Genomic DNA, 57,671 nt, shown 5'->3' with positions numbered 1-57,671 from the left:
GACCGTTTCTTGGCACGAGTATTGCTGCTTGTCTCTCGTGACGATACGCAGGGATGGAGCCTGACATGCGAACCGACAAAAAAACGACGCCAAAACCTCTCAGGGAAGAGCTTTTGTCAATTTTCCGACTCCTCGCCGTGGCAATTTTGACGAGCGGTTTGGGGGCTGGCCAGGCCTGGGCAAAACAACATCACTCGCTGTCCGCGATTGCTCAGCAAGCCAAAATCTATCTGGAGCGCGAAGGCGGGCGCCAATTTGGTGACAACCTAAGCGTCGAAATTCAGGCGCCCGATCCGCGCCTTCGGCTGGCCGCCTGCAGCGAGTCGCTGGAGGTATTCACGGCTCCCGGTGCTCGCAGCTTCGGCAATACGAGCGTTGGCGTACGGTGCGCCGGCCTGGTGCCGTGGACCATTTACCTCCGGGCCCGGGTTAGGGTCTGGATGGAGGTGCTCGTCAGTCGTGGACCGCTCTCTCGGGGAGATCGGGTGAGCGAAAATGACCTGATGGTGCAGAAGATGGACATCAGTCAGGTGAATGGCCGATTTCTCCAGCACCCCTCTCAGGCTGTCGATCTGGAGCTGCGCCGAACCTTGGCGCCGGGCGTGGTGCTGACGCAAAACATGCTTCGTGCACCGGAGCTCATCAAGCGTGGGGATCGGGTGACGCTGCTGGCACGTGCGGGCAACCTGAGCGTGAGAGTCGCTGGTAAAGCGCTGACTTCCGGCGCTCTGGGTGATCAAATCAGCGTGGAGAACCTCAGCAGCCGTCGCCGGGTGCAGGGTGTAGTCTCCGCTGACGGTGTGGTCAGGACTGACCACGGCGCTTTGAGCGAAGCGGGAGCGCGCTTGGGCGCGGACTCCGCTAATTCGTACACTAACCCTAAAGATTTTATTGCAGCTGCCGATCCTGAGAGGGTCTTTTAAGGAAAATGACGATGATTACTAACCCTGTTGGTACCAATATCAGTGTTTCCGAGGTCTCCGACCGATCGGATCGGGCATCAGCGGAAAAAAGTCCCGCTGGCGGTGCTGAGTCCTCACAAACGGTGAGCGACAAGGTGTCTTTGACGCTCGAAGCCCGGGCGATCGGCCAAATAACGGAATCTGCGCGGTCCGAATCCGATGTGGACGTCGAAAAGGTAGCGGCGCTTCGCGAGGCCATTGCCAACGGCACGTTCGAGGTGGATTCCCGCAGCATCGCCGAAGGGCTGATCCGTTCTGAGTCCAGCGTGAAGGGCCAGCCGTGATGGCTCGGCCGGTGCCCCGTCTGGAAGATCTGCAGCGAAGCGTAGACAACCTGCTGGGCATCTTGAAACAGGAGTCCGACGCGCTGGCCGGCGATGACCTTCGCCAGCTTGCTTCGGTTTCCGATCAGAAGCGGGTGATGCTGGAATCGCTCATCGAGTTTGCCGAGGGTGAGCTCAAAAACGCGCACGAGGGGTCCCCGGACTGGGAAGAGTTTGTCGAGTCACTCTCCGAGTGTAAGCGTCGCAATATGATCAACGGTGCATCGATGACGGCCATGGCGCAGAGTCGCCAGGAAGCGCTTCGCGTGCTCTATGGTCAGGAAGGTGGTACCGAGGATTACGGCAGCGACGGCCAGCTCAATCAAGCGCCTCCGTCGCGGAACCTCGGAAAAGTCTGAATTTTCTTTGCTTTAGCGGGCTTCTCACGCGCGCGAAGATCGTCCGGGGCTATCGCCCACGTCTCCTCAATATCGAATTGATACAACCCGTTCGGGTTTGGTTTCGGGTGGGAAAGACCGCCATCGGACGGACGTGATCAGGCCGTCAGCACGTAGCCTTCGCCGCGGAACGTCTTGATCAGCGAGGGTTGTTTGCCCGAGTCGCCCAGCTTTTTCCGCAGCCGTCCGATCTGAACGTCGATACTGCGATCAAAGGGCATGGCGTCGTGACCACGCGTCATGTTCATGAGCTGATCACGCGACAGGACGCGGTTGGGTTTGCTGGTCAGCGCATCGAGCAACCGAAACTCGGCGCCCGTTAGCGGAACCGGATTGTCGTCTTTGTCGTAGAGCTCGCGGCGAGAGAGATTGAGCGACCAATGGCCAAACTGACGCACCTCGTCGTTGGCCGGCTCGGGCAGCGTCGAGGTGGCGGTGGAGGACTGGCCGCAGCGTCGCATGACCGACTTGATGCGGGCCTCGAGTTCCCGGACGCTGAAGGGCTTGCACATGTAGTCGTCCGCCCCGAGCTCGAGACCGACAATCCGGTCGGTCTCCTCGCCGTTGGCGGTCAGCAGTATCACCGGCATGTCGGCTTTTTCCCGGATGTGCCGGCACAGCGACAGTCCATCCAGGCCCGGCATGTTGATATCGAGGACCGCCAGGTCAAACTCTTCATGCTTGAGCGCGTTGAGGGCTACCAGACCGTCTTCGGCGGTGGTGACCTGAAAGCCACGCGCAGTGAAATGTCGTTCGATCACCGAGCGGATCGCCAGGTCATCGTCGGCGGTTAAGACTCGAAGTTTTTGCTGGGTCTGAAGTTGGGCCGCGCTCATTGTTCTCCACCGATCAGTGGCAGGGTGAACCAAAATCGGCTGCCTTCGCCGAGTTCGCTTTCAACGCCGATTGACCCGCCCTGCGCCTCGACAGCCAGTCGGCAAAACGCCAGGCCGATGCCGAAACCATCGTCGCGATGGCGCCGGCGCTGGTCGGCCTGGGCAAATTTCTCAAACAACCCCGAGATGCGATCCGCGGGTATACCTCGCCCCGTGTCGATCACCTGGAGCCGGGCGAATTCACCGTCCTGGCTGATATCCAGATCAATTCGGTCGTCCTCTCCGGTCGCTTTGATCGCATTATGGAGCAGGTTGACCAGCACCCGGTGCACCAGGCCGGCGTCGGCATTGACCATCACCGGACGATCACCCTGATGCAGTTTCAGGGTGCGTTTTCCCTTGATGCTGTGCTGGCTGTTGAGCGACGCGTCGGCGCTTCGTCCGAGATCTAGCGGCGCGATGTCCATGGGCATCGCAGCCGATTCGAGGCGCGCGATATCCAGCAGGCATGACACGAGGTCATTGGCGCTGTTGCAGGCCTCAACGGCCCGCCCTACATCCGCCAGGATCTCTTCGGACAGGCTGTCCGCACCGCCGATCTGCAGGAGCTCGAGATACCCCAGCACACCGGCCAGCGGTGATCTGAGGTCGTGGACGATCATATGAACAAGGTTGGCCTGAGTCTTGCGGATTTGCTCGAGTTCGCGATTTCGCGCGTGAAGCTCTCGATTCTGATCCTCGAGGCAGGCCTTGAGCGACTCCAGGTGCAGGTGGGTCGCTACCCGCTGAACCACCTCTTCGATCTGGAACGGCTTGGTAACGTAATCGACCCCGCCGGCGCTGAACGCTGCGACCTTGTCGCTGGGTCTGGCGAATGCACTCAGGAAAATCACCGGCACATGCTGAGTCTCAGCGGCCGCTTTCAGGGCTTTGCAGACCTCAAAACCATCCATCTCGGGCATGTCGATGTCCAGGAGAACCATATCCGGCGGCTGGGCCGCGGCGGCTCGCAAGGCCTCTCGGCCGCTGGCAACCGGACGAACCCGGTAGCCTTCCTCTTTAAGGATGTCTACCAGCAGCGACAGGTTGGCCATGACGTCATCGACCACCAGAATGTCGGCCACTGGCTCCGCATGGTCGCCGGCGGCGTCTCCGGTAGTCGGCGTACAGTCCTGCCTGAAAGAGGCGATCGAGGCCGTCTGATTCATAGGTCCGAAGGTCGTTACCCTTTGTTTCATCTCGAATGCACTTTGCCAAGCTACGGTAAGAAGGCTGGTGCAAACTGATCTCATCTTGGATCAGGAGCACACCGAGGTGCGCGATACAGATTCTTTTATCGGTCGAGGAAAGGAAAACCTGAAGGCCCTGGTCGTCGAAAACGACACCCGGCTTGGCGACATTGTGGCCAAGGCCCTCGAATTCAGCGGTTTCGCGGAAGTTCGGCTCGTGCGGCGCTGCGGCAACGCCATCGCGCTGCTCGACGGACTGGATCCCGTGAGCTTCGATCTGGTGGTCTGCGACCTGGTGCTGCCCGACGGCGACGGTTTCATGGTGCTGTCGCATCTGGCCCAAATGGGCTTTAGCGGGCGCATCATTTTGATGAGCGGCAACGAGGGGCGGCTCCTCGATACGGCTGAGACCCAGGCTCGACTGAGCGGCCTGGACGTCAGCGGAACGCTGCGCAAACCTTTTTCTCTGCACAAGCTGATGGCGATGGCACAGCCGTCGGACGAGCCGCTGTTTATCCCCCCGGCGCGTACCGGCAATTTTCAATTCGACCTCAACGATTTTGAGCGGGCGCTGACCGAGGGTGAGCTACGGGCCAGATTTCATCCCATCGTTGATGCCCATACGCAGCAGATCACCGGGATCGAGGCCCTCGCTCGCTGGATTCATCCCGAATTTGGTCTCATTCCGCCAGCGCTCTTTATGCCGCAGGTGGAGATCTCGCCGCTGTCGGACGCGTTCCTGCTCGAGATGCTGAGGCAAGTCTTGACCGCACAGCAGGCCCTTGCGCAGGCAGGTTTCGCCGTTTCCGCGGCGGTCAACGTCGGCAGCGGTCAGCTGACGTCGCTGGCCCTAACCAATCGGTTTGTCGAGCTGGCACGTGAGTTTGACGTGGCGCCGGACACCGTGGTGCTGGAGATCACCGAGACACAGGGCTTCGGCGAGCCGCGGGCGGCCATCGAGACCCTCAACCGGCTCCGGCTGCAGGGGTTTCGGCTCTCCGTCGACGACTACGGCACCGGTTTTTCGAGCCTGGAACGCCTCCGAACGCTGCCGTTTACGGAACTCAAGGTGGATCGCCAGTTTGTCGCCGGCGCCGCCGCAAGTGGGGAGCTCACCGCTATTTTGCGCCACTGCGTTGAGCTCGCGAGACAGTTCCGGCTCAATACGGTGGCGGAGGGCATCGAGACGGTGGAGGACTGGCACCTCGTTCGATCGTTGGGCTTTAAGGATGTCCAGGGGTTCTTTTTCAGCCAGCCACTTGAACCAGCTGCGTTAGTCGCGTGGCCGCAGCGACGCCTGGCGAGTACCGGCCCCCGGCCGGGCCCGCTGGAGCTGACGGCGATGGAGCAGTTTCAGCCGCATCAAATGTGAACTTTTTGCCCGTAATTCCTGTGCTTAAGAGAATTTGTTTACACTAAGCTGATGGATACTGACACCGCACTCTGTCTTTCCGCCGGCCGTAAGACTTGCCGTTGGCGTAGCGGAATCCTGCTGCGGATCGCGGCCATTGCCCTGGCGCTGGTGGCTGGCGCCACCATTGCGCACGCGCAGGACCGCTCGATTCTGATGACCTTCGTTGATCAGGCGTTCGAAGAGCAGCGCGATCCAGGTGAGGTCACCGCCGATCTTTTGGAACAAGGTTTTGAGCCGGCGCGAGCGGCGCAGGCCGTGGCGAGCGCTTGGGGCGACTGCAACGCCGCTCAGGCGGCGGTCGCCGTGGCTGTGACCCGCAGGCCCGGGAGCGCCACGGATGTGGTGACCGCAGTCGGTACCGCCGACGGCTGCGGCTGCGGTGCAAGCAGCGGCTGGGCTCGGAGCCAGCTCGACCAGCGCATCCGATTTTCCAGTCCGCAGCGGCCGATCGAGCTTGTGCAGACGTGCAGCTGTATGGCCGCAGCCGTAGAAGCCGGCACCGCCGCCGCGCCGCAGCTCGCGGACGCCATTGTGCTGGCGGGCGTCGAAGCGCTGCAGACCCAGACGCTGGCGCTCGACACGATCGGCGAACGCGGCGGGAGCGATCATCCCGACTGGCTGCCCAGTCCCGACTTCCGGGGCACACAGACCTTCCAACGCCTGCCCGAATCGTGCCGGGCGGATGCGGACGACAACAACCGCTTTGACCCGGCCGAAAACTGGCGGTCGGCCCAGCCGGGTAACGAGCCGCCAGCACACCGGTGCGACAGTGATGAAAATGGGGCGCTGCTCGTGCGCGAATTCAGCGCCGACGCCAGTGGAGCGGGACACGTCTGGCTCGTGAATCACTCCAGCGACACGGTCGACCTGGCTGCTCAGGGCTACCGAATTGGGATCGTTTATCGCGATCAGCTGGGGACCGCCGTGACGGTACCTCTGATTGGCGAGATCGCGCCCGGCGGTGGATTCCTGGTCGCGGGGCGAGGGTCGTCCCTGGCCAGTGACGCACAGCAGGTGGTGGATCACCTGAGCGTGGCGCCAGGCGACTATCTCGATCTTCACCGACCCGCGGCGACGCCGGACTGCGAGTGCGCCGAGGCCCTGACGGCCGCGGCTTTTCGCGGTTCCCGTAACCGCGTGGCGGGCACCGGCGCCCCCAGCCCCGCTGAGCACAAGATGCAGCGGTTGCTCGGAACACACGAATACCTGAGCGGTTTTGTCGTCGACTCGGTCGGGGCCGTCAGCGAGCAAGCGGAGGTATCAAGCCCCTTGTTTGACGCGTCGGCGTCACAGGCCGCGCTCGGACGAAGCCCCGCCTTGTGCGATCGAGACGCCTTTGAGCTGGACCCTTTCTCGGCCGCAGGCTGGGAGTCAGCCGCTTCGGTAAGCGGCAATCGAGCGTGTCGCGTCAGTCAGAACGACCTGGTGATCGCCGATCTTCTGGTGCAGGAGGAGGGCAGGGGCGCGCTGCGTCTGGTCAACAGCTCTGCGGCGACCATCGATATGGACGCGGTGGGTTACTACCTGGAAATCTATCCGCCTGAATCGGTTCGACCGCGCGCGGAGATCCCGCTCAGCGGAACGCTGGAGCCGGGAGCCAGTTTTGTGCTGGCGCATGATGACATCGAGGCGTCGCTGCGAGAGGCGTCAGACGACCTGGACAACAGTCTGACCCTGGCGGAAGCCTCAGCGGTGGTGCTTGCACGCCGGACCATGCCGCGGCCGCTCAACTGCCAGCTTGAGTTGGCGGCGTTTGTGGCCTCACCGGTGGACGTGCCGCTGTTCTTCATCGAAGTCACCCCCATTGAGCAGCGCGATCCGCTGGCCGAACCACCTCGCGTTGACCCGCCGGCAAGCCCCAACTAGCAGCGTGTTAAAAAACGGAGTTTTTCGACGCGCTGCGACCGGCACAAGGATGTGCCGGCATTTTTGATGGCTGTAAGCCATTGAAAATGTGAGCCAAGTGGAAATCGCACTTTTCACTTGGCGTCGTTGAAAAAGCCATCGATGGCTTTTTTCAACAGCCTGCTAGTCAACAGCCGCCATAAGGCTAGGCGTGATGTGGCCTTAACCTGCATCGATTCGATAGGCGATAAACTCAGCGTCCTGATACCAGGGAGCGCCCAGCGCACCCTCAACTTTCGACAAACACACCTCCCAGTTTTCTGGCCAGCGCGTTTCAGGCGCCCAGTAGGGTTTGCTGCGTCTGAGAGTCAGTACGGCACCGGCAACGGGTTCCCGGAGCATGGCCGACAGATGGGTGAAATGACGAAAGTCGAGACCGCTGGTATCGGGTGGAAACTCACCGGCCCGATCGTCTGCGCACAGACCCTGAACAAACGCCATTTTCATCGGTTGACGATGGACGTGCTGGAAGCGATACGCCAGATTGAAATGCCATTCATGAAACCACGGAGCCAAAATGACGGTGGTGTCGCCAGGGGCGAAGTCCTCGGCGACTTTGAAAAACACCGGATTCAGCTCGATGGTTTCGAGCACGTTGTAGGGGTTGCGCTCTAGTACGTAGTCAAACTGGTACCGCATGTGACCCGTAAACTGATTACGCCCGGCGTAGACTTCCGGGACCGGTCCGGCCACCCAATGAGCGAACACCAGCAATCCCGCCAGCGCAGCCTGAGGAACCTTCGACGTTCCGATTAGCCCCAAGACCCGGTAGCACCCAAGGGCCGCCAGCGCGAGAACGATTGCCAGCGTTGGCAGCAGGTATCTGGCGAGAACCAGAGCGTGATTGATCCAGGCAGCTTCGGTAAGCCAGACCGTTATGGCCGCTAACGATACGCAAAAGCTGAGAAAACCCAGGAATCGCGGGTCTCGCTTGGCAAGCTCGAAAGATCCCACCGCCGTCAGCACCAGGACAACGACGGCGACGGGCCATCCGCGAGAGCCGGAAAACAGCTGCCAAAAAACGATAACGGTCTCGAGGCCTGCTTGGTCGGTTCCCGCCTTGCCGGTCAGCGCGCTCCAGTCATTGAACAGCGGCGGACCGATCAGCAAGGCCAGCGACGCGGCAACGGGCAGTCCAAATTGCAGCAGCCTCAGCATCGGGGCCCGCTGTCGCATGACGATCGCGCTCCGGATGGCCGACCCTGAAAACCACAATAGCGGGCTCAGACCGAGGGCCAGACTCAACGGATTCATCCACCCGGCAAGAACAACGCCCACGCCGTAAAACACACCCGATTTCCGCTTTTTCTCATACCACCATTGATAGGCCAGCGGGATCGCCGCGCCCGCCAGCAAAAACAGCAGCGCGTAAGGTCGAGCCGTGCGGCTGTAGTAGATGAGAATGGGCCACAACGCGATCATGGCCCCCAGGAGCCAGCGCTCTTTGGCGTTAAGCCAAGGTCGGAAAACGATAGGAATCAGAACGATTGCGCTGACACCCGCAACCATCAGTGGAGCGCGCATTGCCCATTCGCTGAGCCCGCCGATTCGGGACAGCCATTCGTACAGGAGCGTGAGCGGTATGCAGTGATCAGCCACCCCGAAGGTCGTAAAGATTTCGGAATAACCAAACAGCGAGACCATCCTGAGTGCATGCCACTCATCGTCAGCGATGATCTGATCACCGATCTGGTAAACGCGCAGCGCAATGCCGGCGATCAGCGTCAATCCCCAGGCGATGAGCCAGCGGTGCCTACTCATATCTGGAGAATCTGGCCAACCTTGTGCGCTGTAGAAAGTGTTGCAGGCTCACTCGCAGCACGCCAAATCCGTAGCGCAGGGCGGGCCCTAGCGAAATCGAGGAGGCTTCTTCGAAATAGCGCGTCGGACAGCTGATTTCACCGATGCGATAGCCGTGGTAGATGGTCTGAGAGAGCATTTCGTTGTCGAAGACGAAGTCATCCGAATTTCGATCGAGCTTCAGCGATTCGAGTACTTCCCCGGAAAAGGCCCGGTAGCCGGTGTGGTATTCAGACAGTTTTTGGCCGACCAGAATGTTTTGGATCAGGGTCAGGCATCGGTTTGCGACGTATTTGTAGAGCGGCATTCCACCGGACCGAGCACCCTTACCGAGAATGCGCGAGGCGAGAACGACGTCGTAGACTCCGCTGGCGATCATGCCCGCCATAGCTGGAATCAGCTTCGGCGTGTACTGGTAGTCTGGATGCAACATAATGACGATGTCTGCACCTAGTTCGCCAGCCCGGGCGTAACAGGTTTTCTGGTTACCCCCATAGCCCCGATTGCGTTCATGTCGAACCACCTCCTGGATGCCGAGCTCCCGCGCGATTTCCAGAGTTTGGTCACCGCTGGCGTCGTCCACCAGCACCACTTGATCTACCAACCCACCAGGGATCTCCTGATAGGTCTGGGCGAGCGTCTGCGCCGCGTTGTACGCGGGCAGCACAACGACAACGCGCTGTCCAAGAATCATGGAGAAGTCATCAGAGATCGAGGGCCGGCATGGCCGAATCATAGCTTTGTTCCAGCAATGAATCTGCTTGTTTTGCTCGCGTAGCGTGGCTCTCCCCAGGGGAATCTTCCCGTGGCTTCACATGACTGACGCTGAGCGAGGAGAGGGCGGCGGGTTCTAACGGTTTTCCTCGGCGTTTGCGTCTGGCGGTAAAGCGGCCTACGCGGCGGCCCTGCAGACTTTCATTTCATAGGGCCACATTGAGCCCTTGCGGGGATCGGGTGCTGCTCGCGGAGACGGACCCGCTAGCCAGCGAGTCCCCCTTTCCATGGATTCGACGATATGAACCTTGGGTCAGGGCGCAGCGTTGCTGGCGATGTAGTGAAGGTAGCCTTTGGGCTTCCGGGCGCTGGCGGCAACGCTGACGTGCGCCGGACCGAACTTGGCGTGGCACCACTCGTGCCAGTAGACGTGCCAGTCTTTGCCGGCAATGAAGGCTTGGCCTGTATCCTGGTGGTAACAGCCCCAGACGGAACCGGTTTCCTCGCTGGCGGCGCATTGCTTGGCGATTTTTGCGGGGCTGACAACCCGGACGTCAAAGCGAATTTTTTCGGTCGGCACCGCCAGCATTTCGTCTTCCAGCACGCCAAAGGCGTTACACCCGGCTCCGGTGGCCAGATCGGGGGCCTTACGGGCCGCCAGCATGGTGTGGCCTTCCGGTGTTGTGGCACAGGCGCCAAGCAGCAGAGTCAGGCAAAGCGCCATTGAGCGAAGAATGTTTGGATTGGGGCTGACGTCCATGTCTCGCAGTTCCTTCTTTCTGCCAAAGGGCAGCTACGGGAAGGAGTTTGGCGAGGCCGGGTAAGCCGCTTATGGCGTTCGGAAAACAAAGGCAATCGGCCTGTAACAGAACGTATCCCTGTGGCGGCCGTCACAGGAATTGAGTACCTTGTTCGCTGATTTGAGCTGTCAGGGGACCTGAACATTGAAAACCGCAACCATCGAAACGAATCGCGGCACCATTCGGCTGGAGCTTCACGACCAGAAAGTACCGGCCACGGTGGCAAACTTCGAAAAGCTGGCCGGGCAGGGCTTCTACGACGGGCTGAAGTTTCACCGGGTAATTAACGACTTTATGATTCAGACCGGCTGCCCGGAGGGCACGGGTCGAGGCGGCCCGGGTTACCGCTTCGAGGACGAGTTCGATTCGGAGCTAACGCATGATGGCCCAGGCGTGTTGTCGATGGCCAACGCGGGCCCTAACACCAATGGCTCACAGTTCTTTATTACCCACGTTCCCTGTCCGCATCTCGACGGCCGCCATTCCGTCTTCGGTCGCGTTCTGGAGGGGCAGGACGTCGTTGATGCCATCGAGCAGGGTGACACGATGACCCGCGTGGTAGTTGCGGATGAGTGAGCCGCGTCGGTGCGCCGCCCGCGGAGAGGCGACAGCGCAAGGCGTTCGATTGAGGGTACAGCGTGGGTTAAGCCTGCTGGGCGGAGCGCTGCTGGCGCTGGCGACTGCGGGACCCACGGGCGCAGACCCGGGCGCGCTGCAGCTGGCCGTAGCCGAAGACTACAGCCAGAATCTTGACGCGCTGTTCAAACACTTTCACGCCAACCCGGAGCTGTCTTTTGTCGAATTCGAGACCGCTGCGCGGCTGGCGGCGGAATTTCGCGAGCTGGGTTATGAGGTGACCGAAGGCGTTGGTCAGACGGGCGTCGTTGCGATGTTGCGCAACGGTCCGGGGCCGATGGTGATGATGCGGGCCGACATGGACGCCTTGCCGGTCGCCGAGCTAACCGATCTGCCTTACAAATCGGAGGTCGTAAAGGCCAACTCTGAAGGTAAGAAATTCCCCGTGATGCACGCGTGTGGACACGATGTGCATATCACTGCGCTGGTCGGCACGGCGCGGCAAATGGCGACTCAGCGCAACCTCTGGTCGGGGACGCTGATGCTGATTGCTCAGCCGGCTGAGGAGTGGAAAGAGTCTGGCGCTAAAGCGATGATGGAAGACGGGCTTTGGGAGCGGTTCGGCCAACCCGATTTTGCGCTCGCATTCCATGTGTCGGCAGAAATTGAGGCCGGAAAACTTTACGCTGCGCCCCAGGCGGCTTATTCGGGCGTCGATAGCGTCGACGTCACCGTGCGAGGCATCGGTGCCCATGGCGCCAGCCCCCATCGCGGCAAGGACCCGGTGGTGTTGGCCGCCCAGATTGTTATGGCGCTGCAAACGCTGGTTTCTCGTGAGCTTTCGCCGCGCGAACCGGGTGTGGTCACCGTGGGCGTGCTGAGAGCTGGCAACAAGCGGAACGTGATCAGCGAAGAAGCGAAGCTGGAGCTGACGGTCCGGTCTGATACCCCCGAGACCCGCGAAAAGCTGCTGGCCGGAATTCGACGGGTGGCGGAACACGTGGCGAGGGCGGCAGGGCTACCGGAAGATCGTCTGCCGATCGTCGAGAATAAGGGAACGCTGCCGGTCACCATCAATGACCCGGAGCTGGTGGCGCGCCTCAACGGCGCCTGGCGCCGCAGCCTGGGTGAAGACATGATGACCAACTATGATCGTCAAGGCATGGGCGGCGAGGACTTTCCGTACTTCACTATCGACCCGCCGATCTCAAGCGTCTACTTCCAAATCGGCGGAACCCCCGCTCGGGCTTTTGAAATCGAGTCGGCCGGCGGGCCGCCGGTGCCGTCTCATCACTCTCCTCGGTTCCGGATCGATCCGGAACCCGCGATTACCTCGGGCGTTGCCGCGACGGTGGTTGCGCTACGGGAGTTGATGCCGCCGCAGACATAACGTTGGCGACGTTTTACGTTCGACGCGATGGCAAAGCAGCGCCCTAGCGACACGGTACGACTCCTGGCCCAGGTGGCTGGCTACGGCCTGGTCCTCGCGCTGGGGGCTTTTGCACTCGAATGGCTGGACTACCAGCACCTCGTGCGCCAGCTGTCGCGGGAGACCTACGTGGTGGTGATTGCGATTCTGTTTACGGTGCTCGGTCTTTGGGCGGGGCGCAAGCTGACGCGTACGCCGGCCGGCCCCACGCCACCACCGCTTGAGATCGCCCGGCGGCTTGGCGTCACGCGCCGCGAGTGTGAAGTGCTGGCACTTCTGGCGGAAGGACAAACCAACAAAGAGATTGCCAGGAACCTGGGCATGTCGCCTAACACGGTCAAGACGCATCTGTCCCGCCTGTTCGAGAAGCTGGATGCTCAGCGGCGCACGCAGGCGGTTCAGCGGGCGCGAAAACTGCTGCTGATTCCCTAAGTCATTGATTTTACGATCCAGCTACTCGAGAACCATCCATCATCACCCGTTTGGGCGATGGTCAGCTGCAGGCTCAGTCGCTAGTTTGGCGCCACTTCAACACAACTGGGGACGACTGACATGACACGCTACGCATTGATCTACGGCGGTCTCGCCGGACTCATCGTCATCCTGACGATCGTTGCGGGTACCGCCATGGCGGATGCGGATACGAATCTCGCTGGCGCTGAGTGGATGGGATACCTGGTGATGCTGGTGGCGCTGTCGCTGGTGTTCGTCGGGATCAAGCGCTACCGGGATCAGCAGCGGGAAGGCTATATCGGCTTCTGGGCCGCAGCGGGCATGGGTGCGTCCATCGCGATTGTTGCCGGCGTGATCTATGTCTTCGTGTGGGAGATTTATCTTTACACCAGCGACTATCAGTTTATGGAGCAGTACGCAGCGAGCGTAATCGCTGAGAGTGAGGCTGACGGGATGACAGGCACCGAACTCGAGGAGCTGAAGCTGGAGATGGACAAAATGTCGGAGCGTTACGCCAGCCCGCTGTTTCGTCTGCCGATGACCTTTCTCGAAATTTTCCCGGTTGGCCTGCTGATTTCCCTGATCTCCGCCGCCTTCCTTCGGCGGATCAGGCCGCCACGTCTCTACGAAGACTGAGCGTCCGCGCCGGAAATAGGGTCCCTGTGCCGGGGTAAAACCCGTAGAATTCGGGCTCTTTCGCACCTCGGATGTAAACCTCATGCAGGAATGGTGGACGCAGCTGACTGAGCTGCTGGCGCAGGCAAACCCCTGGCTGTTGACCGCACTGGGGCTTGCTGCACTTCTGCTGGCCGCATGGGTTGCCGACCTGATCGCCAAGGGTGTCATCACTCGCGCGATCCATGCGTTGGCCAAGGCCAGTAAGAGCACGTGGGACGACACGATTATTGAGCATCGGGTGGTGGCTCGGCTGGCCCAGGCGCTGGTGCCGATCGTGATCTATCTCGGGGCCCCGCTCGTGCCCCACCTAAGTGAAACCGTCACGCGGGGCATCCAGAATGTGGCTACCGCATTGATAGCACTGCTGGTGGTGCTGGCGGTGAGCGCTGCCCTCAACGCGCTGAACGCCATCTACGATCGCCGCCCCAAGGCCCATCTGCATCCGATCAAGGGCTATGTGCAGGTGACCCAGATTGTCCTTTTCTGCATCGGCGCCATCCTTGTGATTTCAGCCATCCTGGACAAGTCGCCGCTGATCCTGCTGTCCGGCCTCGGCGCGCTGACAGCGGTACTGCTGCTGGTCTTTCGAGACACCATCCTGTCGTTTGTGGCGAGTATCCAGCTCGCGAGTCTGGACATGGTGCGCGTTGGTGATTGGATCGAAATGCCGAAGTACAACGCGGACGGGGACGTGATCGACGTTGAGCTGCACACGGTTCGGGTACAGAACTGGGACAAAACGATCACTACCATACCGACGCACAAGCTCATTTCAGACTCCTTTCGAAACTGGCGCGGAATGTCGCGGTCCGGCGGTCGCCGCATCAAGCGTTCGCTGCTGTTGGATATGACCTCCGTGCGCTTCTTGACAGAAACCGAGATTCAGCATTTCCGGCGGTTTGCGCTGCTGAGCGAGTACATCGAGGAAAAACAGCAGGCGCTTGAGCAATACAACAGCGGACTTGCGCGTCCCACCGCTGACGATGTGAATCTTCGTCGCCTCACCAATCTCGGAACGTTTCGAGCTTATGTTTATAACTATCTAAAAAATCACAATAAAATTCATCAAAATATGACGCTTCTGGTGCGACAGCTGCAGCCCGGAGCCGAGGGGATCGCCATCGAGATCTACTGCTTCACCAACACCACGCAGTGGCATGAGTACGAGGGCATACAGGCGGACCTCTTCGATCACCTGCTGGCGATCCTGCAGGAGTTTGATCTGCGACCGTACCAGCAGCCCGCGGGCCAGGATGTCAGGGCGCTTCAGTCAATCCCAGCCAGCGAGACAACCTTGCCGTCAGAATGAGCTCTGCTCCAGCGGCCGTTCCCGGTGCCGCTGGATCCACTCGGCGTGTTCGTCGAGCGCCGCTTCGCCGAGGATCCGCAGGATTTCGCGCTTTTTGTCCTCACTGTCCGCGCTATCCAGCTTCAGGCGAGCGTCCCGAAACACTCGGTACATGTAGGCATACTGCTTCGAAAGCTCCGCTTCGGCCGTCTTGTTGGCATAGAGTTCGCGCACCGCAACCCCGATCGACAGCAGACCGATGGCGACCAGCAGCGCCTGGACCGCCGCTTCATCCATGCGGAACTGCAGGACGGCCAGAATGCCTGCGGCGCCGATGCTCAGCCACAAGCAGGCGCGGACAATCCGGTTGGTTCGGCGGGCAGCGAGGCGCATCCGATGCCATCGCGAACGAAAAAAACCGAGCTGACCACCCGATTCATCCCGCCCGACCCAGTGGTCGATCGCCGTTTCCAGCGACGTGCCGTGTTCACCCACCTCGTCCGCCAGCCCCACATGCCGCATGACGTTACGGATCCATCCGATTTCCAGGTCCTGTTTTTGCAGATAGTTGTCGTGGGCAAAGTCGTTACGAAAGCGACCGGAGACGCCCGTGAGACCCCAGTAGAACTGAACCCGCAGACCCTCCGCGAGGGCGCGGTAGTCGAGATACTTGCGGTGCCACTGGAATCGTCCGGCTTGCCAGGCGAGCACCAGACCCAATGCAAAGCACCCCAGAAACGCGTAGATCATCAGCGGCTGGTCGAGATCGGCATAGCCGATAAACGCCACAGTCATCAGCAGTCCGACAAACGATAGCGTCTTCAGGGTGCGCAGGTAGCGTCCCTGAAACCGGCTTGCCAAAGCGTCAGAGGTGAAGAAGTGCCGGGCGATGTTATCCAGCGCACTGTCGGGGGTCAGGTCCGGCGTCCAGCCGGGCAGGTAGTCTCGGTTGGCCAGGCTCCGGGGGTCTAGCTCGCGGCCATCGCGATTGTATTCCCCTAGGCGCCCGATCATCTGGCGGTAGCGCTCAGGCAGGGTGTTCACCTCATGGCGCTCCGGATCGGTGACCAGCAGACGGGTGCTTCCTGCCGCCAGTCCATCGGCCGGAGCACCGTCGTCGCCCTGGCGTGAACAGACGACGTGGAACACGAGGTCGGTGTCGTCTTCGGCCAGGATGTAGGGACGATCGAATTGCCCGTCCACGCCACGCATCTGACCGAACTGATGATAATTGACCACCTGTGAGGTGCCGCCGGGGTAGGGCAGCTCCTTGCCGTCCCAGATCGCCAGGAGCACCTGGCAGCGGTCGGACAGATACACGCCGAGATTGGCATACTGAACGTCCCGCGCTTCACCGCCGGCAGCAACCTCTTCCAGCGAAAAGCCGCCCGCGGGCTCCAGCTCGATCAACTGAGATGCCTGCTGAACAATCAGATCAAACTCGGCCTTGGAATCGTCGCTGGCAAAGTCGTTGCGGTATTCATTGAGGTCGAACGGCAGCGGGACCGCGAGTTCCAGGCCCAGCTCCAGCGCAAGCTGACCGATCATGCGATCACCCCCTTCGGCCAGCGGAGACAAAATCCGCAGCGGTGTATCCGGGAATTGAGCCCGAAGTTCCTGCAGAAAATCAGTGGCGGCGCGTTTGATCTGCGGCAATTCGTCGGGGCATAAATCCCGGTGCGCAGTGACGCCAATCGTCAGCGGAACCGCGGTCATTGGATATGCTATGTTCGTGCTCATAACGTCCCGGCAATACACTCGGGTACATAAAAATAACATCTGGGGGGAAATATTATGCCTGTTAAGCGCATTGCGATTGTGGGCGGTGGACCGGCAGGACTCTCGACCGCTTTTCACCTGACCGAAGAGCCGGGCTGGCAGGAAAAGTACGACATTTGTATCTATCAGATGGGTTGGCGTGTCGGCGGAAAGGGCGCCACCGGTCGGGACGAAGAGAACGGCTGGCGAATTCTCGAGCACGGTATCCACGGCTTCTGCAACTGCTACTTCAATACCTGGGCCATGATGAAAAAGGCCTATGCCGGCATCGATAAAAAGTCTAAAGCCCTCATGCCCAACGCCACCCTGGGCAAGGCGTTCCTGCCGAGCTCCATGACCTATCAGCTCGAATATCAGAACGGACACTGGCATCACGAGGTGCAGAGCATGCCGTTTCTGCCGGGCAAGCCCTGGACCGCGCGGGCGCCGGAGATGAACTGGCACGGGATCATGAAAGGGCTGCTGGCGGAGATGCTCAAACGCGGACGACCGGGTGATCCGGCCAGACTGAAGCATGGCGATCTGGTTCATCCGGAAATCTCGAGCAAAACTCGACGCAAAAGACACCGCGGGCTCGGGGAAGCGCTTCACAAGGGTCTCAAGCACCTACTCGGCAAGGTTCACCACCTTGAGGACCTGGCGATTGAAGAATTTATGACCTTTGCGGTGGAACACCTCGACGGCATGCGCAAACACCTGCAGGAGCTGGCCGAAGAGCTCGACCGCAAGTTTCACCACAACCATTCGCTGGCGATCAGCAGCCTGGACCTCTACTGGACGGTCCTGAAAGGAATCCTGGAAGAGCGTTTGTGGGAGAAGGATCTCAACTCGCTCGATCAGGAAGACTTTCGTGACTGGATGAAACGTCATGGGGCGCTCGACCACACGCTGATCGGCGCCATGACGTTTGTGGTGCCCAACATCATGTTTTCTTACGTGGACGGCGACTCGACCAATCCGCCCACCATGTCGACCGCCTCCTGGCTTGGCTGGATCCTCCGCAGCTTTCTCGGCACCGGTGACTACTTTTACTTTATGGCAGCAGGTACCGGCGAAAGCGCCATCCTGCCCCTTTATCTGGCGCTCAAAGAGCGCGGCGTCCGGTTTGAGTTTTTCCACAAGCTGACCGGTATTGAGGTGGTCGACGGAGAGCAGGGCAAGGTGGTGGAGCGCCTGGAGTTTCAGCGCCAGCTTTCGCTGAAGAAAGGCCCTTACGATCCGCTCCAGAAGGTGCCAGGCAAACCCTGGCGGGTCTGGCCCAGCCATCCGCTGTGGGAGCAAGTTCGGTTTGCCGATGAAAACAAAGATATCGATTTCGAGAAGTGGTACAGCCCCGATGGGGTTGGCGCCAAAGCGAGGGTCTTAAAGCGCGGCGGACGGGGCAAAGACAGCTTCGACTATGTTGTGTGGGCGGTGCCACCTTCGATGATCAAACACCTGGCGCCGGACACGCTGGGCAAGCAGTGGTCGCGAACCGCAGCGGCCATGAGCACGACGGCTACCCAGGCCAGTCAGTTCTGGCTGACCCACAGCACCGAGGAACTGGGCTGGAACGTCGACCGCAAAAAATACGGCCGTACCGCTCGCTATATCAGCGGGTCGTTTCCCAACCCGCTCAACTGTATGGCCGTCTTCGACGATTTGATTGCGGCGGAAAATTGGGGCGCAGACGCACCGAAAGGCCTGATCTATTTCTGCTCGCAGATTCACCACGTTAATCACAGCAACGCCGAGGACGTGGCCCGGACGATGGCCCACACCTCGAGCACGCTGCGCAAGATGGGGAATTTCCTGACCGGGTCTGTTCCCGGTGAGCCCTGGCGCAATGACCCGCAGGCCATGAATTTTCATTATCTCTGGGTCCCCAAGGCGAGCCAGCAGGACTATCGCGGTGAGGACCGGCTCAAGCTGCAGTACCATCGGGCCAACACCGACCCAACCGACGCCTATGTGCAGGCGTTACCCGGCACCGCCAGTCAACGGCTGATGCCGTGGGCCTCCGGGGTAAACAACCTGGTTCCCGCCGGAGACTGGATCTATACCGGGATTAACGCTGGCGCCTTTGAAAGTGCCGTCACCGGCGGTAAGTTTGCGGCGATGGCTTTGACCGGTTACCTCAAGCGTGAGCAGATCTATGGCATCGACTTCCTGAATCCGTCGGTCACGCGAAAAATCAACGCGGCCCTGCGCCGAGGCGCCATTCCCGTTATTCGCTGACGACGCGGGCATGGAGCAGGGTTCGTTTCTCGGCGGCGTTCTGGCCGCCCGGATTGCCGCACCGGGCGGTGAGTCCAACGATGGCGACTTCGACCAGCTCAGGCGCGAGCGCCACGAGCTGATCAGCCAGATCACGGCGCGGTTTCACGGTCAGTATCGGCCCACCAGCGGTGGGGGCGTCCTCGCCGTTTTTGATTCGGTGAATGCCGCAGCGACCGCGGCGGTTGCGCTGCAGCGCCAGTTCCCTCAGAAGCTGGGCACGCTGAGCTGTGCGGTTGGCGGAGGAGAAATTGTTGCAACCGCCACCGGCTTCGGCGGTCAGCCGGTAGACAAGGTGTTGGACATGCTAGACGCCAGCGGACCGGGGCAGGTGCTGGTCAGCTCGCTGGCCCGGATGCTGGCAGGGAACCGCCTGGCTTACCCGTTGCTGGAGTCAGCTTCGGCCGGGCGGGTGCCGTCTTCCGCGCTGCGCTGGCAGCCGGCGCTGCCGCTGGAGCATGAGCTGCTGCCACCGCCGGCGCTGACGGTACATGATGCCGAACCGTTTGTCGGACGGCTGACGGAGCGCGAAGCGCTGCGGCAGCTTCTCGATCGGGTACTCGCTGGAGAGACACAGTGGTGTGCCGTGGTTGCCGGGGCCGGGCTGGGAAAAACCCGGCTGCTTTCAGAGCTGGCTGAAGAGGCGCGGAAGCTGGGGGTGGGCGTCGTCGGCGGGGCGTCCGACGAAGACCTGGCCCGACCGTTTGCGCCGATTGCTCAGGCGCTCTCCAAGGTGGTGGATAGCGTGGCAGATCTGCCGCCGCGACTTGGCCCCGGGGCTGGTGATCTGGTGCGCATCCTGCCGCAGATTCGCGAGCGGCTGCTGGATTTGCCGCCGCCGGTGCAGGGGGATTCCCACACCGAGCGGCAGGCGCTCTTCGGCGCCGTTGCGGGCTGGCTTGGGTCGCTCGCTGCGGAGTGCCCGCTGCTGGTACTGCTCGACTCGCTGCATTGGGAAGGCGACTCAACGTTTGAGCTGTTGCTGCACCTCGTCAGCCAAATTGGCGGCCGCCCGATGCTGATTGTGACAAGCCATCGGACTGGCGACCGGCGCACCGATCGTCTGCTCAAGGCCGCCCGCCAAGCGCTTGGCGAAAAGCAGGTCTCGGAGCTGTCCCTGGGCGGCCTCGATGCACAGGAGATCCGCGAGTTTCTTGGCGGGGAGGCCTCCGGCGCGACGCTGGGTGATGAGGGAGTGATCCAGTCCTTGCTCGAGGCGACCGCGGGGTCACCCCTGCACTTGAAAGAAGTGAAACGGCAACCCGTGCCGCTGGCACCGGCATCACAGGAAGTGGATCTGGGTCAGGTGGTGCGGACCCGCTTTGCTGGCCTGGACAAAACGCTGCAGGCGGTTATTGAAGCGGCTTCTGTGGTTGGCGAGATTTTTGAGCTGAAGGAAGTTGTTGCAATCTGTCGCGCCGAGGACGACGTCATCGACGCCCTCGATCGGGCCGTTGATGAAGGCCTCGTGCATCTGCTTGACAGCATGCGGCTTTCCTACCGATTTGCTCATTCGCTGACGAGAGAGGCGGTTTACCAGGGTGTCGGCGCGGCGCGGCGAGCCAAGCTGCATCATCGGGCCGGTCAGGCCATCGAAGAACGAGGTGGAGCGGAAGTTCGGCAGCGGATCAATGACCTGGCGCGACACTATTCACGCGCAGCGTCACTGGGGTATGAGCTGCAGGCGGTGCGCTACACGCTGCTGGCGGGCGACCGGGCGCTTGAGCAATTCGCCAACGAGATGGCGCTTGGCCATTTCGAGCACGGTCTGGAACTGTTTTCGGAGATACCGGACAGCAAGCTTAGGATCGATCTGCTGACCGGCCTGGGCCGGGCACGTCGTCGTGTCGGGCACCCCGAGTATCGAACGCCGCTGTTTGACGCGGCCGATCTCGCCCTGGCGGACAAGGACGGGTCCCGCATGGCGGTCGCTGTCTTCGCGGCCTATCGAGGTTCCTATACCCGCGCGCTTCATGTCGATGGTGATGCCGTCAGCCGACTCGAGCAGGCGCTGGGGCTGCTGGGGCCAGAAGACCCCGGCCACCGGGCGCGTTTGCTGTCGCTGCTGGCAATCGAGCTTACCTGGGACAGCAATCGTACGCGCGCCATCGAGGCCAGCGATCGAGCGATCGAGACGGCTCGAGCCGCAGCGCCCGAGCTGCTCCTGCAGGTCTTGGCGCACGCGCTTTGGGTCAAATTCTCACCCTGGCCTGCTCGTCTGGCGGTGGCAGCGGAACTTGAGGAGCTCACACGCGCCGATTCAGATCCGCGTTTGTGTTTTGAAATTGCCAGCCACGAGGTTTTTACCGCCACCCGGCTCGGCGATCCGCATCGGCTTGCGGCGGCCCGTGAGAGGGCGGCCGCGCTCGCCCGTTGTGTCGGGCAACCCGGCGAGCGTTCGATGCTGTTGCTCCGTGAAACCACCGTGGCCTTGATGGAGGCACGCTACGCGGACGTCATGGCACACATGGCCGAACGTCGTGAGCTGGCGCGGGAAATTGGTGAGGCTGACGGTGAAGCGGCATATCGCATCCATCAGTTCTGGCTGGCCTATGATCAGGCGAGCCCGCAGCAGTGTGCTCAGCTGATCGAGATGGCTGGCGCTCGTCTCGAACCTCATCAGCGGTTTTTTGCCTGGCCCACGCTGCTGACGCTGGCCGTCGATACCGGGCAGGAGGCATTGGCGCGGCGAATCGTAGCGACGATGGCCGAGGAAGGATTCGATCAGATCCCGCAGGATCAGATGTGGCTGTGGAACCTGGCCCAGCTGGCTTATGCGGTTGCTCGCCTTAGGCTTCGGGATCACGTTGACGCGCTGTGGGAGCTGCTTCAGCCGGAGGCCGAAGCCCAGGCCAATATGGTCTTCAACACCCTGGGCAGCGTGCATCGCTATCTCGGCCTGCTTCAGGAATGCCAAGGCGATCTGACCGGCGCCCGGGAGGCGTTGCTCAAAGCCATCGAGGCCAACCGGCACATTGGCGCAGTGACGTGGGTGGCTCGCTGTCAGCTGGATCTCGCCCGGCTGGATGTTGCGATGGGTAGGGATTGCGATGCGGCGATCCATGAGGCTCAAGCGACGGCCGAGCGGCTAAAGCTGCCCCTGTTGCTCGCGCAGCTGCAAGAGTTCCGAGACGCTTAGCCCGGGACGCGCGTGGTGAGCAAAACGCCTTCACCCGTCGCTTCGAAATCAATCCCCATATCCTTTTGGTGATCGAGATCCGGGGTTGAGTCGAGCAGCCTGACGAAGGCGTTAGTCGCCCAAACCTGGCCCGGCTCAGCGCTATCTTTGAGGGATGCTGCCTCGGCCATGGGCGTGCCGTGAAACAGTCCGTCTTCGAACAACAGGTCGCCGCTGCTGATGCCGACACGCCAGCCGCGAGGTCGACGGGTTAGTAATTCCATGGCGGTGGCGGCTGAATCGAACGCGGCCACCAGCAGTGTTCCTTCCCGACTGAGCACCTCTCCACCCTCGGCGGCGATATCGTCGGCGATTGGACCGGTTTTGTCTTGGCTCTGCGTGTCGATAAAACAGACGGTGGTGGTAAATAGTCGCCTGTTTCGCTGCCGGCGGCGTCGGCGAATCCAGCTGGATGACGGCCCGCTCCCTTCGGCACCTGGAGCCTCGGTGTCGTCCGAGATACCCAGGCAGGCCTTGAGGGCGTCCGCCAGGCGGCGCCGAAAGTCGCCGACGGCAAAATTGTCTTTTACCATCGCCTGCCGATCTCCCAGCGACAGCCGAAGCTCAGCGGGCAGGCGCGAGTCTTCCAGCGTCACGACAAAGACCGGCTTTTCCTCATCCAGCGCAAAGCGTATTTCGTTCATGCAGAACTCGGACTGCACCGACTGCTGAGTCTGCATAAAGACCAGGCCACGGGCGCCCTCGAGCGCCTCGGCCAGGACTCGCCGCCATACGGTACCCACCCGGACACCGTCGTCGTACCAGAGCCTGACGCCGGTTTCGTGCAGCCACAACATTTCGTCGTAGACGATGGTCGCGTCTTCGTGGGCATAGCAGACGAATAGGTAAGGCTGGTCGCCCTGATAGGCAGGAAAGGGTTTTTCCGTTGTTCCCACGCTGTCGCTGCACCGTCAAAAAGGTGGCTGTATGGTACGGCAGCAAAGGCGTTGATCCCACGGGTAAAATTGCCGCACAAGGAAGGCCATAGGCGTCGACGTGAACGGGGCATCAGCGGAGCTTATAGCGTGAGGCAACACCGGCGACAGCACTTGCTGGAGGCCTATCGACTAGCACGCTATGAGGTGGATGGCGAAGCTCGCTTCGAGCTGCGGGTGGATTGTGCCAGCGAACCCCTGCTGGCCCTATATGACCTGCATGGCGTTAGCACCGCCGGCTATGTCACCGCTTTCAATCCCCAGAGCGTGCGCCACAGCGACGCCGCCAATCGGCGGGCGCACGAACGGCTGCTGGCCAGTCTCGGTCAGGGGGGGTGGACCTTGCTCGGGGGACGAGCAAGAGACTCCGCTGGCGCTTGGCCGCCGGAGGATAGCGTCCTGGTGCTCGGGATCTCGCGGCATCAGACGCTGGAACTCGGGCAGGCGTTCGATCAGATGGCCGTGTTGTGGAGCAACGCAGACGCGATTCCGCGTCTGCTGGAATGCTGACGAACATCGGGTTACCCCGGTTGCTTGACCGGCTCCGGACCGAACATGCGGTTGACTGACCGCGGAATGTAGCGATTGGTCAGAAATACCGTGAGGAGCGTTGAGATCGGCATGACGTACGTCCAGAAATTGTCGACCGTCTCGAACGTTCCAGTGATCCGCGGAATGGTTCGATAAAAGAGCTGCGCCGCGCCAGCCATCACCAGACCATAATAGCTCCAGACCATCAGATGGGCATGGGTCTGGAACCACGCCCGATTGCGCGTTCGCACCGCCTGGGAGATCGCCACCATGCCGGGAAGCAGCGTTGCCAGGCTAATGAGGGCAAATAGATGGAACAGGTTAAAGCGCCCCATACCGAAGATGGTGAGCGCCGAGAAATTCAGCGCGAGCATAACCAGGACATAGGTGCCGCCAACCGCGCGGTGGAAAAACCCGCCCTTGCGCTTGATCAAAACCAACGGACCGAGTATCAGTGCCGTAATGGCCCCGAAAAAATGCATTTTGCCGGCCGCCGAATGCACCCAAAATGACAGCTGAGTAAATTCTTCAAACACAGGTCATTCTCCCGGCTGCATTCGGATGTCGAGCTTGACGGGCTCCCCCGCAACGTCGAAGCTCGCGTCGCGCCACAGCGACGGGCCCATGCGCGGAGCAGGGTTGTTGGACGATCCCCATTGCTCCTTGGGTGCGCCAAAAAAGTTGAAGTCCATCTGCCCGTTTTCGTTTTTGTCGTGAAGCAAAGTGACCCCATAGCGACCGGCTGCAACGTTTTCCCAGTGGTGGGTGATGGTGCCCGCCGCAGGCTTCAGCACAACGTTGTTGCACTCATAAGTTTTCCAGCCTTCTTCGGTACATAGGCCGGCATAGAGAACACCCTCCGCAGAACTCAAACCCCGGATATTGATGGACACGGTGGTGGGGTCTGCGGCTGCCTCAAGGGGATGGGTCAGGCAAACGGCGGCGCACGCCAGTATCAGCTGCTTCATGAAGCTCTCCAGTTATTGATCGCCTTTACTTTGTAATGCAAAGTAAAAATCAACACAACTGACTTTTGTCACCCCTGGCCGGTGGCCTGGATCAAGGACTGGACCCGCTGCAACCATTCGAGCCACGCCGCGCGCCCGGGTTTGGTCAAATGAATAAAGGTTTGCGGGCGACCCGTGGAAGGCCGTTTTTCCACGAACACATAGCCGGCGGCTTCCAATTTTTTCAGGTGGGCAGCCAGGTTTCCATCGGTGGCTCCCACCTGGTCCCGGAGTTCCGTGAACAGCGCAGGGCTCGCCGTTGAAAGGTAGCCCATCACCCCCAGCCGCAGGCGTCCATGGATCACATCGTCGATACTGCTGTGATCAAACGGACTGTCGTCTGAGGGTGGTTGTTCGGGCGGCGATTTCACGGGCGGGGTTCCGACTCCTGTCGCCAAAGCAGCAAGCCGGGTACCAGCAGGGTCAGCGCCGCGCCCGCGGAGGCCACCGCAAACTGGAGCGATTGCCCGGTCAGGAGCCAGCAGACCATGGCGATCGCCCCGCCCAAAAGTCCAGCCGCTTGGAGAACGACGTTGCTGCTGATCCAGCCGACCGCGAGCTGAGCCGTGCCGTAAATGGCGAAAACCATCGGCACGGTCCACGGAAAAACCAGGTCCGCGCGTCCGTCGAGCAGCGAGCGAATCAGCGCTCCCACCATGATCCACCCGAGGGCGAGCCCCGCGCTGCCCCAGATCGCGCGGTCCGCGCGATTGGCCGCTGACCCGCTTCCACCTCGCTGGAAGGGATAGCGTCGAATCAGCAGCCCATACCCGAGGCTTGCGATCACCACAAACGCCAGCCAGAGGAACCCGATAGCGGGTCCGAGGGAAAGGCCCGGGGGCGCCAGGCGACCGGTGATCAGCAGGTAATGACAGCCGTAGGCTAGCGCCACCATCATTCCCCACCAGGCCAGCATTCGTCCGCCCAGCAACGGAGCGTCCGCACCGGACCGGGCGAGGCGGGCGGCAAACTGGATGTCCTGTTCTAAATCGTTCATGCCACTTTCCTGCTTTGCTAGGCAAAGTCTAACCCGCGGCGACGGCGGGCGCGAACCGCCTCGTTCGACCCGGACTTGTGCAGTGGCGACGTACGACCGCCGACCGGCTGGCGGTTTCAACGCGTACGATCCGTGCGACAATACCGGGTCATCCCCGTCGGGGCGAAGAGGTCCTCCATGCCTGAACTCATTCCGTTTGAGGAAGCGCGTTACGTCAGCCGCTTCACCCGAGAAACGCTGGCGCTGATCCTGGCCGGCGGTCAGGGCTCCAGACTGCATGAGCTGACCGACTGGCGGGCCAAGCCTTCGCTCCATTTTGGGGGCAAGTTCCGCATCGTCGATTTTCCGCTGTCGAACTGCATCAACTCGGGGATTCGGCGGATCGGCGTGCTGACCCAATACAAGGCCCATTCCCTGATTCGCCACCTCGTTCAAGGCTGGTCGTGGTTTCAGGGCAATCAGGAATTTGTGGAGATCCTGCCAGCTTCGCAGCGGGTCGGCGGGGAGTGGTATCGCGGTACCGCGGACGCCGTTTATCAAAACATGGACATTATCCGCACCCACAATCCGCGCTTTGTGCTGATTCTTGCCGGCGACCACGTTTACAAGATGGACTATGCCCCCTTTCTGCGGGTTCACCATGACAGCGGCGCCGATATGACCGTGTGCTGCCTCGAGGTGCCGCTCGAGGAGGCCGCCGGGGCGTTGGGCGTTATGACCGTCGACAGCTCTGGCCGGGTGATCGCTTTCGACGAAAAGCCCCAGAACCCCACGCCGCTGCCCGGAAGGGACGACGTCTGCTTGGCATCGATGGGCAACTACGTTTTCAACACAGAATTTCTCTACGAACAGGTCACAATCGACGCGGACAACCCGGAGAGCAAACACGACTTCGGGCACAACATCATTCCCTCGATCATCGAGAATAACCACGTCCAGGCGTATCCGTTTCGGGATCCGGACACCGGTCAGCAGGCTTACTGGCGAGACGTCGGAACGCTCGGCGCGTTCTGGGAAGCCAACATGGAGCTCGTTTCGGTGACGCCCCAGCTGAATTTGTACGACGAACAGTGGCCGATCTACACAAACCAGCGCCAGTACCCGCCGGCCAAATTTGTGTTTGATGATCCGGATCGTCGCGGTGAAGCAATCCAGTCGATGGTCTCCGGCGGCTGCGTTGTGTCCGGCGCGGGGGTCGAACAGTCGCTGCTGTTCAGTAACTGCCGGGTTGAGTCCTACAGCAAGGTGAGCGAGTCGGTGCTGCTGCCTGGCGTCAGGGTGGGCAAGCAGTGTCGGCTCCACCGGACCATCGTAGATGCCGGCGCAATCATTCCGGACGGGACGGACATCGGCCTGGACCCGGAGGCGGACAAGGCCCGGAACCTGCGCGTGACCAACGACGGCCTGGTATTGGTGACCCCGGACATGCTCGGGCAGAACCTGCACCGGCATCGTTAGCGACTCCAACCAAACCTTAAGCAACCCCGGAAAGTGAACCCAGTCTTTGGGAGCAGCCCCTATGGCAGACAACATGGACAACAACGGTAGCGGCGACCTCGAGCTTCTGCACGCCGACTCGGTGCCGATGACGGCCGACGGCCTGCTGACCGATCTCACCCACTATTTCTATCGGACCTTGGGTCGTCGAACGGTTCGCCCGCGTCAGCCTTTCCTTTATCAGGCGCTGGCGCTGGCCGTGCGGGATCGACTGTTGGAGCGGCGCAACCAAACCCGCACAGCGGTGCAGGCTGGACGCCATCGGCGGACCTGTTATCTATCGCTGGAATTCCTCATGGGCCGTCTGCTGCGCAATTCGCTGCAGAGCCTCGGGCTGGAGGATGAAGCGGCTGATGCCCTGCACGCCCTCGGGCTGGAGCTTGAGGAGGTCAGTGAACAGGAGCACGACGCGGGCCTTGGCAATGGTGGTCTGGGGCGCCTGGCGGCCTGTTTTCTCGACAGCTGCGCGACGCTGCGGCTGCCCGTGCTGGGCTACGGCATTCGCTATCAGTACGGGATGTTTCGCCAGGAGTTGGAGCACGGCGCACAGCGAGAAGCGCCCGACGCCTGGCTTCGGGAGGGATATCCCTGGGAGCTCCAGCGCTTCGAGCTAAGTCAGCGTATCCGCTTTGGCGGGCGTACCGTGGTGCACACCGGGTCCGACGGCATGCTGTCGTACGAATGGGTGGATACGGCCGAAGTCCTGGCGGTGCCCTACGACATCCCGGTGCCGGGATTCGAAAACGATATGGTGAACACGCTGCGGCTCTGGTCTGCGGTGGCGCCGGACGAGCTGGACCTGGACGATTTCAACGCGGGCGGCTACGCGGGCGCCGTGGCGGCGAAGAACGCAGCCGAACGTATCACCATGGTGCTCTACCCAAACGCAACCACCGAAAACGGTCAGGAGCTGCGGCTGCAGCAGCAGTATTTTCTGGCGTCCGCCAGCCTGCAAGACACGCTTCGGCGCTGGCGCGAGGTCGAGTCGGATGATATGACGCAATTTGCGGATCGACACTGCTTCCAGCTCAACGATACGCATCCAGCGGTGGCGGTCGCCGAGCTCATGCGTCTGCTTGTCGACGAGGCGGAGCTGTCGTGGGATCAGGCTTGGAAGATCACGACCAGGACGATGGCTTACACCAACCACACGCTGCTGCCTGAAGCGCTCGAGCAGTGGTCCGTCGCGATGTTCGGGCGGCTGCTGCCCCGGTTGCTCGACATCATCTATGAAATCAATCGACGGCTGCTTGAAGAGATCGAGCAGCGCTGGCCTGGCGATGAGGCACGAAAGCAACGGATGTCGCTGATCAGCAGCGACTATTCTCCGATGCTTCGTATGGCTCATCTGGCGATCGTGGGTAGCTACTCGATCAACGGTGTGGCTGAACTTCATTCCGACCTGCTGCAGAAGGGGCTGTTCAAAGACTTCGCTGAGCTCTGGCCTGAGAAATTCACCAACAAGACCAACGGCGTGACTCAGCGACGCTGGCTGGGGGCCTGTAACCCGGCGCTGGCGGAACTGCTGACCAGCGTGATTGGCCGGGGCTGGATGACCGATCTTCCCCAGCTCGCTGGACTTAAAGCCCAGGCGTCAAACCGCGCCTTCCAACATCAGTGGATGGAGGTCAAGCATGCCAACAAGCGACGCCTCGCGGCAGAGATCCTGCGGCGCACCGGGGAGGAGGTGGATCCGCAGGCGCTGTTCGACGTTCAGGTCAAACGCATTCACGAATACAAGCGTCAGCTGTTAAACCTGCTGCACGTCCTTTACCTCTACGACCGGCTGCAGCGTGGCGACGGGGAGGATTTGGTCAAGCGAGTGGTGATCATCGGCGGAAAGGCCGCGCCCGGGTACGTCATGGCCAAGCAGATCATTGAGGCCATCGTGCAGGTGAGTTCGGTCATCAACAGCGACACCTCGATCGACGGACGGCTCAAGCTGATCTTCTTTCCCGATTACAACGTTTCGGCCATGGAGCTGATCTGTCCTGCGGCGGATCTGTCGGCGCAGATTTCTACGGCCGGCAAGGAGGCGTCGGGCACCGGCAACATGAAGCTGATGATGAACGGCGCGCTGACGATCGGCACGCTCGACGGCGCCAACGTGGAGATACTCGAAGCGGTGGGTGCGGAGAACTTTTTCCTATTTGGGCTGACCGTCGAGGAGGTGATGCAGCAGCGAGGGCAGTACAACCCAATGGGGATCATCGAACAGGATAGCGATCTGAAAAGGGTTTTGGCGCTGCTGTCGGATGAACGTATCCGCGGCGCTAAGGATGATGCCTTCAACAGTGTCATCCACGCGATCACCACCCCCGGCGACCCGTGGATGACCGCAGCTGATTTTCGGAGCTTTGTTGACGCTCAGCAGTCGGTGGAAGCCGCGTTTCGCGACCCACAGAGCTGGGCGGAGAAGAGCATTCTGAACTGTGCCAGCGCGGGTCGGTTCTCCACCGACCGCACCATCGCGGAATACAACCGGGATATCTGGCGCCTGGAGCCGGTCAACCTGGCGGGTCCCGACGCCTGATGACGGAAGTTTCGACCGATCGGCCGCCACGCCACGTCCTGTTTGCTGCGCCGTTTTTTATGGAGGCCACGCTGAAATTCATCAGCGGCGCCGCGCGGCTCCCCGGCGTGGCGCTGTCGGTGGTGAGCCAGGATCCGGAGAGCCGGATACCCGACGCCATTCGTCGCCGCCTGGCTGGCCATTGGCAGGTCAAGGACGCGTTGGCCCCCCAGCAGCTGGTGGATGCAGCTCGGAGTTTGGGACGAGTGCTGGGCCCACCGGAGCGTCTGCTGGCTGCGCTCGAACAGATGCAGGTGCCGCTGGCCAGGGCCCGCGAGCACCTGGGCATCCCGGGTCTAAGCGTCCAGGCCGCGATCAATTTTCGGGATAAGGCCAGCATGAAGGACGTCATGGCTGCCGCGAACCTCCCGTGCGCGCGTCACGCCCTGGTTGCTAACTCGGAAGACGCTCAGCGATTCCTGGCTCACGTTGGCTACCCGGTGGTGGTGAAGCCACCGGCGGGCGCCGGTGGCAAAGCCACCTGGCGATTAAACGGCGCGGAGGATCTTGCCAACCTGCTGACCCAGGTGCCGCTGCGGCCGGATCAGCCGGCGCTTTTCGAAGAATTCGTGGCGGGCGAAGAGTTCTCCTTTGACAGCGTGCTTATCGGCGGTGAGCCGGTGTGGCACTCGATTTCGCGCTACCAGCCGGCGCCGCTCACCGTGCTGGAAAACGACTGGATTCAATGGTCGGTGGTGCTGCCGCGTGACATCTCCGGCCCGGAGTTCGACCCGATTCGGCAGGCGGGATTTGCGGCCGTGAAAGCGCTTGGGCTGGAGACGGGGTTGAGCCACATGGAGTGGTTTCAGCTTTCGGGTGGGCGCATCGCCATTTCCGAGGCAGGGGCCCGGCCGCCGGGGGCGCAGATCACCTCGCTGCTGTCGTACGCTCATGATTTGGACTTTTACCAGGCCTGGCCTCGGCTGATGATTTTCGATGAGTTTGAGCCGCCGCCTCGACGCTACGCGGTCGGTGCAGTCTACCTGCGCGGGCAGGGCGGCGGCGGTGGGCCAACCGGCGGACGTATCCGGCGTATTTTTGGCCTGGACGAAGCTCAGCAGCGGTTTGGCAAGCTAGTGGTTGAAGCGAAGCTTCCGACCCCCGGTCAGCATCGCTCCGACAGCTACGAGGGAGACGGCTACGTGATCATCCGGCACCCGGACAGCGGGGTTGTTGAGGATGCGGTTCGTGAGCTGGTTAGCCTGATCCGGGTCGAACTGTCCTGACCCATGGCACGCAGGATTATTCTCGGTCCGCAGCGGCCGGTAACCAATCTCGGCACCGCCGCCGGAAACCTACCCGAGGCGCCGGTTGCCGTCGTTTCCGCCGCCTGGAAAGAGGCCGAAGGCTATATTGACGACCTCGCTGAGCTGGTTCCGCGGGAGCTGGTTGACCTCCACCTGAACCGCCGTGCTGAGGCAGCCTTTGCGGCAGACCACCGGCTGCGGGCAGCACATCAGGAGCGCCAGGAGCGCCTCAAAGATCTGCAGCGTCTGTATCAGCTGCGCATGCGTCAGCTAATGACCGCAGCCCGCCAGGTCATGCGCGACGGCGGAGCACCCGATCTGATCGAGCGGGCACGAAGCCAGGCTGTTGCCCAGATCCAGGAGCTTGATCGCCAGCATGTGGCGCAGGCGAGGAGGATTCATCAGGAGTTCGTCGCCGAGCTCACGGACATTGAGTCGGCAGCTCTCGCTGAGCAGGTTGCCGAAGTCGAAAGGCAGCTGTCGCGCTGTGAGGCGCTTCTGATCACCGGTGGGAATGTGGCGGTGCTGGCAAACCGGCTACGACTGTTCGGCGATGCACCCTGGCTACATGATCGCCCGGTGCTGGCCTGGTCGGCTGGGGCGATGGCGTTGACCGACAGCATCGTGCTGTTCAACGACCACACCCCGCAGGGACGCCGCGAGCCCGAAGTGCTGATGGCGGGTGCCAGCGTCCTGCCGGGACTAGTGTTTTTTCCAGGTGCCAGCCGCCGGCTCAAACTCGACGATCAGCGCCAGCTGGCGCTGCTGGCCCGGCGTTTTGCGCCAGCGCGTTGCGTGACGCTCGACAGCGGCGCTTCCCTGGTCTTTGATGACACCCACCTGACTGCCGCCAGCGGGGCCCGGCTGATTGGGCCAGACGGCGACCTGACGCCGCTGAGGGCAGCATGACCCTTCCGCTCAAGACCTTTCTCGCGATTCCGGAACCGACGTCCGCTGACGTCGAAACTTTTCTCGCGGGCAATCGTTTTCCCGTTGTCGATGGGCGAAAGGTGACTTTCGTGTACCGCGGTGCGGCGGATGCGGTGAATCTCCGATGCTGGGTTGCTGGCTTTGCGGCCGCTCAGCCGTTTCAAAGGGTGGGCGCAACGGACCTCTGGACCGTCGCCATCGATCTCGCGCCGGGTTCCCGCATCGAGTACAAGTTTGAGGTCATCGCCGGCGGCCAGACAACGCTGATTGTTGATCCACTCAATCCGGTGTTGGCGGACGATCCTTTCGGCGCCAACTCGGTTTGCCAGGCGGAGGGCTACGAGCGTCCCGCCTGGACCGAAGAGCGGGACGACGTCAGACGCGGCAGCTGGGATACGGTGACGATCGACAGCAGCGCCTTTGGTGATCAGCGAGCGCTCAACGTCTACCTGCCGTCCCGTTTCCGCCGAAGCCGAAGCTACTCACTGCTGGTGGTCCACGATGGAAACGACTACCTTCGCTACGCCCAGCTTGGCGTGGTGCTGGACAACCTGATTCATGATCTGGAGATTCCACCCCTAATCGTTGCCCTGAGTGATTCGCCCGATCGGCTTACCGAATACGCCGGCGACCGCCGTCATGCGCAGTTCATTTGTAACGAGGTCCTGAGCGTGATGAGTGAACGATACCCGCTCATCGACGACTCCCGGTCACGCTGCCTCATGGGCGCCAGTTTTGGCGCGGTGGCATCGTTGCATGCCGCCTGGCTGAATCCCGGGCTGTTCGATCGGCTGTTGCTCCAATCGGGGTCTTTTGCGTTCAGCGATATCGGCCGACACAAGCGCGGTCCGGCCTTCGATCCGGTGGTGGCCTTTGTCAATCGATTTCGCGAGTCACCCGGGCACCCGGCAAAGAAGGTGTTTCTCAGCTGTGGTCTCTATGAGTCGCTGATCTTTGAAAACCGTTCGATGGTGCTGACGCTGCAGCAGCAGTCGATCGACGTGCTTTTGGAGGAAGCGCGTGACGCGCACAACTGGGAGAACTGGCGTGACCGGCTGCGCAGTGGCTTGACCTGGCTGTTTCCCGGGCCGGCATGGATGGTGTATGAATAGCGTCTTGTTGAGCGCTCGGAGCCCGGGTGGTCTGGCAGGCACGACGTGAAACCGCTAAGCAAACAGGACATATAGTGAGCACAACAACACGAAAAATCGGTCTATCCCTGGGCGCGGATATCTGCTGGCCAATCTGCTACGAGGCGCTGCTGTCGCGGCTCGACCCGGTGGTAAGCGACGGTCAGAACCAGATGAGCTTTGACGTTGAGCGTGTCGTGATCGAACCGTTCGATCTGCGGCGTCCGTGCCCCTACGATGTGGTTATCGATCGTTTGACCCACTGGTATCAGCCTTCCCGGGAGTGGATCAAGAAGTCGATCGTGATGGATGACCTGTACGTGTTCAATAACCCTTGGACGCTGCAGTCAATGGAAAAGCAGACCACCTATGCCGCGATGATGCGACTGGGTTTTCCCGTGCCGGATACCTGGCTGCTCCCGCCCAAGTCCTACGCCGAGTCGTCCGACCTGGAGCCGACGCTCAGGCAATACGCCAAGCTGTTCGATCTGGGTGAAATCGGTGACAAGATCGGCTACCCGCTCTTTATGAAACCCTACGACGGCGGCGCCTGGGTTGGGGTTACGGCGATCAACGACGCTCAGGCGCTGCGCGATGCCTACGACGACAGCGGCGCGCGCGTCATGAATCTACAGAAAGGCGTGATGCCACACGACGCGTTTATCCGCTGCATCGGCCTTGGGCCGCAGCGGCGCTGCGTCAACTACGATCCCGGAGCGCCGCTGCATGATCGCTACCGGATGGAGCGAGACTTTCTGTCTGCCGAGGACGAAAGCCATCTGCACCAGATGACCGGGATCATCAACGCCTTTTTCGGCTGGGACTTCAACTCCTGCGAGGCGCTGCGGAGCGAGGGTGTTTGGCATCCGATCGACTTCGCTAACGCTTGCCCCGACTCCCAGGTGAGTTCGCTTCACTATCATTTTCCCTGGCTGGTCAAAGCCAACGTGCGCTGGTCGGTTTTCTGCGCTGCCACGGGTCGCAAAATGCGGTCCGATCTCAACTGGCAGGACTACTTTGCGATCGCCGACAGCGATCGCAGTCAGGAAGAAAAGCTCGCTGGCTACCACGAGCTGGCCGAAGCCCATTTCGAAACCGAGCGCTTCGAAGACTTTTGTGCAGAGCACCTGGGTGATCTGGACGCTGTCGCGGCGGAGCTGTTCCGGTCTGAGGTTGTGCTCGACGCTATTCGCCAGAAGGTCACTTCACTCTATCCCGAACACGAAGTTGACGCGTTCACCGAGTTGTTCTGGGAGCGCGTTCAGCAGTCGCTGGCTGACGACAAAGCTGCCGCCTGATGGTGCCGAAAGAGGTCACACGATGGCATTCGCCGCGGCTCGAACAGACCATGCCGCTGATTCGGTGGGGATCCTATGGTACGCCGGTCTTGCTGTATCCCACCGCCGGCGGAGACGCTGAGGAGATCGAACGTTTTTTGATGATCCGGGCGCTGGCGCCGCTGCTGGAGGCCGGGCGCATCAAGATCTACTCGACCGATAGCGTGGCCGGGCGCACCTGGTTTTCCGGCGAGCACCACCCGGCGTTCCGGGCCAAGATGCAAAACGCGTTCGATGCGTTCATCTATCAAGAGGTCACGCCCGCCATCCGGGCCGACTGTCGGACGCCGGACATTGAGATCATTGCTGCCGGTGCGTCGATTGGCGCGTTCAACGCGGTGGCCACGGTGTGCCGCCATCCGGACGCGTTTCGGCTCGCGATCGCCATGAGCGGAACGTACGATCTGTCCAAGTATCTCGAGGGGCAGTTTTTCGACGACTTCTACTTCAGCTCGCCGCTTCACTTCCTGCCGGGGCTTGAGGGCTCAGCGCTGGAGCTGCTGCGCACGCGACAGATTCTGCTGCCGTCCGGTGAGGGCGACTACGAGAACATTGGTGAATCCTGGCGCATGGCGCAGACGCTTGGCGCCAAAGGTATTCCCAATCGCGTTGACCCCTGGGGCAGCCACTATCACCACGACTGGGTGACCTGGCGCGAGATGCTGCCCAAGTATCTAGACGAATTCGCCTGATCGCCTAGTGGGCCGCTTGAGGTTGGTTTACTCGGCGTACAGGTGTAGCTCCGAGGCCACCGCGTCTGCCATGGTCAAGGTCTCATCGAGCTCCGGGTGGCGCAGCATGATGAACCCGTCAGATACCAGCGTCTGACGCCAGTCCCGACGGGCGCTGCCAGCGGGCAGCAGCGTGTTCCAAACGACGTGTTGACCATAGCGGTGCTGGAGGCTCTCAGCGCCTTCAATCCGGCTGATTCGGCCGACGCCGCGAGCGCGTTTGTACACGGTTGCGACGTTGTAGCGCCGGTGGAAGGTGAGGGAAGGATCGCCGGTCGCGACCGCCTGTCCCCAGGCGCGAAAGACATCAAAGTCGCAGGCAAACTTCATCTGATCAACCTGGTGGGCGCCCGGTGGACGCGCGCCGATCTCGCCAAAGACCACCTCGCCGTCTGCCTTGCGATACCACTCCATGTGGGTGAAACCCGTCTGAAATCCCAGCGCCTCGAGCACCTGGTGGCCCATGGCGATGCCGTCGGACAGGTCGTCGCGCTCGACGTTCCGTAACGCGACAACCTGGGGGCTGATCCACTCGTTGCTGCGGGCGATGAGGGGGCGCGGGCGATACCAGGCAACGTTGTGATAAGCCACCTGGCCGTTGACGCAGATGGCGTCAAACGTGAACTCGTCACCCTCAACGAATTCTTCGACGCTCACCGCAGGGACGTGTCTCATCATGGCCAGTGCCTGGCGCAGTTCTGCCCGCGTATCGACACGGTAGGTGTCGGCGGAACCCGCACCGGCAATCGGTTTCAAAATCAGCGGAAAGCCGATGCGTTCGGCCGCCTCAAAGCAGGCGGCGCTGGTGGTTGCCGCCACGTGGTGGGGCGTTCGGATGCCGGCCTGGTCGAGCGCTTGCTTCATGGCCTCCTTGTCCCGAAACCGGTGGGCCTGGGCAACGCTGAGGCCCGGCAGGCCAAACTGTTGACGGAGCTGTGCAGCGAGCATCACTCCCGGTTCCCACAAACACTCAACGCCAGCCACGTCCAGGCCTCGCAGTTCAGCCTGCAGAGTTGCCGCTACGGCCTCCCGATCCCACAACGAGGGAACCTGAAGGTAGCGGCTGAGGGCGCGGCGCGATAGCTCAGGGAGGTTGGCCTGGGCCTGGTCACCGACACCGATGACGCGAGCGCCGCACTCCGCCAGACCGCGCACAAACTCCGGAATATCGGCCGGGTAGCCGGGGGAAATCAATATGATATTCATCGAGCAGTCCTGCTTTGCATAGCGGCGCTGTTGCGCCTGATCTCCCCGGGACGTTTCGGGCCCGCAGGCCCGCGAAGGCAGGGTAGAATACCACCTCCACCGCGTATCCTTTCCTAAGAAGCGACCGTTCATTGAAGATTTTCCAGGCGACTGCTGAGCTTGCACCGCTGGCCAAAACCGGCGGCCTGGCCGACGTCTCGGCTGCGCTGTCGCTACACCTTCAGCGCAGCGGGCACGACGTGCGGGTCGTGATGCCGTTTTATGACACAATCGACGTCAGCGGACTGGCTGTCGTGCCGGTTGATTATCTGCAGGAAGTGCCGATCACCATCGGGGGGCGGGAAGGCTATTTTTCGGTGGATACGGTCCAACTGCCGGGCACAGGACTGTCGATTTACCTCCTGCGCAGTCCTGATCTGTATCAGCGGGGCTCAGTCTACACGCAGCACTGGGACGAGCACCGGCGGTTCATATTACTTTGCCGAGCGTGCCCCGAAATCTGCCAGCGCATGGGTTTTGCGCCCGATATTTTTCACTGTCACGACTGGCACACGGGTTTAATACCGCTCTACCTGAAGAGTATCTATGCGTGGGATCAGTTGTTTGCTCAAACCCGTTCGATCATGACAATCCACAACATCGGTTATCAGGGAATGTTCTCGAGCGATGTGCTGCCGGATCTCGATCTGAACGGCTTTGAGAATCTGCTGCATCAGGACGACCTGCACGACGGCGTGATCAATTTTCTCAAGACCTCGCTCCTTTACGCTGATCATCTGACCACCGTCAGCCCAACCTATGCGCGCGAGATTCAAACCGATGCTTACGGCATGGGGCTGCAAACCATCCTCAGGGGCCGGCGTGACTCGCTGACCGGCATCTTGAATGGCGTCGACGGTCACGAGTGGGACCCGGAGACCGACACGTTAATCCCTTTCAACTTCACCGCGATGGAGCTGGCCGGCAAGCGAGCCTGCAAGCGCGCGCTAATGAACGAGCTGGGCCTGACCGGTGAAATCGATCAACCGCTGCTGGGCATGGTCACGCGGCTGACCTCTCAGAAAGGCCTGGATCTGCTGCACAGCGCGTTGCCTGAGATCCTGGCCCGTCGCCCGCTGATGCTGGCGGTCCTCGGCAGCGGAGAGTCGCGTTATGAACATTTCTTTGGCGAACTGCAGCATCGGTTTCCCGGGCAGGTGTGCTTTTACCGCGGATACAACAATCGCCTCGCTCACTGGATCGAAGCGGGCAGCGACCTGTTTCTGATGCCGTCGCTCTATGAGCCCTGCGGCCTGAATCAGATGTACAGCCTCAAATACGGCACCGTTCCCGTGGTTCGTGAAACCGGAGGCCTGGCCGATTCGGTGCAGCAGATCAACGTGCAGCACGGCACCGGTACGGGTGTCCTGTTTCGCGACTACGACGACATTGGCCTGCGCTGGGCGCTCGAGACGGCGCTGGACCTTTATGCAAATCGAACCCTCTGGATGCAGGTGATGCGCAACGGCATGGCGCAAGATTTTTCCTGGCAGCGGCAGGGTGCCCAATATGAAGATCTCTACCGACAGCTGACGGTGCACGGATGAACATCATTTTTGTAGAGCCGTCCTTCCCGTACAACCAACGCGAGTTTGTCCGCGCGCTGCACGCCGCCGGCGCCAACGTGATCGGCGTTGGCGAGCGGCCCAAGGACAGCCTGACCGACGAAATGAAACACTGGCTGACCGACTACGTGCAGGTCCGTTCGGTGGTGCATGAGCCTTCGCTGCTGGCGGCCGTCAAGGCGATCCAGGGGGTGGTCTGGGTGGACCGGCTCGAGGCGACGGTGGAAGCTCATATCATGGCGGCCGCAACGGTTCGCGAGGCGGCCGGTATTCCGGGCACCAGCGCGCACACGGCGTATCTGTGTCGAGACAAGCCGGCGATGAAGGAGGCGCTGCGGGAGGCGGGTATTCCCTGCGCCCAGTCGACCCGCGCGGTCAGTGAACAGGATCTCAGCGATTTTGCCGACGCCGTCGGCTTTCCGCTGATCATCAAGCCTCCGGCAGGGGCCGGGGCGTCAGATACCTATCGGGTCGCCAGCCGAAGCGAGCTGGCGAGCGTGGCCCAGGCCTGCGGCGTCGCCGATGGACAGGCGGTGGCCGTCGAAGAGTTTATCGAGGGGCACGAGGGATACCTTGACACGCTGACGGTCGACGGCGAGGTGGTGCACGAGTTTATCACTCACTACTACCCGAACGTTCTTGAGGCGATGCGCGAGCGCTGGATCTCACCGCAGATGGTGACCACCAACCGACTGGATGCCGAGGGATACGGCGAGTTACGTGCGATGGCACGCAAGGTTAATCAGATACTGGGGATTGGCACCTCAGCGACGCACATGGAGTGGTTTGCAGGGCCCAAAGGCCTCAAGTTCTCCGAAATCGGTTGCCGACCACCGGGGGTGGGGCAGTGGGACGTCTACAACACCGCCAACGACTTTGACCTCTACTTCGAGTGGGCTCACGCGCTGGTGCACGGTACCGGTCACACCGCTCCGTCACGCCGCTACAGCGCAGGCATGATTGCGCTGCGGCCTGAGGCTGACGGGCATATCACCGGGTATACCGGGGTGGAGGCCGTCCAGCGCCACTTCGGCGAACACATCGTTGCGGCGCACCTGCCTCCGGCCGGCACGCCAACTCAACCCGTGGAGGCGGGCTATATGGCCAACGCCTGGATGCGGGTCCGGCACCCCGACTACGACCGGCTGCGCGAAATCCTGAATCAGATCGGTGAGGCTGTAACCGTGCACGCCGGCTGAGCCTCCAAGCCCGCTCACGCGTCGTTCTTTCTGCCCTAAACCGGTGTCGGTCAGGTCACGCTACGGAGCCTGTAGTGCATCGATCTGCTGCTTGCTGTAGCCAAGATCCTGAAAGACTTCGCCGGTATGTTCGCCGCAGGTGGCCACCGAAAAATCCAGCTCCGCCGGCTCCTGCTGAAAATGCATCGGGTTGCCAACGTGGCGCAGGCCTTCGCCGTCGATCAGGGTCATGCCGCGCGCCCGATTGTGGAGGTCCTCGTGGGCTTCGGCCAACGAGAGCACCGGGGCATAGCAGATATCCCGGTCAGCAAACCAGCGGTTCCACTCATCCAGCGTCTTCTCGGCAAAGACCGACTGAAGAAATTCGACGACCGGCAGCTGATGAGCGCCTGGTCCTTTCTCGCACAGCTCAAACAGGTCCATGCGGCCAAGCTCGGCCAGCAAATTGCGGACAAATTTTGGCTCCTGGCCGGCCAGACTTAGGTAACGATGATCCGCCGTTTCGTAGATCTGATAAAAGGCGGCGCCGCCGAGTGTGCGTTCGAGGCCGGGGCGAGGGGAACGATTCTCCGCGAACACCGGTCCAAGGACGTTCGGCGCCCATGCCAGCAGCGAGTCCTGCATGGCGATATCCACGTAGTCACCCTGTCCGGTGATGGTGCGTCGATAGAGCGCCATCAGCACCGCAGCCAGCCCCATGTGAGCTGCGGCCAGGTCGGCGGCGGGTAAAGCCGGCAGCGCCGGTCGGCCGTCGCTGCCGACATTCATCGCGACGAACCCCGCCAGGCTCTGGTTTGCCAGATCGTGCGCCGGCCGGTCGCGGTAGGGGCCACTCTGGCCGAAAGCACTGACCGAACAGTAGATGATCTCGGGTCGCTTCGCCCGGATCGTGTCGTAATCGGCGCTGAGTCGTTTGACGACGCCGGGTCGGAATCCTTCGACAAAAATGTCCGCTGTCGCACAGAGATCCAGCAATGCCTCGCGACCGGCCTCATTCTTGAGATCGAGCACCACGCTTTTCTTACCGCGGTTGGCGTTTCGAAAGAACACGGAGTGGCCAGCCTGCTGCTGACCGATCTGGCGGCTGGGATCGCCGCCGGGGGGCTCAACCTTAATGACCTCCGCGCCATGGTCGGCCAGCATCAAGGTGAGAAACGGGCCGGGCAGGAACAGCGACAGGTCGACGACCCGAATGCCCTCGAGCTTCATGTCGCCTTTGGCTGCGCGGTCAGCTCGGCCACGACCTCCTCGGTGCTGATGACCCGACCCCAGAGGCGCCGCAGCATCGTCAGCGTAGCGTTCTGCATCTGATCGCTGTCAGTGCCGGTGGCGTCGCTCACCACAACAACGCCGTACTGGTGGTCACACGCCTCCATCGCCGTCATGGCAACGCAGTTGTTGGTGGAGACGCCCACCACAAGCACCGTTTCGATACCGAGCGCCCGCAGATTGGCGTCAATGCCGGTTGAGCTGAAAGCCCCCATGGTCTTCTTGTTGATGACCAGCTCTCCAGGCTCGGGAGTCAACGCGTCGACGATATCGTGTTCGGGCATGCCAACGCGGTTGCTGGTGGCTTTGACGATACCCACCATGTGCGCCGGCATGTCGCTGTAGTCCTCGAGCTCCGATCCATAGGTGATGTAGATAACGGGCGCGCCAACCTCGCGGCAGGCCGATGCCAGCGCTTGAATGTTGGGTACCAGCGTCTGCTCGATGCGATCAAATCGATAGCTTGAGGATTGCGTCTGACCTCGTTCCGCCAGCAGCTTGCCGAGGCCGAGGTTCGGGTTACCCGTGGCGTTCTGCATATCGACCACAATAAGGGCCGTATTATCGGGCCGAACCTCGATACGACGCGTAAACTGATCGATGAAAGTAGGGTGCTGCTGACTCATCGCTGCTGCTCGACGTCCTGGCGGTAGGGCGCCGCAGTATATCCGTTTTCGCTGCTCGCCATCGGCGACAGCGGCGCTACGAATCTTTCCGAGAAAACGGCTTCATGATCAGCGCATAACCCGGCATAAGCACCCGGGTTGCCAGCGGGATGAGAAGCAGGCCGAGGATCAGCCCAAAGACACCGCTAAGCGCTGCCGTTACGAGCCAGCCTACGGCGCCGGTTGCGGCTGGCGCCGACGCGGCAGCAGCGTCGGCCCAGTCGTGAATCAGGTGACCAGGCTGCGCCAGCCCGAGCGTTTCCATCCCGTGGAGCACAATGGCGCCGCCAACCCAGAGCATGGCGGCGGTGCCGACACCCGACAACAGCAGCAAGAAAGTGGGCATCCCTTTGACGATCCGGCGGCCGATAGCCCGGGTCGCCGCAAACCGACCTTTGAGACTCATTAGCAGTCCCAGATCATCTGCTTTGACGATAGCCGCGACGCCACCGTAAACAATCACCGTGATGCCGATAGCAACCACGGCTAGCGTTGCGCCCTGAAGCCAAAGGTTGTCCCCTGGAATCGCCGCCAGAGCGATGGTCATGATCTCCGCGGAAAGGATAAAGTCGGTTTTGATGGCGCCAGCGACGCGAGTCTCTTCGAGATGCGCCGGGTTCCCAACCGCATGGTCTTTCTCAACGTGTTTGTCCCCGTGAGGAAACAGCGCATGGAACACCTTTTCTGCTCCCTCGAAGCAGAGGTATGCGCCGCCGAGCATCAGCAGCGGGTTGATCGCCCAAGGGGCGAAGATGGAAAGCAGCATGCCAGCGGGAAGCAAGATGAGGAGCTTGTTGCGGATTGAGCCCCGCGCAATCTTCCAGACGATCGGCAGTTCGCGGCTGGCGTCGAAGCCATCAACATACTGCGGCGTAACGGCCGCGTCGTCGATGACCGCGCCCGCGGCCTTGGCGCCAGCCTTCGCGGCTTGGCTGATCACGTCATCCACCGATGCCGCAGCCACCTTAGCGATGGCGCTGACGTCGTCCAGCAGTGCAAGTAGTCCGCTCATGGTGGTTCCAGTTTCTGATACCGGCTGTGCGGGGCGAAGATTAACGCATTTGGCCGTCGGTCGTCTTCATTGGCTGTCCTGGGCGAAGGAGGTCGGTGAATTCCACCTAGAGCGCCTTCTTGACCCGTATTCGACGCCGCTGAAAGAATAGTGGATCCGCAACAAGCCCAAAACGAAATAGAATTTCCTCATGACGATGACTAGTGGAGGACGGCAAACCGACCTGCGGGCCCTTGCCGCCGGTCCGTGGGTTGTCGTCGATGATGGCGTCATGGGCGGTCGCTCGGCCGGCGCTGTCTCAGAAGACGACGGCGTGACGATGTTTTCGGGCACGCTGTCGCTGGAAAACAACGGCGGCTTTTCGTCGGTTCGCCTTCCGCTGTCTCAGTCGCTCAGAGGATTTTCGGGGCTCCGAATCAAGGTGCGGGGTGATGGGCGCACCTACCAGCTGAGGCTGCGAGAAGGAAATCGCTTCGATGGCGTATCGTGGGGGACATCTTTTGCCTGCAGCAGCGAGTGGACCACCCTGGACAGCCCCTTTGATCGCTTTCGTCCGACGTTCCGAGGGCGCGCCGTGCCTCAGGCAGGGCCGGTTGTCGCTGAACGCATTGGTCAGATCGGCATTTTGCTCGGGGATAAGAACCCCGGACCCTTTCGTCTCGAGGTGGCTGCGCTGGAAGGAATAGCGGCTGCCGAGGGCAAGTAGCGGCACCGCCTAAAATCCACGCCCTCCGAAATCTGAAAACCAGCCCCTCGATTCGAGGGGCTGGCCGGCGACGCCCGGTGGCGAGGCATGCTTTGCCTCAGCATCCGGGACAGGGGTCAGCCTCGCCGAAACCGGCTCTTACCGGCGTCACGCCGCCGTTCGCGGGCGTTCTCCAGCTTTTCCAGCTGCTCTGGGGTGAGCACCCCGCTAATCTCCTGTCGAACTTCAGCAAACAGGAGGGTGGCCTGGGTTGCCAGGTCGCCGTTGGAAATAGCCACCTCGTTTAGCACGACGTCGTAGTCAACGTCGGATGCGTCAAGTGCCTGCATGGTTTCGCGATTGCTTCGCGCCTGTTCTCTAAGAGCCTGCGCCTCCGGCTCTACCGTCTCGACGATCGCCGCGATGGAGTCGCGCTGAGCGTCGGTGAGATCGAGATAATCCGCCATGTGGTCCAGAACCAGTTCGGCGCCGGGGAAGCCACCGCCCATGCCAGGACCGAAGCCTAGACCGCCACCTGGTTGGGCGTTAGCGGCAGAAGCTATCAGCAGCATGCCACCGAGCAGGGCTGTTGTGACTGTTTTCATGATCGTTCTCCTGTGCAATCCAATACACCACGATTGGTGTGATGCTCAGATTACGCAGCTGAACATCCAGTTAGGTCAGGCGCGCCATAAGTAGTGTCAAGAACTGTCAGCGTGGGGTCTTCTGGCGTTGCAGCGGCCCACGCTTTGTTCCACGATGAGCTCGAACTGACAAGATTCGCCCATGAACAGTCCAAACCCCAACCCTCAAGTCCTGATCATTGACGACGATCAGGAGCTTTGCGCGATGCTCGCCGAGTTTCTGGCGCCCGACAACCTGGATGTCAGCGCTCGCCATTCCGGCGAGGAGGGGCTGGAAGCGCTAATGGCCAACGACTTTGATTTGGTGATTTTGGACATCATGCTGCCGGGCATCAACGGTACCGAGGTGCTCAAGCAACTGCGCCAGAGCAGTACCATTCCGGTCGTGATGCTGACGGCTCGCGGTGACGACGTGGATCGCATTCTTGGGCTCGAGTTCGGCGCCGACGATTACCTGCCCAAGCCTTTTAATCCCCGCGAGCTGACGGCGCGGATCAAGGCGATTCTCCGTCGCGCCAGGCCGACAGCCGAGCGTGATGAGCCAGCCAGCGTGGGCGAGCTGGACGTGGATTTGGGTACCCGGCGTGTGAGCGCCAGCGGCGAGCTGATTCGCCTGACCGGCGCCGAGTTTGAGTTGCTCAAGTGTCTCCTGGACAACCCTTCAGAGGTGGTTTCCAAAGACGAGCTGTCGCAGCGCGCTCTGGGTCGCAAGAACCTCCCCTACGACCGCAGTATCGATACGCACATCAGTAACCTGCGTCGAAAGCTTAGCGCTGCGGGCGTTGACAATCCGCAGATCATGAGCCGACGAGGTATGGGCTACTACCTCGCGGTCGAAAGCTGAGGACTCCCGGTGCGAAGTCTCCTGCTGCGAATCTTTTTTTCGTTTTGGCTGATTATTACGCTGACGATTGTTCTGGCTGCGGCGGTGGGCTACGGCTATGCCCAGCGCGCCCGAGCGGCCATGGAGAACTTTCAGGTCAGCGACGCGATGCTGGATGCCAGCGTTGCGCTCCGTGACGCGGGGCATGAGGGTCTCGTTGCATGGCTGGAGGGTTTGCCGGCCGTTACCGCCGCGGCGGTGTTTGTGCTGGACAGCGACGGTAAAGACCTTCTCGGGCGCCCGCTGCCGATGCCAGTTGGCCTTGCCATGCGGCGGTTCGGCGGGGAGATGATCAAACCGCCAATGCGGGGCAATCTGCGTCCGGCAAGGCCCTTTTCGCAGCTGGTAGGGCCCGACGGACAGCTCTACACGCTGTTTGTGCTGCCTACACAGCGAGCCGCGGGTCGGTGGCTGGCGGAGCGCGGCCAGGTGGTGCTGATTTTGTTGGCGTTGTTGGTAAGCGCTGCGGTGTCGTATCTGCTCGCACGAGCCATCTCGAGACCGGTCTCCGAGCTGCGGGGTGCCGCGTTGTCGCTGGCTGACGGTAAGCTGAAGACCCGGGTGCCGGAATCGGTCACTCGGCGGGATGACGAGATCGGTCAGCTCGGGCAGGATTTTGATCGGATGGCCCGTGAGCTGGACCGTGCCTGGCAGCGGCAAACCGAGCTCACCCGCAACGTATCCCACGAGCTCCGGTCGCCGCTGGCGCGGCTGCGCATGGCGCTAGAGCTGGCCCGACGCCAGGTGGGTGAACAGCCGGAATTTGCCAAGATCGATCTGGAAACCGAGCGGCTGAACAGTTTGATCGGCCAGATCCTCGAGTTTTCCCGGCTGGACGCTCAGCCCGATGAGGCGCCGGAAACGATCGATCTGACGGAGCTGCTGGAGTCCGTGGTCGAAGATGTTCGCTACGAGAACCAGGGCAAAGAGGATCAAGGGCTGATCGATTTGACCAGTGAGGGGGCGTGCATCGTGAACGGTTATCCGGGGGCCTTGCGCAGTGCTTTCGAAAACGTGCTCAGAAACGCTGTCCTCCACGGCCAGGGGGGCGAGCCGGTAAAGGTTGAGCTGTCCGCCCAGGAGACAAGGGCTGAGGTGGTGATCAGCGACTCAGGTGGGGGCGTTTCCGAAGAAGATCTGGCGCAGCTATTTGAACCGTTTTTTCGTTCAACCAACGCCGCGGAAAGCGCGGCGAGCGGCAGCGGCCTGGGCCTGGCGATCGCATCGCGGGCCATCGAGCTGAACCGTGGCACCATCAGTGTGAGGAACACCGGTTCAGGTCTAGAGTTTACGGTCACCTTTCCCGCGTAATACCGGCCAATCGCCGGTCACCGGTTCGTGGCTTCGCGTTTGACCTCAGGACTCCAAGGACCCGCATCTTTGCTGTCAGCGCGTGTTGGCGGGTTCCGCCATAGCCTTGGTGCACGCGTCGTCATCCAGGAAACGCTTCAGCAGGTTTTTTCCGAGCGGCCACAGCCCGCCGGTGGCAATACCGACACCGGTTTCGATGACGGCGTTCCTGGGGTCAGCCACGATGCGCGGATCGGCCAGGGTGCCGCCGACACGGGTAAAGGGATTGATCAGGTCACCGATGCTGATGCCGAGGCCTCGACGCGGCTGGGCGATAACGTCCAGATTCAGCGTTTCGCTCGCAAGTTCGATATCTCCTCGCGCGAGCAGATTCACTTCCCGAGTCTGCAGGGCAAAAAACGGATCGCCGCCGGCGCGACCGTTCTCGAGCTCCAGGCGCACGACCAGGCAGGACAGCTCCAGCTCGTCACGGCTGCGGACAAATGGCAGCACGGTTTCGAGGAGGCCGGTCAGCGTGTCTTGAAGAATCAGCGTGGTCAGGAGGCTGTTGCGGCGCTCAAGGATGCCCGCCTGAGCATCTACGGTGACCCGGCCCGACACGGATGCGGCCAGTGCGCGCAAGCTGCGTCCTTCCGCGTGCAGCTCCGCGCTCAGACTGTAGCTGGGCCGGTCAGCCAGCGAATCGGCGTCCTCCGAGGGTGAGGCGACGTAGAGGTTTCGGCCCTCAAGGTCCACATCGAAGCGATAGGCGTCATCCGCCGGCTCCGCGGTGAACGTGCCGCTCAGCTGTCCCCGCACGCCATCGGACTCAAAACGACTGACGTCCAGACGGCCGTCGCGGAGAGTCCCCGCGGTGCTGATCTGCGGGCCCGCCCAGGTATCGCTGAACAGCGAATCCATAGCGATCTGGAAATCGAGGTCGAGCCTCGACAGCCACGTCAGCGGGAGATCGTCGGGGGGAATGACTCGACCGTCAGCACGTTGCTTCATCACTGAACCCAGACCTGGCGGTTCGCTGGCCGCGGCCTTTCCACTGCGCAGATCCAGACCTTCGGACTTAAGGTCCACCGTGACCACGGGCTTAGGTTCCAGGCGTAGGCTGACGGGGCCGGCAACGGACCCTCGGGCTCCCAATTCAAGGCTCGCTTCGGCCAGCTCAAGGCCGTTCGCGCTCCATGTGCCAACGGTGTAAACGGCCAGCGGCTCTTTTGCCAGCGCGTACGGATCGAGAGCCGGCAGCAGCAGCGTCGCGGAAGGCGACTGGATCCGTAAATCGAGCGCACCTCCGGCCGCAGCAGCGTCGAGATCGATTGAGAACCGCCCGACTAAGGTCGCTGGACCGGCTGACATTGCAAGGTTTTCCATGACTAGAGCATTTTCGGAGTAGCGAAGCTGACCCGAGCCGGACAGCGGGGAGAGCTTTGGTGCAAACGCGTCAAGCTCTGGTAGCCAGGTTGAGGGGCGAATGCCCTCGGTTGAGAAACTGAGCTCAGCCGCTGGTGCTCCCGCGTCGGCGACCATCCTGCCGTCAAAGCGGATCACCTGGTCATCAAGCTCGAGTTCCGCTGCCGATACGCTTAGCCTTTTTTCAGCGTAGGTGGCTCTCCCGGACAGGACAAACGGCAGCGCGGGCAGGCCTCCCGCGCCCAAAGCCTCCGCTGCCCCTGCGGCGTCCGGACCCGAGACTGACAGATCGAGCTGCGTCTCCTTACGCCCGATCGGCCAGGTCATGGTGCCCCCGAAGCGCAAATTTCCGGAGGTCAGCGCCAGATCGGTCAGCGTTGATGCCTCCTGCGACGCGCGGAACCGGCCCGTGCCGTAGACATGTTCCAGATCGGGGAAAGGCACAGCGTTGCCGTCAAACCACGCGGATAGGGTGATGTCGCTGGCTTCCAGGTCCAACTCCGTCTCGCGGCCCGCCAGACGACCGTTGATGTCAAGCTGTTCGTCCAGAATCTCGACGCGCGCCCGGTCGACCGCCAGCGCCCCACCGTCGATCACGCCATGTCCGAATGCCTTGAAGGGCATCGCCGAAAGGCCTGGCAGCCCGACAGTTCCGGCGACCGCGCCGGCGTCTGCGCCTTGCATCATGACGGTCAGCTCGGCGCCCTGGATCGAACTTGGGACGGAAAGGTTGATCGTCACCTCGGTTGAGAGGTCGTCGCTCGCCAGGGCGAGCTGAAGCTGTTGTCCGGTGTCTCCCTTCAGCAGTTTTCCTTCGCCACGGACGACCTTGCCGTCAACCGTCAGCCTCAGGGGCTCCACCGCAAACGCCTGGCCATCCGAGCGAACTGTTCCCGCAAAGAGGAACGGCGCCTCAGCCAGCTCAAAAATTTTGAGGGCAGGGCGCAGCAGCTTCAGCTCTGGACCCGCGACCGTCCCGGTGATCTCGAAACCGCCCGCGCCTCGGAGGTCCCGAAACCACCCGGCGGCTCCCATCTCGTATTCGCCAAGGTGGCCTGCCAGGCTTGCCTGGTTCCGCTCGTCTCCGGGCGTTAGCTCAACCAACAGATCCAGGGGGCCGGAGGTGAAGTCAGGCAGGTTCAGCGTCTCGAGTAGGTAGGCTGCGTCGGGCCCCGCCACCGTCAGCTCCGCGGATGTCAGTGAGACGGTTTGTGTATCGATGCCGCGGGCTGTGCCAGTGAGAGAAATCTCTCCAAGGCTGGCATCGAGGGTGAGATCCTGGCGGCGTTGGGTTCCCATAGATGTTGAGGGTGCGAGATGGCCTTCCAGCGTCAGGTCGACGTTGTTGACCTCGCCTGACAGCGTCACGTCAAAACGATCGCCGTCACGGCCGAACTGGGTTGTCTCCAGGGTAAGCAGGCTGACCTGAGTGAGCTCCGGCAGCGACACCTGAATCGTGAGGTCCTGAGCACTGAGCGCTGAGAGTTGAGGCATCGGGGCGCTTGTTGACGGTGATCCTGCTGATGAAGCGCTCCAGGGAAAGTCCCAGGTTCGTCGGCCGTCGGGCAGCCCTTCTAGCGCCACAGCAGCGCCCGTCAGCGCCAGGCGATCGATCTGAACGGGCCCCTCCAGCAGCGAGCGGAGCCGGATGTCGGCCTCAAGCTCGGTCGCTTTAAACAACTCAGGCTGGCTGGCCCAGGGCGGATTGGCAATCGAAACGTCGCTGGCAACTAGCTGGATCTGGCGCCCCAGCCGCAGCGACAGCGGGCCGCTGATCCGTACTTCGCGGCCCAGCGACCGGCTCGCCGCCGACGTTAGCCGATCTCGGAGGAAGCCAAGGTCGGCCAGTAGGAGGAAGAGACCAACAGCGGTGAGTCCGGCCAGCACGAAACCGGAGAAAACGACCACCCTGCGGCGCAAAGAGACCTCCCGCGTCAAAGCATTTGATTGTAGCGGCTGATCTCACAATCGGTCGAGGAGCGAAAGCTGTCCCGCTATAATTGTGACTTCCCGAGCTGTCCTTCCCGACAGCTCCAGCCAACGCCAGCGGTTTTGTGAGGTAACTATGCGTTCGGGCCGAATCCGGCTTGTCCCGGTGCCATTTGTGTTTTTTGGACTTTTCCTACTGCCGATCAGCGCGGTGCAGGCAGCGGAGCATCTGTCGGCGGCTGAGTCCGACCCGGCGGTGATGGGATGGATGGAGGGTTTTCCCCCGCCGCCCGATAAGCTCATCACCCAGCCCGATTCGAATTACTTCAGCTTTCCCAAGCTCCGTTGGACGGTGTGCCATCTACGCGAGTTTTTGCCGACGGAGCAGGTAAGTCGGGGGCTCGGAGCACCCTCAGAACTGACCTACGCGCTGGACGCAGGGATCGATCAGGTCACCTTCATGCCGATGGGGTCGACCGAACCGATGACCTGGGAGGCATCGCTAGCCGCGAACTACACCGACGGCATGCTGATCATCCATCGTGGGAAGGTGGTCTATGAACGTTATCTGGGCTGCCTGGACGAAGCGGGCAAGCATGGCGCGATGTCGATGACCAAGTCGATGACCGGCCTGCTGGCGGAAATTCTGGTCGCTGAAGGGGCGCTGGATGAAGCTGCGCTAGTCTCAACCATCGTGCCTGAGCTGTCGTCGAGTGCTTTTGGCAGCGCGACGGTGCGACAGGTGATGGACATGACCACGTCGCTCGACTACAGCGAAGACTACGCTGATCCGAAGGCGGAAATCTGGATTTACTCCCAGGCGGCCAGCCCGCTGCCGAAGCCAAAGGACTACTCCGGCCCGGACGGCTACTTCGAATACCTCCAGACGGTCCGTCCAGCGGGTGAGCATGGCCAGGCGTTTGCCTACAAAACCGTGAACACGGATGTTCTAGGCTGGATTGTCTCCCGAGTTTCGGGTCAGGAGGTCACCGAGCTGTTGTCAGAGCGCATCTGGAGCAAAATCGGCACGGAGCAGGACGGATACATGACGGTGGACGGGAAGGGGACGCCGTTTGCCGGCGGTGGCCTGAGTGCCGGCCTACGAGACCTGGGGCGGATCGGACTATTGCTGCTGAACGGAGGTGTCGTCGACGGGCAGCGCCTGTTTCCCGCCGAGGTGGTGGGCGGAATCCGTCGTGGCGGTGACAAGGACCACTTTGCTAAAGCCGGCTACACAACCCTGGAAGGCGGCAGCTATCGCGGCATGTGGTGGGTGTTTCATAACGACCACGGCGCGTTCGCGGCTCGCGGCGTGCACGGCCAAACGATTTACATCGATCCGATGGCTGACATGGTACTGGTGAGGTTCGCGTCCTTTCCCACGGCCAAGAACGGCAAGATCGACCCCACATCGCTGCCGGCCTATCAGGCGGTGGCGGAGTACCTGTTGAACCGGTGATTCAACGGCCGCCGGCAGCGGCTTACCAGTAGGTTTTGCGCTCGCTATCGATAGCGGCCAGCGTTTTGCCGTCGCAGACACTCGAATCCAGACAGGCCAGCATCAGGTCCGCAAGATCACTGCGGTCGATGTAGCCAAACGCCTCGGGGGCATCGGACAGCATGCCGTTCCCCGACGCCTGGCCGCTGAGCAGGCCACCGGGTCTGATGATGATGTGGTTCAGGCCGCTCGCGCGCAGATGATCTTCCGCCTGGGTCTTCAGCGGCAGGATCTCCTTGAGGATCTGTTTACTAGGCAGCGGTAAGACTTCAGCGCTGTCCCCAGCGCCGATGGTGGTCACCAGCAGGACGCGATCAATCCCGGCGGTTTTCGCCGCGTCGATGATGTGCCGATTGCCCGTTAAGTCGACCGGGGGAACGCACTTCAGGCAGCCGACCGTGGTCACGACAGCCCTGAATGGCTGGGATTGAGCTGCGGCAATCACCGAGGCCTCGTCCATCGCGTCGCCTTCGAGGAACTCCGCGCCCAGCGCCTCCAGCGCGCTCCGATCGGACGTTGGGCGAACAAACGCGACGACCTTCTCGCCCCGGGCATGCAGTTTCTTGGCAAGCTCTAACCCGGTATTGCGCGTGGCGCCAAACAGCAGCACCGGCGCTTCTGATGAGGCGACCGTCTGGGCAGGCTGAAGCTGGAGCCGGCTCTCTGGGATGTTGGCCAGCATGGAGCTATAGAGGTATGCCGCGCCAGCGAGAATGACGAGCAGCAGGACCAGCAGAATTTTCTTAATCACGGTTCACACACCCAGTGCCGGAAAAGGCTGCCACGGTAGCAAATTGCCGGCTGCGCTGGCCATCAGCGTCATCGGCCGAGACGATAAGCCACAATCGCGTCAGATTGTTTGGTCCCTGCTAATGAGTTGCCGCCTGCCGCAACGACCACGTATTGCTGCCCGTTATGGCGGTAGGTCATCGGCACCGCCATGGCGGGTGCGGGCAGGTCTTCGTCTTGCCAGAGCAGCTCACCCGTTGTGGTGTCCAGCGCGCGAAAGGTCGAGTCCATGCCCGCGCCGATAAACACCAGGCCACCACCTGTCGCCAGCGGCCCGCCAACGTTGGGTGAACCCCATGACGCCTGCGTGCGTAAGCCATCGGTGATTGGATAGCGGCCCAGCGGCTGCCGCCAGAGGTGCTCGCCGCTGTCCAGATCAATGCCAACGAGTTCACCCCACGGTGGCGGCGTACACGGGATGCCCAGCGGCGACAGGAAGAACTCGCCGTCCAGCCGATAGGGCGTTTGGTTGAGCGGCTTTTTAAGGAACTCGACTGGCGGACCGATCGGCCGGGTTTCGGCCGGGTCCGCGGGCACCAGCTTCATGATGGTGGCGAGGTTTTGGGTTTTGACAATCAGCGTGTTGCTGCGCGGATCCAGCGAAGCGCCACCCCAGTTCCCACCACCGAGGGCGGAGGGGAGCTGGATAGAACCCTGCTCGCTCGGTGGGGTGAACAACCCCTTGTAGCGCAGCGAATCAAAACGGCGTCGGCAGGCTAGCTTGTCCACTGGCGTCAGGCCAAACATGTCATCCGGGTCGATGTGCTGGCGGGCGAACGGCGCCGGTTTTGTGGGTATGGGCTGCGTGGGCGATGCTCGCTCGTTGGGAATGTCGCTGGTTGGCACCGGCTGTTCTTCGACGGGGTGGAGCGGTTTACCGGTGCGCCGATCGAGCACAAAGACGAAACCCAGTTTAGTAATCTGCGCAACGGCTGGGATGGTTTCGCCGTCTTTGCTAAGGTCAAACAGTATCGGCTGGGCCGGCAGGTCATAGTCGAAGAGATCGTGGTGCACCGTCTGAAAGCTCCAGACCACCTCACCATTGCGACCGTCCAGCGCAACCACGGCATTGGCCAGCGGAATCGGCTCGGTGCGATTGGCGCCATACGGATCCACACTGGGGCTCGAGGTCGGGAGGAACACGAGGTTTCGCTCTTCGTCCACCGCAATCAAAGACCACACGTTAGCGCCGCCCGTTTTTCCACTGAGCGCAACGGGAATTGGACTAAATGACCAGGCCAGCTTGCCGGTGCGTGCGTCGAAGGCCCGTACGTAGCCGTCCGCCGCATTGGCGACGATGTTGTCGCCGACCACGCTGCCGGTGATGATCAGGTTGCCCAGCACCGCCGGCGGAGACGTGAGGTAAAGGTCGCCTTCACCGCTGTTGTCGAGGTCATTCAGGCGCACAACCCCCTTATCGCCAAACCCTTCGCAGGCTTTGCCGGTTTGTGCATCGATCGCGATAAGGCGCGCGAAGATGTCCGGCTTAATGATTCGCGCACGACAGCTCGCGCCCGCTTCAGCATTTGGGTCAACCCAGAGCGACACACCGCGGCAGTTGGCGGCAAAACGGGGTGGAGGCTCGGCCAGCGTGCTCAGAGCGTCGAAGCGCCAGATCACCTTGCCCGTGTCGGGCTCCAGGGCAAGCACGCGGTGCATGGGCGTACAGACAAATAGCTTGCCGTCCCAGTACAGCGGCGTTCCCTCAAAAGACGAACCCCCTTCGATAGCAGGCCCCTCGACCACGTCGCCGGTGCGGCTCGTCCAGGCTCGCTTAAGGCCCTTGACGTTAGCGAGATTGATCTCGTCGAGCGCCGAATACTGCCCACCGGAAGCTACACCCCCGAAGCTGGTCCAGCCTTCGTTGGTCAGCAGTGCCTGATGGGCACCGCTAGGTTGCGCTAGGGCGGCCGGGGAGAACAGTAGGAACAATATGAGCGTAAGGCGAACGGGCCGGTCGAGACAACGTTTCCTCGTTTTGAAATACACTGCGCTCATTCGTCCGCCTTTCAGTAAACTGCCGCTATGGAAGCGAATGCCGATGCAACTCGGCTCGTTCCCAACGATCATACACGGCGTCCGATGGCGCTGAAGACTTTTGTGCGCGCTCGGCTCACCACTTTGGGTGCTAGACTGGCGCACCTTCGGGCAACCCCTTTTTGAAGCTGACCTAAGGTTTTTTGTGCAATCATTTGTTGACGCTCTATCCGGCCTCGTCTGGAGTCCGGCATTGATCTATCTGTGCCTGGGCGCAGGCCTGTTTTTCTCAGTCGTGACCCGCTTTGTGCAGGTTCGCCATTTTGTCGAGATGATTCGGCTGCTGCGCACCGGAGGCAGCTCCGAGCAGGGGATCTCGACCTTTCAGGCTTTGGCTGTTTCACTCTCGGGACGAGTGGGCACCGGCAACATCGCCGGCGTAGCGGCGGCGATCGGGTTTGGGGGCCCTGGCGCCGTTTTTTGGATGTGGGTAGTCGCCTTCCTTGGTGCCGCCACGGCCTACATCGAGTCTGCCATGGGGCAGATCTACAAAGAGGTCGATGAGGGGCAGTACCGGGGCGGTCCAGCGTTCTATTTCGAAAAGGCGCTCGGCCAGAAGTGGTACGGCTGGCTGTTCGCAGTTTTCACCGTTCTGGCGGTAGGGCTGCTGCTGCCCGGGGTGCAGGCCAACGCGATGGCCAGTGCTGCAGAAGTCGCGTTCGGGCCTGGGCGGGTCCTGGACCTGTTCGGTTCGGAGTTGAGCACCACCAAACTCATCACGGCATCCGCGGTTGTGGTGATCCTCGCCGCCATTATCTTTGGTGGCGTCAAACGCATCGCCGGCTTCACGCAGTTTGTGGTCCCGTTTATGGCGGCGGCCTATATGATTCTCGCGTTGGTCGTGATTGGCATGAACGTCAGCGAACTTCCGGGCATCATCATGCTCATTGTTAGCGATGCCTTTACCCCGATGGCGGGTGTGGGCGCAGCAATCGGTTGGGGCGTAAAGCGCGGCGTTTACTCCAATGAGGCAGGGCAGGGCTCGGGTCCGCACGCGGCCGCCGCGGCCGAGGTGGAGCATCCGGCGCAGCAGGGTCTGGTTCAGGCTTTCTCGGTCTACGTCGACACGCTGTTCGTGTGCAGCGCTACCGCATTCATGATCCTGATCACCGGCGCCTACAACGTGCACGGGGGGGAGGGTGGTTTCCTGGTCCAAAACCTCGCGGCAGACGTTGCCGCTAACAGCCCCGCCTACACGCAGCTGGCACTCGAAGGCGTATTCCCCGACATCGGCAAGGTGTTTGTTGCGGTGGCACTATTCTTCTTCGCGTTCACCACGATCCTCGCCTATTACTACGTAGCGGAAACCAACGTGGCCTACATCCGGAGAACACTGAACATCCCAGGTTCGCTGCTGCTGCTGAAGGTGATGCTGCTCGGCATGGTGTTCTATGGCTCAATCCGCACGGCGGATCTGGCCTGGGCACTGGGGGACATCGGCGTCGGCGTCATGGCGTGGCTCAACATCGTGGGCATCCTGGTGATCTTTTTTCTGGGTGGGCCGGCGATCAAAGCGTTAAGAGACTATGAGCGGCAGCAGGCACTGGGGGTCAAACGCTACACCTTTGATCCTGATGAACTGGGGATTGCCAACGCCGACTTCTGGCGGGATCGAGCGCAGCAGCAGGCTGGGACTTCAACGGCTCCCGGAGAGAAGCCGGTAAGCCGCTGACGCCCGCCGCAGCGTTTTACATCGGCGGCCGCTGGTTCTGGTGCCCCAAGCAGGGCCCGGCCCGACGGTTGCTGGCAGCCCGAAACCTCTTTCGCTAACGGTGGTATTCTGGCCCCGGGTACTCAGGGAAGGGGAATAAATTGCTGAAGAAAATTTCGGCCGCGCTGCTGGTCCTGCTGATGACCGCCGGCGAGGCTTCTGCTGACATCCTGGTTCGTTATGCGCCCGACCTCACCGATGAACAGCCAACCAACTGCTTCGACCCATTCCTTCCGACCTGTCTTTTTGACTCCACGCCCATGCCGACGGACGTGGTTGATCCGGGTCTCAGTGCCAGCATGCTGCAGCAGAACATGCCAAACGCCTTTGCCAACCGAGCGCCATTTTGGCCCGTGTTCGCCGATCAGCCGTTTAACGCCGATGAATACCTGACGTTTACGCTGACGCCTGGTCCGCTGAATGTGCTGAACTTTGAATCGTTGAGCTATTCGGCCGGCAGTTTTTCCATCGCGTCCGGACTGTTTGTGCGCCTGCGCACGAGCCTGGACGGCTTTTCGTCGGATGTGGACGTGCAGCCGATCCCTGACGATGCGACGACGCCTTTTGACCTGCTGTTCGACCTGACCTCGCTGCCGCCGGACATCGCCAGCTCCGTGGAGATCCGCCTTTACCCGGACAACACCGTCGATGATTTTGAGTTTATGGATTTGGTTGGCCTAGGTGCCGGTGGTACCGGTGTGACGGTTAACGGCACCGCCAAGCCCCCGTTGGCCTATGAGCGGATGCTCCCGCAGCTCAAGCGCCCCTGGTATTTCAATAACTCCGGCATCTCCACGGACACCCGGGGTTTCCTTTACTTTACCGACATTCTGAGTTTTGACGTGCAGAAGTACGCGGCGGACGGCGCGCTGGTGCAGCGTTTTGGCGGCGAGGGCTCGGGGCCGGGTCAGTTTCGGAGCCTGTCAGACGTGAGCCTCGATTCGGATGAAAACCTTTATGTGCTAGACAACTCGAGGCAAAAGCTCGTCAAGTTCGATCCAGACGGCAATTTGCTGATGGAGATTCTCGGCATCTCGGGCAACCCGGTTGCGGTGGATCTGGATAGTGAAGGCAACATTTACGTGCTCCGCTCCAGTGAGTTCCAAGTGACCAAGTACAACCCCGAGGGAACGGAGCTGTTTTCCTGGGGTAGTGAGGGTGCGGGAATTGGCGAGTTCGGTGCCGATCAGCCGGGCTTCAATGGGCCTTTCGGCTTGGCCGTGGATCAGGTGCGCGGTGAGGTCTTTGTGGTAGATACCTTTAACCAGCGCATCCAGGTGTTCGACCTGGAGGGTAACTTTCGGCGTCTGTTCGTCGACGGCGGGCAGAGCCCCTTTCCGCTGACCCGGGCTCTGGCGGCACACATCGACGGACGCAGCGGACTTCTGCTGGTGGTCGAGGACGCTTTCGGCGTCATCAAGACTTATGATCCGGGAACAGGGGGCCTGGTTCGCGAATTTCGCGTAGATACCGGTCAGGTCGCGGACGTGGCAACCCTTGCCGATTCGTCAGTGGTTATCTCGGGCTTCGCCACGAACCGGATCGAGCTCCGGGGATCCGACGGTGTCCTGCGCTACAGCTTTGGTTCCGCCGGCCGGGGGCCTGGCCAGTTCCGGATCCCGGTCGATGTGGCGGTGGATGCCTTCGGCAACTCTTACGTCACCGATGAGCAAAACCGTCGGATCCAGGTATTCAACAGTCAGGGTGTTCTGCGGCGTCAGCTTGACAGCGTTTCTGACGCTGGGTCCTTCAACCCACGGGGCCTGGCCATCGGACCTTCCGGCGATCTGTGGGTGACCGATTCGGCCCAGAACGATTTGGTGCGCCTGTCGACCACCGGCGATCTTATCTCCCGCTGCGATTCGCCGGCCGGAATAGGCAGCCCGATTGACGTAGCTGTCGACGCGGGTGGCACGGTCTACGTACTGGACGACGCCTCCGGTGCGCCGAGCGTGGCCGTATTCTCCAACTCCTGTGTACACCAAACCACCTGGACATCCATTGTCGGGGCGTCGGACGGATTCAAGCGGGTCGGCGCCATCGCCGCGGGCAACGGCTCGGTGTATATCACCGACCGAGGTACCGACTTTGCCGGCACCGCGTTCGACGGCCGCATCATGCGCGTGTCGCCGGCTGGCGTGATCCAGCAGGAGGTGTTTGATCCGCTGTTCAACGGCGATCGCATGGACCTGGTGCAGGGCCTGACGGTTGCGGCTGACGGGCGGGTCTTTGCATCGGACCTGTTCAGAGACCGGGTGCTGATCTTTGATCCTGACCTGAACCCGTTTATTGCGGTGGGACAGCGCGGTCATTACCCGGGCAGTCTCTATCTGCCAGTGGGCCTGGCGATCACCGGGGACAACCGACTCCACGTGGCCGAAGCGGGGAACGATCGGCTTCAAATCCTGGCGCCGCCGGGGTTGCCGTCGCAAGACCGGGCCATCGTGGTGACCGGTGGCGGACCCTATCCGGGTAACGCCCTGTGGGAAGCCACCCAGGCCAACGCCAATTTTGCCGTGCGCGTGCTGAGCTTCAGCGGCTATACCAAAGATCGCATTCAATACCTCTCCGCTGACCAGAGCCTGGATCTGGACCAGAACGGGTTGGCGGATGACGTGGATGGTGATGCCACAGTGGCGGAGCTGGCGGCAGCGCTGCGCGGCGACTTTGTCGAGGATATCGACAGTCTGCTGGTGTACCTGGTGGACCACGGTGGTGACCAGACCTTTCGGATGAGCGGCACGGAACTGCTGGCCTCGGGTGAGCTCGATGCGTTGCTGGACGAATTCCAGGCGGCCAACCCCGGTGTCCCGCTGACCGTAATCTATGACGCTTGCCAGTCGGGTTCCTTCATTGCGCCGCTGGCGTCGCCCGGACGCACGGTGATCACCAG

Annotated in this window: 47 protein-coding genes (1 of these 47 cut by a window edge); 28 read left to right on the top strand and 19 right to left on the bottom strand. The window is 61.6% G+C overall.

Annotated elements, in window-relative coordinates; genetic code table 11:
• Positions 1-113 precede the first annotated feature (113 nt).
• The 3 genes from flgA to AAF358_09585 are packed head-to-tail and all read left to right on the top strand — an operon-like array spanning position 114 to position 1,644.
• Entirely contained in the window at positions 114-923 is an 810-nt protein-coding gene (flgA, locus tag AAF358_09595; protein ID MEM7705793.1) for a flagellar basal body P-ring formation chaperone FlgA, read from the top strand.
• An 11-nt stretch (positions 924-934) separates the two neighbouring features.
• A complete protein-coding gene (gene flgM / locus AAF358_09590) occupies positions 935-1,246 on the top strand; it encodes a flagellar biosynthesis anti-sigma factor FlgM (protein MEM7705792.1) in 312 nt (103 codons plus the stop codon).
• The gene (locus tag AAF358_09585) at positions 1,246-1,644 is read left to right on the top strand and encodes a hypothetical protein (GenBank protein ID MEM7705791.1); all 399 of its coding nucleotides are present in this window, start codon (positions 1,246-1,248) and stop codon (positions 1,642-1,644) included. The genes flgM and AAF358_09585 overlap by 1 nt, the downstream gene beginning before the upstream one ends.
• Positions 1,645-1,781: 137 nt before the next feature.
• Here AAF358_09585 and AAF358_09580 read toward each other — a convergent pair whose 3' ends face one another.
• Entirely contained in the window at positions 1,782-2,519 is a 738-nt protein-coding gene (locus AAF358_09580) for a response regulator transcription factor (GenBank protein ID MEM7705790.1), read from the bottom strand.
• The gene (locus AAF358_09575) at positions 2,516-3,757 is read right to left on the bottom strand and encodes a hybrid sensor histidine kinase/response regulator (protein MEM7705789.1); all 1,242 of its coding nucleotides are present in this window, start codon (positions 3,755-3,757) and stop codon (positions 2,516-2,518) included. Before AAF358_09575 ends, AAF358_09580 begins: the two co-directional genes overlap by 4 nt.
• A gap of 37 nt (positions 3,758-3,794) precedes the next feature.
• On the opposite strand from AAF358_09575, the gene AAF358_09570 reads away from it, so the two are divergent.
• Both AAF358_09570 and AAF358_09565 read left to right on the top strand, forming a co-directional pair.
• Positions 3,795-5,120 carry an EAL domain-containing response regulator gene (locus tag AAF358_09570; GenBank protein MEM7705788.1) on the top strand — a complete coding sequence of 442 codons (1,326 nt, stop codon included), beginning with the start codon at positions 3,795-3,797 and terminating at the stop codon, positions 5,118-5,120.
• A 51-nt stretch (positions 5,121-5,171) separates the two neighbouring features.
• Positions 5,172-7,028, top strand: coding sequence for a hypothetical protein (locus AAF358_09565; protein ID MEM7705787.1), 1,857 nt, complete (start codon positions 5,172-5,174; stop codon positions 7,026-7,028).
• Positions 7,029-7,229: 201 nt separating this feature from the next.
• Here the strand turns inward: AAF358_09565 and AAF358_09560 are convergent, their stop codons facing one another.
• From AAF358_09560 to AAF358_09550, 3 genes are all read right to left on the bottom strand, one after another.
• Positions 7,230-8,828, bottom strand: coding sequence for a hypothetical protein (locus AAF358_09560; GenBank protein ID MEM7705786.1), 1,599 nt, complete (start codon positions 8,826-8,828; stop codon positions 7,230-7,232).
• A complete protein-coding gene (locus AAF358_09555; protein ID MEM7705785.1) occupies positions 8,821-9,561 on the bottom strand; it encodes a glycosyltransferase family 2 protein in 741 nt (246 codons plus the stop codon). Before AAF358_09555 ends, AAF358_09560 begins: the two co-directional genes overlap by 8 nt.
• A 333-nt stretch (positions 9,562-9,894) precedes the next feature.
• A complete protein-coding gene (locus tag AAF358_09550) occupies positions 9,895-10,341 on the bottom strand; it encodes a hypothetical protein (GenBank protein MEM7705784.1) in 447 nt (148 codons plus the stop codon).
• A 184-nt stretch (positions 10,342-10,525) separates the two neighbouring features.
• On the opposite strand from AAF358_09550, the gene AAF358_09545 reads away from it, so the two are divergent.
• The 5 genes from AAF358_09545 to AAF358_09525 all read left to right on the top strand — a co-directional run bounded on the left by AAF358_09545 (position 10,526) and on the right by AAF358_09525 (position 14,826).
• A complete protein-coding gene (locus AAF358_09545; GenBank protein MEM7705783.1) occupies positions 10,526-10,957 on the top strand; it encodes a peptidylprolyl isomerase in 432 nt (143 codons plus the stop codon).
• 49 nt (positions 10,958-11,006) lie between these two features.
• Positions 11,007-12,347, top strand: coding sequence for an amidohydrolase (locus tag AAF358_09540; GenBank protein MEM7705782.1), 1,341 nt, complete (start codon positions 11,007-11,009; stop codon positions 12,345-12,347).
• A 27-nt stretch (positions 12,348-12,374) separates the two neighbouring features.
• On the top strand, positions 12,375-12,818 hold the full coding sequence (locus AAF358_09535) for a response regulator transcription factor (protein ID MEM7705781.1): 444 nt from the start codon (positions 12,375-12,377) through the stop codon (positions 12,816-12,818).
• A 120-nt stretch (positions 12,819-12,938) separates the two neighbouring features.
• Positions 12,939-13,475, top strand: a complete 537-nt coding sequence (locus AAF358_09530) for a DUF4199 domain-containing protein (protein ID MEM7705780.1) — start codon at positions 12,939-12,941, stop codon at positions 13,473-13,475.
• 82 nt (positions 13,476-13,557) lie between these two features.
• Complete coding sequence (locus tag AAF358_09525; protein MEM7705779.1) at positions 13,558-14,826, top strand: mechanosensitive ion channel family protein; 1,269 nt, start codon at positions 13,558-13,560, stop codon at positions 14,824-14,826.
• On the opposite strand, the gene AAF358_09520 is transcribed toward AAF358_09525, so the two are convergent.
• Positions 14,818-16,521 carry a hypothetical protein gene (locus AAF358_09520; protein ID MEM7705778.1) on the bottom strand — a complete coding sequence of 568 codons (1,704 nt, stop codon included), beginning with the start codon at positions 16,519-16,521 and terminating at the stop codon, positions 14,818-14,820. The genes AAF358_09525 and AAF358_09520 overlap by 9 nt on opposite strands.
• A gap of 78 nt (positions 16,522-16,599) precedes the next feature.
• Here AAF358_09520 and AAF358_09515 point away from each other — a divergent pair, with 78 nt between their 5' ends.
• Positions 16,600-18,801: an NAD(P)-binding protein gene (locus tag AAF358_09515; protein MEM7705777.1), complete on the top strand. Its 2,202-nt coding sequence runs from the start codon at positions 16,600-16,602 to the stop codon at positions 18,799-18,801.
• A gap of 10 nt (positions 18,802-18,811) precedes the next feature.
• Complete coding sequence (locus tag AAF358_09510) at positions 18,812-21,979, top strand: AAA family ATPase (GenBank protein MEM7705776.1); 3,168 nt, start codon at positions 18,812-18,814, stop codon at positions 21,977-21,979.
• Here the strand turns inward: AAF358_09510 and AAF358_09505 are convergent.
• Positions 21,976-22,914 carry a toll/interleukin-1 receptor domain-containing protein gene (locus tag AAF358_09505; GenBank protein MEM7705775.1) on the bottom strand — a complete coding sequence of 313 codons (939 nt, stop codon included), beginning with the start codon at positions 22,912-22,914 and terminating at the stop codon, positions 21,976-21,978. The genes AAF358_09510 and AAF358_09505 overlap by 4 nt on opposite strands.
• A 129-nt stretch (positions 22,915-23,043) precedes the next feature.
• On the opposite strand from AAF358_09505, the gene AAF358_09500 reads away from it, so the two are divergent.
• Positions 23,044-23,463, top strand: a complete 420-nt coding sequence (locus AAF358_09500; protein ID MEM7705774.1) for a DUF3293 domain-containing protein — start codon at positions 23,044-23,046, stop codon at positions 23,461-23,463.
• An 11-nt stretch (positions 23,464-23,474) separates the two neighbouring features.
• On the opposite strand, the gene AAF358_09495 is transcribed toward AAF358_09500, so the two are convergent.
• The 4 genes from AAF358_09495 to AAF358_09480 form a co-directional block, all read right to left on the bottom strand.
• The gene (locus AAF358_09495) at positions 23,475-24,020 is read right to left on the bottom strand and encodes a DUF2306 domain-containing protein (protein ID MEM7705773.1); all 546 of its coding nucleotides are present in this window, start codon (positions 24,018-24,020) and stop codon (positions 23,475-23,477) included.
• A gap of 3 nt (positions 24,021-24,023) precedes the next feature.
• The gene (locus AAF358_09490) at positions 24,024-24,452 is read right to left on the bottom strand and encodes a DUF2141 domain-containing protein (protein MEM7705772.1); all 429 of its coding nucleotides are present in this window, start codon (positions 24,450-24,452) and stop codon (positions 24,024-24,026) included.
• A 68-nt stretch (positions 24,453-24,520) separates the two neighbouring features.
• The gene (locus AAF358_09485) at positions 24,521-24,862 is read right to left on the bottom strand and encodes a transcriptional regulator (protein ID MEM7705771.1); all 342 of its coding nucleotides are present in this window, start codon (positions 24,860-24,862) and stop codon (positions 24,521-24,523) included.
• Positions 24,859-25,488 carry a hypothetical protein gene (locus AAF358_09480; protein ID MEM7705770.1) on the bottom strand — a complete coding sequence of 210 codons (630 nt, stop codon included), beginning with the start codon at positions 25,486-25,488 and terminating at the stop codon, positions 24,859-24,861. Before AAF358_09480 ends, AAF358_09485 begins: the two co-directional genes overlap by 4 nt.
• Before the next feature lie 177 nt (positions 25,489-25,665).
• Here AAF358_09480 and glgC point away from each other — a divergent pair, with 177 nt between their 5' ends.
• The 7 genes from glgC to AAF358_09445 all read left to right on the top strand — a co-directional run bounded on the left by glgC (position 25,666) and on the right by AAF358_09445 (position 34,893).
• Positions 25,666-26,946 (top strand): glucose-1-phosphate adenylyltransferase, encoded by a 1,281-nt coding sequence (gene glgC / locus AAF358_09475; GenBank protein MEM7705769.1) that lies wholly within the window; start codon positions 25,666-25,668, stop codon positions 26,944-26,946.
• A gap of 61 nt (positions 26,947-27,007) precedes the next feature.
• The gene (locus AAF358_09470) at positions 27,008-29,518 is read left to right on the top strand and encodes a glycogen/starch/alpha-glucan phosphorylase (protein MEM7705768.1); all 2,511 of its coding nucleotides are present in this window, start codon (positions 27,008-27,010) and stop codon (positions 29,516-29,518) included.
• Positions 29,518-30,783, top strand: coding sequence for an ATP-grasp domain-containing protein (locus AAF358_09465; GenBank protein ID MEM7705767.1), 1,266 nt, complete (start codon positions 29,518-29,520; stop codon positions 30,781-30,783). The genes AAF358_09470 and AAF358_09465 overlap by 1 nt, the downstream gene beginning before the upstream one ends.
• Positions 30,784-30,786: 3 nt before the next feature.
• Positions 30,787-31,713 carry a hypothetical protein gene (locus AAF358_09460; GenBank protein MEM7705766.1) on the top strand — a complete coding sequence of 309 codons (927 nt, stop codon included), beginning with the start codon at positions 30,787-30,789 and terminating at the stop codon, positions 31,711-31,713.
• On the top strand, positions 31,710-32,846 hold the full coding sequence (locus AAF358_09455; protein ID MEM7705765.1) for an alpha/beta hydrolase-fold protein: 1,137 nt from the start codon (positions 31,710-31,712) through the stop codon (positions 32,844-32,846). Before AAF358_09460 ends, AAF358_09455 begins: the two co-directional genes overlap by 4 nt.
• 74 nt (positions 32,847-32,920) lie before the next feature.
• Positions 32,921-34,162 (top strand): hypothetical protein, encoded by a 1,242-nt coding sequence (locus AAF358_09450; GenBank protein ID MEM7705764.1) that lies wholly within the window; start codon positions 32,921-32,923, stop codon positions 34,160-34,162.
• Positions 34,163-34,212: 50 nt separating this feature from the next.
• Positions 34,213-34,893, top strand: coding sequence for an alpha/beta hydrolase-fold protein (locus AAF358_09445; protein ID MEM7705763.1), 681 nt, complete (start codon positions 34,213-34,215; stop codon positions 34,891-34,893).
• Positions 34,894-34,920: 27 nt separating this feature from the next.
• Here the strand turns inward: AAF358_09445 and AAF358_09440 are convergent, their stop codons facing one another.
• Positions 34,921-36,138 carry an ATP-grasp domain-containing protein gene (locus AAF358_09440; protein ID MEM7705762.1) on the bottom strand — a complete coding sequence of 406 codons (1,218 nt, stop codon included), beginning with the start codon at positions 36,136-36,138 and terminating at the stop codon, positions 34,921-34,923.
• A 131-nt stretch (positions 36,139-36,269) separates the two neighbouring features.
• On the opposite strand from AAF358_09440, the gene glgA reads away from it, so the two are divergent.
• Positions 36,270-37,724 carry a glycogen synthase GlgA gene (gene glgA, locus AAF358_09435; protein MEM7705761.1) on the top strand — a complete coding sequence of 485 codons (1,455 nt, stop codon included), beginning with the start codon at positions 36,270-36,272 and terminating at the stop codon, positions 37,722-37,724.
• On the top strand, positions 37,721-38,941 hold the full coding sequence (locus AAF358_09430; protein MEM7705760.1) for an ATPase: 1,221 nt from the start codon (positions 37,721-37,723) through the stop codon (positions 38,939-38,941). Before glgA ends, AAF358_09430 begins: the two co-directional genes overlap by 4 nt.
• Positions 38,942-39,001: 60 nt before the next feature.
• Here the strand turns inward: AAF358_09430 and AAF358_09425 are convergent, their stop codons facing one another.
• From AAF358_09425 to AAF358_09415, 3 genes are all read right to left on the bottom strand, one after another.
• Positions 39,002-40,150, bottom strand: coding sequence for a CoA transferase (locus tag AAF358_09425; protein MEM7705759.1), 1,149 nt, complete (start codon positions 40,148-40,150; stop codon positions 39,002-39,004).
• The gene (locus tag AAF358_09420; protein MEM7705758.1) at positions 40,147-40,836 is read right to left on the bottom strand and encodes an isochorismatase family cysteine hydrolase; all 690 of its coding nucleotides are present in this window, start codon (positions 40,834-40,836) and stop codon (positions 40,147-40,149) included. The genes AAF358_09425 and AAF358_09420 overlap by 4 nt, the downstream gene beginning before the upstream one ends.
• Positions 40,837-40,912: 76 nt before the next feature.
• A complete protein-coding gene (locus AAF358_09415; GenBank protein MEM7705757.1) occupies positions 40,913-41,887 on the bottom strand; it encodes a DUF808 domain-containing protein in 975 nt (324 codons plus the stop codon).
• A 190-nt stretch (positions 41,888-42,077) separates the two neighbouring features.
• On the opposite strand from AAF358_09415, the gene AAF358_09410 reads away from it, so the two are divergent.
• Positions 42,078-42,593 (top strand): CIA30 family protein, encoded by a 516-nt coding sequence (locus AAF358_09410; protein ID MEM7705756.1) that lies wholly within the window; start codon positions 42,078-42,080, stop codon positions 42,591-42,593.
• A gap of 116 nt (positions 42,594-42,709) precedes the next feature.
• Here AAF358_09410 and AAF358_09405 read toward each other — a convergent pair whose 3' ends face one another.
• Complete coding sequence (locus AAF358_09405; GenBank protein MEM7705755.1) at positions 42,710-43,177, bottom strand: Spy/CpxP family protein refolding chaperone; 468 nt, start codon at positions 43,175-43,177, stop codon at positions 42,710-42,712.
• Between the two features lie 181 nt (positions 43,178-43,358).
• Here AAF358_09405 and AAF358_09400 point away from each other — a divergent pair, with 181 nt between their 5' ends.
• Positions 43,359-44,060 carry a response regulator transcription factor gene (locus AAF358_09400; GenBank protein MEM7705754.1) on the top strand — a complete coding sequence of 234 codons (702 nt, stop codon included), beginning with the start codon at positions 43,359-43,361 and terminating at the stop codon, positions 44,058-44,060.
• A 9-nt stretch (positions 44,061-44,069) separates the two neighbouring features.
• Positions 44,070-45,410 carry an ATP-binding protein gene (locus AAF358_09395; GenBank protein MEM7705753.1) on the top strand — a complete coding sequence of 447 codons (1,341 nt, stop codon included), beginning with the start codon at positions 44,070-44,072 and terminating at the stop codon, positions 45,408-45,410.
• 75 nt (positions 45,411-45,485) lie between these two features.
• Here AAF358_09395 and AAF358_09390 read toward each other — a convergent pair whose 3' ends face one another.
• Positions 45,486-48,734 (bottom strand): AsmA-like C-terminal region-containing protein, encoded by a 3,249-nt coding sequence (locus AAF358_09390; protein ID MEM7705752.1) that lies wholly within the window; start codon positions 48,732-48,734, stop codon positions 45,486-45,488.
• A 268-nt stretch (positions 48,735-49,002) separates the two neighbouring features.
• Here AAF358_09390 and AAF358_09385 point away from each other — a divergent pair, with 268 nt between their 5' ends.
• Positions 49,003-50,202, top strand: coding sequence for a serine hydrolase (locus AAF358_09385; GenBank protein ID MEM7705751.1), 1,200 nt, complete (start codon positions 49,003-49,005; stop codon positions 50,200-50,202).
• Positions 50,203-50,224: 22 nt separating this feature from the next.
• Here AAF358_09385 and AAF358_09380 read toward each other — a convergent pair whose 3' ends face one another.
• Both AAF358_09380 and AAF358_09375 read right to left on the bottom strand, forming a co-directional pair.
• Positions 50,225-50,992, bottom strand: coding sequence for an SDR family oxidoreductase (locus tag AAF358_09380; GenBank protein MEM7705750.1), 768 nt, complete (start codon positions 50,990-50,992; stop codon positions 50,225-50,227).
• Positions 50,993-51,060: 68 nt separating this feature from the next.
• Entirely contained in the window at positions 51,061-53,028 is a 1,968-nt protein-coding gene (locus tag AAF358_09375; GenBank protein MEM7705749.1) for a pyrroloquinoline quinone-dependent dehydrogenase, read from the bottom strand.
• Between the two features lie 184 nt (positions 53,029-53,212).
• Between AAF358_09375 and AAF358_09370 the strand changes: the two genes are divergently transcribed.
• Both AAF358_09370 and AAF358_09365 read left to right on the top strand, forming a co-directional pair.
• Complete coding sequence (locus tag AAF358_09370) at positions 53,213-54,739, top strand: alanine/glycine:cation symporter family protein (GenBank protein MEM7705748.1); 1,527 nt, start codon at positions 53,213-53,215, stop codon at positions 54,737-54,739.
• A 140-nt stretch (positions 54,740-54,879) separates the two neighbouring features.
• On the top strand, positions 54,880-57,671 hold the 5' portion of the coding sequence (locus AAF358_09365; protein MEM7705747.1) for a 6-bladed beta-propeller. It continues 1,978 nt past the right edge of the window; 2,792 of the gene's 4,770 nt are visible here — the first part of the coding sequence; it begins with the start codon at positions 54,880-54,882; the stop codon falls past the right edge of the window.

Source organism: Pseudomonadota bacterium (assembly GCA_039033415.1).
In the GTDB taxonomy this organism is placed as follows: domain Bacteria; phylum Pseudomonadota; class Gammaproteobacteria; order Xanthomonadales; family SZUA-38; genus JANQOZ01.
This window is presented reverse-complemented; position numbering and strand designations above follow the sequence as displayed.

Coding starts and splice junctions, on each gene's coding strand:
- AAF358_09400 (MEM7705754.1), top strand. CDS start 43,359: ATGAACAGTCCAAACCCCAACCCTCAAGTCCTGATCATTGACGACGAT.
- AAF358_09510 (MEM7705776.1), top strand. CDS start 18,812: ATGGAGCAGGGTTCGTTTCTCGGCGGCGTTCTGGCCGCCCGGATTGCC.
- AAF358_09555 (MEM7705785.1), bottom strand. CDS start 9,561: ATGATTCTTGGACAGCGCGTTGTCGTTGTGCTGCCCGCGTACAACGCG.
- AAF358_09375 (MEM7705749.1), bottom strand. CDS start 53,028: ATGAGCGCAGTGTATTTCAAAACGAGGAAACGTTGTCTCGACCGGCCC.
- flgM (MEM7705792.1), top strand. CDS start 935: ATGATTACTAACCCTGTTGGTACCAATATCAGTGTTTCCGAGGTCTCC.
- AAF358_09405 (MEM7705755.1), bottom strand. CDS start 43,177: ATGAAAACAGTCACAACAGCCCTGCTCGGTGGCATGCTGCTGATAGCT.
- AAF358_09490 (MEM7705772.1), bottom strand. CDS start 24,452: ATGAAGCAGCTGATACTGGCGTGCGCCGCCGTTTGCCTGACCCATCCC.
- AAF358_09445 (MEM7705763.1), top strand. CDS start 34,213: ATGCCGCTGATTCGGTGGGGATCCTATGGTACGCCGGTCTTGCTGTAT.
- AAF358_09415 (MEM7705757.1), bottom strand. CDS start 41,887: ATGAGCGGACTACTTGCACTGCTGGACGACGTCAGCGCCATCGCTAAG.
- AAF358_09425 (MEM7705759.1), bottom strand. CDS start 40,150: ATGAAGCTCGAGGGCATTCGGGTCGTCGACCTGTCGCTGTTCCTGCCC.
- AAF358_09535 (MEM7705781.1), top strand. CDS start 12,375: ATGGCAAAGCAGCGCCCTAGCGACACGGTACGACTCCTGGCCCAGGTG.
- AAF358_09585 (MEM7705791.1), top strand. CDS start 1,246: ATGGCTCGGCCGGTGCCCCGTCTGGAAGATCTGCAGCGAAGCGTAGAC.
- AAF358_09410 (MEM7705756.1), top strand. CDS start 42,078: ATGACGATGACTAGTGGAGGACGGCAAACCGACCTGCGGGCCCTTGCC.
- AAF358_09550 (MEM7705784.1), bottom strand. CDS start 10,341: ATGGACGTCAGCCCCAATCCAAACATTCTTCGCTCAATGGCGCTTTGC.
- AAF358_09455 (MEM7705765.1), top strand. CDS start 31,710: ATGACCCTTCCGCTCAAGACCTTTCTCGCGATTCCGGAACCGACGTCC.
- glgC (MEM7705769.1), top strand. CDS start 25,666: ATGCCTGAACTCATTCCGTTTGAGGAAGCGCGTTACGTCAGCCGCTTC.
- AAF358_09440 (MEM7705762.1), bottom strand. CDS start 36,138: ATGAATATCATATTGATTTCCCCCGGCTACCCGGCCGATATTCCGGAG.
- AAF358_09385 (MEM7705751.1), top strand. CDS start 49,003: ATGGGATGGATGGAGGGTTTTCCCCCGCCGCCCGATAAGCTCATCACC.
- AAF358_09575 (MEM7705789.1), bottom strand. CDS start 3,757: ATGAAACAAAGGGTAACGACCTTCGGACCTATGAATCAGACGGCCTCG.
- AAF358_09565 (MEM7705787.1), top strand. CDS start 5,172: ATGGATACTGACACCGCACTCTGTCTTTCCGCCGGCCGTAAGACTTGC.
- AAF358_09520 (MEM7705778.1), bottom strand. CDS start 16,521: ATGACCGCGGTTCCGCTGACGATTGGCGTCACTGCGCACCGGGATTTA.
- AAF358_09470 (MEM7705768.1), top strand. CDS start 27,008: ATGGCAGACAACATGGACAACAACGGTAGCGGCGACCTCGAGCTTCTG.
- AAF358_09530 (MEM7705780.1), top strand. CDS start 12,939: ATGACACGCTACGCATTGATCTACGGCGGTCTCGCCGGACTCATCGTC.
- AAF358_09465 (MEM7705767.1), top strand. CDS start 29,518: ATGACGGAAGTTTCGACCGATCGGCCGCCACGCCACGTCCTGTTTGCT.
- AAF358_09420 (MEM7705758.1), bottom strand. CDS start 40,836: ATGAGTCAGCAGCACCCTACTTTCATCGATCAGTTTACGCGTCGTATC.
- AAF358_09480 (MEM7705770.1), bottom strand. CDS start 25,488: ATGAACGATTTAGAACAGGACATCCAGTTTGCCGCCCGCCTCGCCCGG.
- AAF358_09525 (MEM7705779.1), top strand. CDS start 13,558: ATGCAGGAATGGTGGACGCAGCTGACTGAGCTGCTGGCGCAGGCAAAC.
- AAF358_09460 (MEM7705766.1), top strand. CDS start 30,787: ATGGCACGCAGGATTATTCTCGGTCCGCAGCGGCCGGTAACCAATCTC.
- AAF358_09580 (MEM7705790.1), bottom strand. CDS start 2,519: ATGAGCGCGGCCCAACTTCAGACCCAGCAAAAACTTCGAGTCTTAACC.
- AAF358_09430 (MEM7705760.1), top strand. CDS start 37,721: ATGAACATCATTTTTGTAGAGCCGTCCTTCCCGTACAACCAACGCGAG.
- AAF358_09560 (MEM7705786.1), bottom strand. CDS start 8,828: ATGAGTAGGCACCGCTGGCTCATCGCCTGGGGATTGACGCTGATCGCC.
- AAF358_09515 (MEM7705777.1), top strand. CDS start 16,600: ATGCCTGTTAAGCGCATTGCGATTGTGGGCGGTGGACCGGCAGGACTC.